The organism is Nocardia sp. AB354 (assembly GCF_049538315.1).
GTDB classification, from domain to species: Bacteria; Actinomycetota; Actinomycetes; order Mycobacteriales; family Mycobacteriaceae; genus Nocardia; species Nocardia nova.
Map to the genome: position 1 here is coordinate 514440 of NZ_JBMVFU010000001.1, position 56937 is coordinate 571376.

At 68.9% G+C, this 56937-nt stretch carries 54 protein-coding genes and 1 riboswitch (2 of these 55 running past the window's edge); of the genes, 26 read left to right on the top strand and 28 right to left on the bottom strand.

Going from position 1 to position 56937, the window contains the following annotated elements; translation table 11 throughout:
- Both ACPCUW_RS02235 and ACPCUW_RS02240 read right to left on the bottom strand, forming a co-directional pair.
- Positions 1 to 38 carry the 5' portion of an MBL fold metallo-hydrolase gene (locus tag ACPCUW_RS02235; protein ID WP_423423514.1) on the bottom strand. Its footprint begins 1114 nt before the window's first position, so 38 of the gene's 1152 nt are visible here — the first part of the coding sequence; the start codon lies at positions 36 to 38; its stop codon lies beyond the left edge, outside the window.
- Positions 38 to 763: an enoyl-CoA hydratase gene (locus ACPCUW_RS02240; RefSeq protein WP_063019353.1), complete on the bottom strand. Its 726-nt coding sequence runs from the start codon at positions 761 to 763 to the stop codon at positions 38 to 40. Before ACPCUW_RS02240 ends, ACPCUW_RS02235 begins: the two co-directional genes overlap by 1 nt.
- Before the next feature lie 79 nt (positions 764 to 842).
- On the opposite strand from ACPCUW_RS02240, the gene ACPCUW_RS02245 reads away from it, so the two are divergent.
- Positions 843 to 2066: an NAD(P)-binding domain-containing protein gene (locus tag ACPCUW_RS02245; protein WP_423423515.1), complete on the top strand. Its 1224-nt coding sequence runs from the start codon at positions 843 to 845 to the stop codon at positions 2064 to 2066.
- Positions 2067 to 2081: 15 nt separating this feature from the next.
- Here the strand turns inward: ACPCUW_RS02245 and ACPCUW_RS02250 are convergent, their stop codons facing one another.
- The 6 genes from ACPCUW_RS02250 to ACPCUW_RS02275 form a co-directional block, all read right to left on the bottom strand.
- Positions 2082 to 2936, bottom strand: coding sequence for an aldo/keto reductase (locus ACPCUW_RS02250; protein WP_030513297.1), 855 nt, complete (start codon positions 2934 to 2936; stop codon positions 2082 to 2084).
- 257 nt (positions 2937 to 3193) lie between these two features.
- Entirely contained in the window at positions 3194 to 4759 is a 1566-nt protein-coding gene (locus tag ACPCUW_RS02255) for a carboxyl transferase domain-containing protein (RefSeq protein WP_423423516.1), read from the bottom strand.
- A 93-nt stretch (positions 4760 to 4852) separates the two neighbouring features.
- The gene (locus ACPCUW_RS02260) at positions 4853 to 5455 is read right to left on the bottom strand and encodes a GTP-binding protein (RefSeq protein ID WP_174553921.1); all 603 of its coding nucleotides are present in this window, start codon (positions 5453 to 5455) and stop codon (positions 4853 to 4855) included.
- The gene (locus ACPCUW_RS02265; protein ID WP_025347064.1) at positions 5436 to 5810 is read right to left on the bottom strand and encodes a DUF742 domain-containing protein; all 375 of its coding nucleotides are present in this window, start codon (positions 5808 to 5810) and stop codon (positions 5436 to 5438) included. Before ACPCUW_RS02265 ends, ACPCUW_RS02260 begins: the two co-directional genes overlap by 20 nt.
- Positions 5811 to 5817: 7 nt before the next feature.
- Positions 5818 to 6231: a roadblock/LC7 domain-containing protein gene (locus ACPCUW_RS02270; RefSeq protein ID WP_011207200.1), complete on the bottom strand. Its 414-nt coding sequence runs from the start codon at positions 6229 to 6231 to the stop codon at positions 5818 to 5820.
- Positions 6228 to 9854 carry an ATP-binding protein gene (locus ACPCUW_RS02275; RefSeq protein WP_305779433.1) on the bottom strand — a complete coding sequence of 1209 codons (3627 nt, stop codon included), beginning with the start codon at positions 9852 to 9854 and terminating at the stop codon, positions 6228 to 6230. The genes ACPCUW_RS02270 and ACPCUW_RS02275 overlap by 4 nt, the downstream gene beginning before the upstream one ends.
- Before the next feature lie 318 nt (positions 9855 to 10172).
- Between ACPCUW_RS02275 and ACPCUW_RS02280 the strand changes: the two genes are divergently transcribed.
- From ACPCUW_RS02280 to ACPCUW_RS02300, 5 genes are all read left to right on the top strand, one after another.
- On the top strand, positions 10173 to 12284 hold the full coding sequence (locus ACPCUW_RS02280) for an AMP-binding protein (protein WP_423423517.1): 2112 nt from the start codon (positions 10173 to 10175) through the stop codon (positions 12282 to 12284).
- Between the two features lie 131 nt (positions 12285 to 12415).
- Positions 12416 to 12796 (top strand): hemophore-related protein, encoded by a 381-nt coding sequence (locus tag ACPCUW_RS02285; protein WP_423423518.1) that lies wholly within the window; start codon positions 12416 to 12418, stop codon positions 12794 to 12796.
- Positions 12797 to 12872: 76 nt separating this feature from the next.
- Positions 12873 to 13577: a response regulator transcription factor gene (locus ACPCUW_RS02290; protein WP_036523064.1), complete on the top strand. Its 705-nt coding sequence runs from the start codon at positions 12873 to 12875 to the stop codon at positions 13575 to 13577.
- 37 nt (positions 13578 to 13614) lie between these two features.
- A complete protein-coding gene (locus ACPCUW_RS02295) occupies positions 13615 to 14997 on the top strand; it encodes a sensor histidine kinase (RefSeq protein ID WP_063018359.1) in 1383 nt (460 codons plus the stop codon).
- A gap of 76 nt (positions 14998 to 15073) precedes the next feature.
- Entirely contained in the window at positions 15074 to 16240 is a 1167-nt protein-coding gene (locus ACPCUW_RS02300; RefSeq protein WP_423423519.1) for a hypothetical protein, read from the top strand.
- Between the two features lie 8 nt (positions 16241 to 16248).
- Here ACPCUW_RS02300 and ACPCUW_RS02305 read toward each other — a convergent pair whose 3' ends face one another.
- Entirely contained in the window at positions 16249 to 16611 is a 363-nt protein-coding gene (locus tag ACPCUW_RS02305) for an FKBP-type peptidyl-prolyl cis-trans isomerase (RefSeq protein WP_030513288.1), read from the bottom strand.
- A gap of 139 nt (positions 16612 to 16750) precedes the next feature.
- Between ACPCUW_RS02305 and ACPCUW_RS02310 the strand changes: the two genes are divergently transcribed.
- Positions 16751 to 17554, top strand: coding sequence for a TrmH family RNA methyltransferase (locus tag ACPCUW_RS02310; RefSeq protein ID WP_064907655.1), 804 nt, complete (start codon positions 16751 to 16753; stop codon positions 17552 to 17554).
- Entirely contained in the window at positions 17551 to 17841 is a 291-nt protein-coding gene (locus tag ACPCUW_RS02315) for a DUF2537 domain-containing protein (protein WP_030513286.1), read from the top strand. The genes ACPCUW_RS02310 and ACPCUW_RS02315 overlap by 4 nt, the downstream gene beginning before the upstream one ends.
- A gap of 35 nt (positions 17842 to 17876) precedes the next feature.
- Here the strand turns inward: ACPCUW_RS02315 and ACPCUW_RS02320 are convergent, their stop codons facing one another.
- The 3 genes from ACPCUW_RS02320 to serC form a co-directional block, all read right to left on the bottom strand.
- A complete protein-coding gene (locus tag ACPCUW_RS02320; RefSeq protein WP_063910927.1) occupies positions 17877 to 18608 on the bottom strand; it encodes a DUF6928 family protein in 732 nt (243 codons plus the stop codon).
- 337 nt (positions 18609 to 18945) lie between these two features.
- Positions 18946 to 20031, bottom strand: a complete 1086-nt coding sequence (sepH, locus tag ACPCUW_RS02325; protein WP_423423520.1) for a septation protein SepH — start codon at positions 20029 to 20031, stop codon at positions 18946 to 18948.
- A 307-nt stretch (positions 20032 to 20338) separates the two neighbouring features.
- Entirely contained in the window at positions 20339 to 21466 is a 1128-nt protein-coding gene (serC, locus tag ACPCUW_RS02330; protein ID WP_063030739.1) for a phosphoserine transaminase, read from the bottom strand.
- A gap of 138 nt (positions 21467 to 21604) precedes the next feature.
- On the opposite strand from serC, the gene ACPCUW_RS02335 reads away from it, so the two are divergent.
- Positions 21605 to 22420 carry a hypothetical protein gene (locus tag ACPCUW_RS02335; protein ID WP_423423521.1) on the top strand — a complete coding sequence of 272 codons (816 nt, stop codon included), beginning with the start codon at positions 21605 to 21607 and terminating at the stop codon, positions 22418 to 22420.
- A 20-nt stretch (positions 22421 to 22440) separates the two neighbouring features.
- Here ACPCUW_RS02335 and ACPCUW_RS02340 read toward each other — a convergent pair whose 3' ends face one another.
- Together ACPCUW_RS02340 and ACPCUW_RS02345 are read right to left on the bottom strand one after the other, a co-directional pair.
- Positions 22441 to 23331, bottom strand: coding sequence for a polysaccharide deacetylase family protein (locus tag ACPCUW_RS02340; protein WP_227463038.1), 891 nt, complete (start codon positions 23329 to 23331; stop codon positions 22441 to 22443).
- Positions 23332 to 23413: 82 nt separating this feature from the next.
- Positions 23414 to 24556 (bottom strand): citrate synthase 2, encoded by a 1143-nt coding sequence (locus ACPCUW_RS02345; protein ID WP_063018347.1) that lies wholly within the window; start codon positions 24554 to 24556, stop codon positions 23414 to 23416.
- A 304-nt stretch (positions 24557 to 24860) separates the two neighbouring features.
- Between ACPCUW_RS02345 and pdxH the strand changes: the two genes are divergently transcribed.
- From pdxH to ACPCUW_RS02370, 5 genes are all read left to right on the top strand, one after another.
- On the top strand, positions 24861 to 25511 hold the full coding sequence (pdxH, locus tag ACPCUW_RS02350) for a pyridoxamine 5'-phosphate oxidase (RefSeq protein WP_423423547.1): 651 nt from the start codon (positions 24861 to 24863) through the stop codon (positions 25509 to 25511).
- 143 nt (positions 25512 to 25654) lie between these two features.
- Positions 25655 to 26950: an MFS transporter gene (locus ACPCUW_RS02355; RefSeq protein WP_063018345.1), complete on the top strand. Its 1296-nt coding sequence runs from the start codon at positions 25655 to 25657 to the stop codon at positions 26948 to 26950.
- A gap of 183 nt (positions 26951 to 27133) precedes the next feature.
- Complete coding sequence (locus tag ACPCUW_RS02360; protein WP_081879230.1) at positions 27134 to 28489, top strand: citrate synthase; 1356 nt, start codon at positions 27134 to 27136, stop codon at positions 28487 to 28489.
- A gap of 426 nt (positions 28490 to 28915) precedes the next feature.
- Positions 28916 to 30118 (top strand): GNAT family N-acetyltransferase, encoded by a 1203-nt coding sequence (locus ACPCUW_RS02365; RefSeq protein WP_423423522.1) that lies wholly within the window; start codon positions 28916 to 28918, stop codon positions 30116 to 30118.
- Positions 30119 to 30193: 75 nt separating this feature from the next.
- Entirely contained in the window at positions 30194 to 30583 is a 390-nt protein-coding gene (locus ACPCUW_RS02370) for a YccF domain-containing protein (RefSeq protein WP_169812471.1), read from the top strand.
- A 12-nt stretch (positions 30584 to 30595) separates the two neighbouring features.
- Here the strand turns inward: ACPCUW_RS02370 and ACPCUW_RS02375 are convergent, their stop codons facing one another.
- Entirely contained in the window at positions 30596 to 31060 is a 465-nt protein-coding gene (locus ACPCUW_RS02375) for a MarR family winged helix-turn-helix transcriptional regulator (protein ID WP_051755246.1), read from the bottom strand.
- 36 nt (positions 31061 to 31096) lie between these two features.
- Here ACPCUW_RS02375 and ACPCUW_RS02380 point away from each other — a divergent pair, with 36 nt between their 5' ends.
- On the top strand, positions 31097 to 31333 hold the full coding sequence (locus tag ACPCUW_RS02380) for a DUF2530 domain-containing protein (protein WP_030513273.1): 237 nt from the start codon (positions 31097 to 31099) through the stop codon (positions 31331 to 31333).
- 87 nt (positions 31334 to 31420) lie between these two features.
- Positions 31421 to 32047: a TetR/AcrR family transcriptional regulator gene (locus tag ACPCUW_RS02385; protein WP_030513272.1), complete on the top strand. Its 627-nt coding sequence runs from the start codon at positions 31421 to 31423 to the stop codon at positions 32045 to 32047.
- A 12-nt stretch (positions 32048 to 32059) separates the two neighbouring features.
- Here ACPCUW_RS02385 and ACPCUW_RS02390 read toward each other — a convergent pair whose 3' ends face one another.
- Together ACPCUW_RS02390 and ACPCUW_RS02395 are read right to left on the bottom strand one after the other, a co-directional pair.
- Positions 32060 to 34927 (bottom strand): sacsin N-terminal ATP-binding-like domain-containing protein, encoded by a 2868-nt coding sequence (locus ACPCUW_RS02390; protein WP_423423523.1) that lies wholly within the window; start codon positions 34925 to 34927, stop codon positions 32060 to 32062.
- 26 nt (positions 34928 to 34953) lie between these two features.
- Entirely contained in the window at positions 34954 to 36528 is a 1575-nt protein-coding gene (locus ACPCUW_RS02395) for a DUF3027 domain-containing protein (RefSeq protein WP_423423524.1), read from the bottom strand.
- A gap of 17 nt (positions 36529 to 36545) precedes the next feature.
- Here ACPCUW_RS02395 and ACPCUW_RS02400 point away from each other — a divergent pair, with 17 nt between their 5' ends.
- From ACPCUW_RS02400 to ACPCUW_RS02410, 3 genes are all read left to right on the top strand, one after another.
- Positions 36546 to 37325 (top strand): glutaminyl-peptide cyclotransferase, encoded by a 780-nt coding sequence (locus tag ACPCUW_RS02400; protein ID WP_305779438.1) that lies wholly within the window; start codon positions 36546 to 36548, stop codon positions 37323 to 37325.
- A 90-nt stretch (positions 37326 to 37415) separates the two neighbouring features.
- A complete protein-coding gene (locus tag ACPCUW_RS02405; RefSeq protein ID WP_423423525.1) occupies positions 37416 to 39167 on the top strand; it encodes an MFS transporter in 1752 nt (583 codons plus the stop codon).
- Positions 39164 to 39703, top strand: a complete 540-nt coding sequence (locus tag ACPCUW_RS02410) for a DUF2771 domain-containing protein (protein ID WP_104394214.1) — start codon at positions 39164 to 39166, stop codon at positions 39701 to 39703. Before ACPCUW_RS02405 ends, ACPCUW_RS02410 begins: the two co-directional genes overlap by 4 nt.
- 34 nt (positions 39704 to 39737) lie before the next feature.
- On the opposite strand, the gene ACPCUW_RS02415 is transcribed toward ACPCUW_RS02410, so the two are convergent.
- Positions 39738 to 40166, bottom strand: a complete 429-nt coding sequence (locus ACPCUW_RS02415; protein ID WP_174553987.1) for a cold-shock protein — start codon at positions 40164 to 40166, stop codon at positions 39738 to 39740.
- Between the two features lie 206 nt (positions 40167 to 40372).
- Between ACPCUW_RS02415 and ACPCUW_RS02420 the strand changes: the two genes are divergently transcribed.
- A complete protein-coding gene (locus ACPCUW_RS02420) occupies positions 40373 to 40606 on the top strand; it encodes a hypothetical protein (protein ID WP_030513265.1) in 234 nt (77 codons plus the stop codon).
- A 263-nt stretch (positions 40607 to 40869) separates the two neighbouring features.
- A riboswitch (cyclic di-AMP (ydaO/yuaA leader) is annotated at positions 40870 to 41079 on the top strand.
- A gap of 9 nt (positions 41080 to 41088) precedes the next feature.
- Positions 41089 to 41730 (top strand): resuscitation-promoting factor Rpf1 domain-containing protein, encoded by a 642-nt coding sequence (locus ACPCUW_RS02425; protein WP_030513264.1) that lies wholly within the window; start codon positions 41089 to 41091, stop codon positions 41728 to 41730.
- A 219-nt stretch (positions 41731 to 41949) separates the two neighbouring features.
- On the opposite strand, the gene ACPCUW_RS02430 is transcribed toward ACPCUW_RS02425, so the two are convergent.
- The gene (locus ACPCUW_RS02430; protein ID WP_063017070.1) at positions 41950 to 42138 is read right to left on the bottom strand and encodes a hypothetical protein; all 189 of its coding nucleotides are present in this window, start codon (positions 42136 to 42138) and stop codon (positions 41950 to 41952) included.
- Between the two features lie 41 nt (positions 42139 to 42179).
- On the opposite strand from ACPCUW_RS02430, the gene ACPCUW_RS02435 reads away from it, so the two are divergent.
- A complete protein-coding gene (locus ACPCUW_RS02435) occupies positions 42180 to 44534 on the top strand; it encodes a helicase-associated domain-containing protein (protein WP_423423526.1) in 2355 nt (784 codons plus the stop codon).
- 19 nt (positions 44535 to 44553) lie between these two features.
- On the opposite strand, the gene ACPCUW_RS02440 is transcribed toward ACPCUW_RS02435, so the two are convergent.
- Positions 44554 to 45072 (bottom strand): LppU/SCO3897 family protein, encoded by a 519-nt coding sequence (locus tag ACPCUW_RS02440; protein ID WP_104363257.1) that lies wholly within the window; start codon positions 45070 to 45072, stop codon positions 44554 to 44556.
- Positions 45073 to 45348: 276 nt separating this feature from the next.
- Here ACPCUW_RS02440 and ACPCUW_RS02445 point away from each other — a divergent pair, with 276 nt between their 5' ends.
- The gene (locus tag ACPCUW_RS02445; protein ID WP_423423527.1) at positions 45349 to 46140 is read left to right on the top strand and encodes a hypothetical protein; all 792 of its coding nucleotides are present in this window, start codon (positions 45349 to 45351) and stop codon (positions 46138 to 46140) included.
- A 45-nt stretch (positions 46141 to 46185) separates the two neighbouring features.
- Here the strand turns inward: ACPCUW_RS02445 and ACPCUW_RS02450 are convergent, their stop codons facing one another.
- The 4 genes from ACPCUW_RS02450 to ACPCUW_RS02465 all read right to left on the bottom strand — a co-directional run bounded on the left by ACPCUW_RS02450 (position 46186) and on the right by ACPCUW_RS02465 (position 50839).
- Entirely contained in the window at positions 46186 to 47616 is a 1431-nt protein-coding gene (locus ACPCUW_RS02450; protein WP_082857299.1) for a M1 family metallopeptidase, read from the bottom strand.
- Between the two features lie 86 nt (positions 47617 to 47702).
- The gene (locus ACPCUW_RS02455) at positions 47703 to 48368 is read right to left on the bottom strand and encodes a DUF3239 domain-containing protein (RefSeq protein ID WP_063017066.1); all 666 of its coding nucleotides are present in this window, start codon (positions 48366 to 48368) and stop codon (positions 47703 to 47705) included.
- A gap of 70 nt (positions 48369 to 48438) precedes the next feature.
- Complete coding sequence (locus ACPCUW_RS02460; RefSeq protein ID WP_063017064.1) at positions 48439 to 50097, bottom strand: DNA repair helicase XPB; 1659 nt, start codon at positions 50095 to 50097, stop codon at positions 48439 to 48441.
- A gap of 151 nt (positions 50098 to 50248) precedes the next feature.
- Positions 50249 to 50839, bottom strand: coding sequence for a GNAT family N-acetyltransferase (locus tag ACPCUW_RS02465; RefSeq protein ID WP_423423528.1), 591 nt, complete (start codon positions 50837 to 50839; stop codon positions 50249 to 50251).
- A 66-nt stretch (positions 50840 to 50905) separates the two neighbouring features.
- On the opposite strand from ACPCUW_RS02465, the gene ACPCUW_RS02470 reads away from it, so the two are divergent.
- Positions 50906 to 51847 (top strand): sigma-70 family RNA polymerase sigma factor, encoded by a 942-nt coding sequence (locus ACPCUW_RS02470; RefSeq protein WP_064907647.1) that lies wholly within the window; start codon positions 50906 to 50908, stop codon positions 51845 to 51847.
- Between the two features lie 36 nt (positions 51848 to 51883).
- Here the strand turns inward: ACPCUW_RS02470 and ACPCUW_RS02475 are convergent, their stop codons facing one another.
- Entirely contained in the window at positions 51884 to 52084 is a 201-nt protein-coding gene (locus ACPCUW_RS02475) for a hypothetical protein (protein WP_030513254.1), read from the bottom strand.
- Between the two features lie 229 nt (positions 52085 to 52313).
- Between ACPCUW_RS02475 and ACPCUW_RS02480 the strand changes: the two genes are divergently transcribed.
- Positions 52314 to 53483, top strand: a complete 1170-nt coding sequence (locus ACPCUW_RS02480) for a pyridoxal phosphate-dependent aminotransferase (RefSeq protein ID WP_423423529.1) — start codon at positions 52314 to 52316, stop codon at positions 53481 to 53483.
- 69 nt (positions 53484 to 53552) lie between these two features.
- On the opposite strand, the gene ACPCUW_RS02485 is transcribed toward ACPCUW_RS02480, so the two are convergent.
- The 3 genes from ACPCUW_RS02485 to ACPCUW_RS02495 form a co-directional block, all read right to left on the bottom strand.
- Positions 53553 to 54641, bottom strand: a complete 1089-nt coding sequence (locus tag ACPCUW_RS02485) for a 3-deoxy-7-phosphoheptulonate synthase (protein ID WP_423423530.1) — start codon at positions 54639 to 54641, stop codon at positions 53553 to 53555.
- Positions 54642 to 54929: 288 nt separating this feature from the next.
- Entirely contained in the window at positions 54930 to 55400 is a 471-nt protein-coding gene (locus tag ACPCUW_RS02490; protein WP_030513251.1) for a carboxymuconolactone decarboxylase family protein, read from the bottom strand.
- 121 nt (positions 55401 to 55521) lie between these two features.
- Positions 55522 to 56403: an oxidoreductase gene (locus ACPCUW_RS02495; protein WP_423423531.1), complete on the bottom strand. Its 882-nt coding sequence runs from the start codon at positions 56401 to 56403 to the stop codon at positions 55522 to 55524.
- 164 nt (positions 56404 to 56567) lie between these two features.
- On the opposite strand from ACPCUW_RS02495, the gene ACPCUW_RS02500 reads away from it, so the two are divergent.
- Positions 56568 to 56937 carry the start of a (2,3-dihydroxybenzoyl)adenylate synthase gene (locus ACPCUW_RS02500; protein ID WP_423423532.1) on the top strand. The gene runs 1283 nt beyond the window's last position, so 370 of the gene's 1653 nt are visible here — the first part of the coding sequence; its start codon is at positions 56568 to 56570; its stop codon lies beyond the right edge, outside the window.

A 56937-nucleotide genomic window follows, 5' to 3' on the forward strand; every position in this document is an offset into this window, starting at 1 on the left:
GCTCTGCGGGCGGCCGCGACGATCTCGGTGCCGGCCATCAGCGCCCCACGAACTTTGCCGCGCGCTTCTGTTCCCGCGCCAGCCGCGCCTCCTCGGCGTCGGCGCTGCGCCAGGCGGCCTCCAAGGCGGCGCGCTGCTCGGGGGTGTCCTCGCCGCGGGTGCCGTCGTCGTTGAACACCAGCTTGAGGTGGCGCAGTGAGAGCGGGGCGAGCTGGGCGATCGACTTGGCCCACTCCTGCGCGTCGGCCAGCGTGCCGAGGCGGTTGGCGAAGCCGAAAGTGTATGCGTCGGAAGCGGATACGCTCTCGGCGCCCATCAGCACGGTCCGCGCCGGGCCGCCACCGATCAGCGAGACCAGGCGGCGCACCGTCCAGCGATCCACCGAGATGCCCAGCTTCGCGGCCGGAATGGCGATATAGGAATCCGGACTCATCACCCGCAGGTCGGAGGCCAGCGCCAGCTGCACCCCGGCTCCGAGCGCGCCGCCGTTGATGGCGGAGATCACCGGCACCGGGACCGTTTCGATGGTGTGCAACAGAGCGAGCAGTCCGTCGAGGAAATCCGACGAGTAGACGCCGGACAAATCGGCTCCGGCGCTGAAAATCGGCCCCTGACCGGTCAGCACGATCACCCGCGCGTCGGCCGCCGCGGTCGTGACGGCCTCGCGCAACGCTGCCACCAACTCGTTGTTGAGGGCGTTGCGCCGCTGCGGGCGCTGTAATTCGATGGTGACCACGTCACCATCCCGGCTCACTGCGAGCATCTGACCTCTCCCCATTCGCGCGGTTTCTCTTCCGGGGGCACACCTCACCGCACCCGCCGGTCGGTATCGACTCCACTGTATGCGGCGGACAGTTACCGCAGCGCACCCGACGCGTACTGTGACGGCGGTGACCGCACCCGATTTCGAGATTGTGGTGATCGGCGCCGGCCAGGCCGGACTGTCGGTCGGCTATCACCTGCGGCGGCTCGGATTGAGACCGGGAACCGACTTCCTCATCGTCGACCACTCCCCCGGTCCCGGCGGGGCATGGCAATTCCGCTGGTCCTCACTGACTTTGAGCACCGTGAATCGGGTGCACGACCTGCCGGGGATGTCGTTCACCGAAACTCTGCCGCCCGGCTCGGATTCCGTACCAGCCGCGACCGCGGTGCCGCACTATTTCGAGCTGTACGAGAAGCGTTTCGACCTGCGTGTTCGCCGGCCGGTGTCGGTACGGGTGGTATGTGATCGGGCAACCACCGCAACATGTCCGGGGACGTTGGTGGACGGGCTGTTGCACGTCGAGACCGTGGTCGGCGAAAACCTCTCGGCCGCAGAGGTTTCCGTCGTCGCACCGCCCGAGTTACCGGGTGCCGGCGACCGGACCCTCCGGGTGCGCGGAGTGATCAATGCGACCGGCACCTGGGAAAAACCGTTCATTCCGTACTATCCGGGCGCCGAAACCTTTGCCGGACGGCAATTGCACGCTCATGACTACCGCAGCGCGGCGGAGTTCGCCGGTCAGCACGTCGTGGTGGTCGGCGCGGGAATTTCCGCGGTCCAACTGCTGGACGAGATTTCCCAGGTCACCGGCACGACGTGGGTGTCGCGGACGGAGCCGCGCTGGCGGGAGGGGCCGTTCGGTCCCGACGAGGGCCGCCGGGCGGTCGCGATGGTCGAGGACCGGGTGCGTCGCGGCTTACCGCCGCGATCGGTGGTGTCGGTAACCGGGCTGCCGGTCGACGACCGGATTCGCGCCGCCCGTGCGCGCGGCGCGCTGACCTGGCATCCGATGTTCGCCCGCATCGAACCGGACGGCGTGCGCTGGCCCGACGGCAGCTTTCAGGCCGCCGACGTGATCCTCTGGGCCACCGGCTTCCGGAGCGCGCTCGACCACCTGGCGCCGCTGCGGCTGCGCGGGCCCGGCGGCGGCATCGCGATGGCGGGCCGGCTCGCTACCCAGGTAGCCGCCGACCCGCGCATCCATTTGATCGGTTACGGGCCGTCGGCCAGCACCATCGGCGCGAATCGGGCAGGGCGCGCCGCAGCGGTCGAGCTCACGAGCTACCTGGGTCTGCGATAGGGGCCCGGCAACGCGTCAGTCGAGCCCCATCGCGAACGTGTCGGGATCGGGGCCGACGCGGCTGCCGGTGTCGAGCGCATTGAGGGTGGTCATCTGCTCGACGTCGAGTTCGAAAGTGAACACATCGAAGTTCTCCCGGATGCGCTCGGGATTCACCGACTTCGGAATGACGATATTGCCCAGCTGCAGGTGCCACCGGATCAGAACCTGGGCGGGCGTGCGGCCGACCTGTTCGGCGACCGCGCCCACGGTGGGATCCTTCAGTTCCGCGCCCTGGCCGAGCGGACTCCACGCCTCGGTGGCGATGCCGTGCTCGGCGTGGAAGGCACGCAGCGTGTTCTGCGCGAGCGCCGGATGCAGCTCCACCTGGTTCACCGCCGGCACCTCACCGGTCTCCCCGATCACTCGTCGCAGGTGTTCCGGCTGGAAATTGGAGACACCGATCGAGCCGATGCGGCCCTGCGTCTTCAGCGACTGGAACGCACGGAACGTGTCCACGTAACGATCCGCGCTCGCGACCGGCCAGTGGATGAGATACAGATCGAGATACTCGAACCCCAGCCGCTCCATACTCGCGTCGAACGCGCGCAGGGTCGAGTCGTACCCCTGGTCGGCATTCCACAGCTTGGTGGTGATGAAGACCTCGTCGCGCGCCAGCCCCGATTCGGCGATCGCCCGCCCCACCTCGGCCTCGTTCCCGTAGGCCGCCGCGGTGTCGATGCTGCGATACCCCGCCTCGAGCGCGGCGGTCACCGTGTCGAAGGTCTGTCCCTCCGGCACCTGGAAAACCCCGAAGCCCAGCCTCGGAATCAGATGGCCGTCGTTGAGAATCACCGACGGTACTGTGCTGCTCTCGCTGCGAAAGGTCACCGTTCCGACCGTAGAAGCGGTTTGCCGAGCCGTCAACGACGCGCACCTGCGTGTTCGGATCCTGTGCGCCTACCAGGCGGAACCTCGGACCTCAGCGCTCGGTTGCCCGTCCGAGGTGGAGGTCGATCTCGAACGCGACGCGCACTCGCAGCCGATCGTGGTGGATGCCGGTGTGCGCGTACTGCGGTCGCGTTCCTCGGAATCGGGGGGACGGGTGGACCCGCACGACGAGGCGGCCGGAGCACGGAACCGCACACTCACCCGGGAAGGCCCAGCCGACGGTAGCGGCGGCGGCGAAGGGCGCGCAGATCGGCTGTCGGTCGGGTCCGGAGGCTCGCCAGTTCCCCGGCGACGGCGGCGACCATGCGGCGGGAGAAGTCGATCGGTTCGTGGGCGGCGTCGGGGCACTCCGGGACGATGCGGTCGACGACGCCGTCGGTGCGCAGATCGGCCGCGCCGACTCGTTGGGCGGCGGCCAGTTCCGGCGCATGGTCCGTATCGCGGAAGACGATGGCGCTGGCGCCTTCCGGCGGGAGTGGCGCCAGCCAGGCGTGCGTCGCGGCGAGGACACGGTCGGCGGGCAGCAGGGCCAATGCCCCTCCGCCGGTGCCCTGGCCCAGCAGTACCGACACGGTCGGCGTGTCCAGGGTGACCAAATCCGCTAGGCAGCGGGCGATTTCGGGTGCGAGGCCACGCTCCTCGGCCTCCTGGGACAGCGCGGCGCCCGCGGTATCGATGACCAGGACCAGCGGGAGGCGGAGTTCGGCGGCCAGGTGCATACTGCGGCGGGCCTCGCGCAATGCCGCCGGGCCCATGGTGTTCTCGCCGGTCTGGCCCGCCCGGTCGTGGCCGAAGATCACGCACGGTTCGCCCCGCAGCCGGGCCAGGGCGTGCACGACGGTGCGGTCGGATTCGCCTTGGCCGGTACCGCTCAACGGCACCCGCTCGGTCGCCTGCCGCAACAGCTCCCGGATGCCGGGACGCCGCGGGTCGCGGGAGATCAGCACCGACTCCCAGGCCGACGAAGTGGTTCGGTCGGCGTCCGGTGAATCAGCGGTATCGGCCGAGCCTCCGGCAATGCCGCCGTCGCCGGGCGGCACCACCGGCAAATCCTGCGCTGACGAAGCGATGGATAGCGAATCAGGCTGTCCCGCAACCGAAGTCGTCACATTCAACACCCGGTGCGCGATCCGGCGGAAGAACCGGACCGGCACGACTCCGTCGATGACCCCGTTGCGATACAGATTCTCGGCGGTCTGCACGCCTTCCGGAAACGGCCGGTCGTAGAGGGCCTCGTACACCCGGGGTCCCAGGAATCCGATCAGCGCCCCGGGTTCGGCGAAGGTCATGTGCCCCAGCGAACCCCAGGACGCGAATACGCCACCCATCGTGGGATTGCGCAGATACACCAGGTAGGGGTGGCCGGCCGCTTTGTGGGCGGCCACCGCGCCCGCGATCTTCACCATCTGCACGAAGGCGACCGTGCCCTCCTGCATCCGGGTTCCGCCGGAGGTGGGCGAGGCGAGCAGGGGCAGCCCCAGCTCGGTGGCGCGTTCGACGGCGGTGGCGATGCGCTCGGCGGCCGCCACGCCGATCGATCCGGCCAGAAAGCCGAATTCACACGCGATCACCGCGACGCGCCGCCCGCGCAACCGTCCCTCACCGGTCAGCACCGATTCGTCGGTGCCGCTGCGTTCGACCGCGGCGGTCAGTTCCGCGCGATACGCCGGCGACGTGGCGACCTCGATCGGTTCTCGATCCCAGCCGCGATACGAACCGGGATCGAGCACACCGTCGAAAAACTCACGCGCCGAGATCTTCACGCTCCGAGCGTAACCGCGCCGGACCGGGCGATCGGCGGTCGTGGTGCCGCCGCGCGCCGACGCGGCCGCGTCGTGCGGCCGGTCGTCGGCGTATCAGTAACCCTGAACCACTTTGCGCAGCGCGTACTCGGTGACCGAGACCAGCGCCTGCTTCACCGGCTCGCGGCGGCGCGCGTCGATCGACATGATCGGCACGTCCGCCGGGACGGCCAGCGCCTGGCGGATGTCCTCCAGGGGGTACCGCGGTGCGTCGTCGAACTCGTTGATGGCCACCAGGAACGGCAGCCCACGAGCCTCGAAGTAGTCGACGGCGGCGAAGGAATCCTCCAGCCGTCTGGTGTCGATCAGCACTACCGCCCCGATGGCGCCGCGAATCAGGTCGTCCCACATGAACCAGAAGCGGTACTGGCCGGGTGTGCCGAACAGATAAAGCACCAAATCGTCGGCGAGGCTGATCCTGCCGAAGTCCATGGCCACCGTGGTGGTGGCCTTCGTCGGCACGGCGGTCAGGCTGTCAACGCCCACACTGGCGTTGGTCACCAAAGCCTCGGTGCGCAGCGGAACGATCTCCGATACAGCACCGACCAAGGTCGTCTTACCCACACCGAAGCCACCGGCCACCACGATCTTCGCGGAGGTCGGCTTGGCGTTGCGGGTATCGACCTGGGCCGTCGAATCAAATACGCCGGAGTCCACTGAGAACCCTTTCGATCAGCTCGCGACGTTCATCGTCGCTCGAATCGTCTTTCAAAGTCGCCGAAACTCGAACATGTCCCGCCTCGATGAGGTCGGCGACGAGCACTCGAGCCACCCCGATCGGAATACCCAGTCGGGCAGCCAGTTCCGCGACAGATGGCGATTCTCTGCACAACTCCACGATTGACGTCTCGATGTTGGTCAGTTCGAACTGCCGCTCCAGGGCGACCGGATGCGATGCGACGAGCGCCTCCAATGCCAACTCCACCGTCGGCCGCGTACGACCGGCGGTCAGCGAGTACGGACGGACGAGGCTGGGCTCGGCGCTCCCCACGTGCTGGTTGTCTATGTCCATCCCACCATCAGGAACCCATCGTGACGCGAGGTGTGGCCTGGACTGTCTGGCCCACCCGCTCGACCAGCAGAGCCATCTCGTAGCCCACCTGGCCGATATCGCAGGACGTGTTCGTCAGCACGGCCAGATAGGACCCGTCACCGACTGCCATGAGCAGTAGGTAACCGTGTTCCATCTCGACCACGGACTGCAGTACCGTGCCGCCTTCGAACAGGTTCGAAACGCCGACAGAGAGGCTGGCCAAACCTGCGGTCACGGCGGACAGCTGTTCGGCTCGGTCGACGGGCAATTGAGCGCTCGCGGCCATCAACAGGCCGTCCGCCGAAACCAGCACGGCATGAGCGACGCCCGGGACCTCGTTGGCGAAGTTCGAAACCAGCCAATCCAGCTGACGGTTCGTACCACCTAGATCGGGGTTCATCGGTCTCCTTTATCTCCGGTTAGGTTCATTGCTCCCATTGCGCGGCCATCCCGGACGCCCTGCTGGTGACGACTCAGACTTGACCTGATCGACTCTGGGTCGCGGCTCGGCGCCCGGTCGGCGCGCCCGATGACACCACCGGGTACCAGCCGATTGCCGGGATCACGCTGCGGCAATCCGGCTGCCGTCCGCTTCTCCGACGAGGTTTCCACCGCTCGTCGGGCAGCCTGCCAACCTTCGTCACCTGGGGATTCGAAGGAGGCGGCGACTTGGGACCGGTCCGGGTTGGGGTCCGCGAGCCACGCCGACATCATCTCGGCGAAGATCGGACTTCCCCCTTCCGACGGGCCGGGGTCGGCTGCGGGTTGCAGCCGGGTCTGGAAGAACGATGCCGTCTTCTGCGGATTCGACCGGTAGCTGTGGCGGCCGCGTTCGCGACCCTCACCGGATTCCGCATTCGCGTCCGCGGCGGAGCTGTCCCGCTGCGGCGCATGACGTCCGGGCAGGCTCAGGCCCGGGGTGGGTTCCGGCCGCGGCGGCAGACCGGCGCCCGGCTGCCGCTGTGGCAGGCCGCCCGCGGCCGGGGCACGCTGCGGCAGACCCTCATTCGACTCTCGTTGCGGCAGGCCGGTACCGGCATCGCGCTGGGGCAGACCGCCGATGCCCTCGCGCTGCGGCAGACCGCCACCGCGCTGCGGCAGGCCACTGCCCGAATCCCGTTGCGGGAGGCCACTACCCGCGTCCCGCTGCGGCAGACCGGCGCCGGCGTCCCGCTGCGGGAGCCCGCTGCCGCCATCGCGCTGCAGACCGGTGGGCGCACCCTCGCGCGACGGCGCGCCGTTGGAACCCGGAGTCCGCTGCGGCAGGCCTCCGGCACCGCGCTGCGGCGGCTCGCCGTTGGACGATTCCCGCTGCGGCAGACCACCGTTCGCGGACTCCCGCTGCGGCAGGCCACCCTCGCGCGACGGGGCACCGTTGGTGCCCGGCGTCCGCTGCGGCAGGCCGTTGGCGCCGAGTTCCCGCGCCGGCAGGCTTGCCGCGGGCCGGTCCTCACCGGCAGGCCCACGCTGCGGCAGGCCGGACCCGCCGCGCTGCGGCAGACCACCCTCCCGCTGCGGCAGGCTCGAGCCCGAATCACGCTGCGGCAGACCACCTTCGCGCGGCGGCAGGCCGTTACCGCCGCCCGGCGGCCGCTGCGGCAGTCCGGTGGGACGGCCCGGTCGCGGCGGCTGACCCGCCGCACCCGGCTGACGCTTGAGCATATTGGCGGCCAGCCCCGAGGTCGGCTGCGCCGGAGCGGCGCCGCCACGCTGGGGCAGATTCGCGTTCGGCTGCGCCTTGGGCGACTGCGGGCCGTTGGCACCCGGCTCACGCTGCGGCAAGCCCGTGCCCGGCTCGGCATCGGCGAGCGGATGACGCGCGGTCGGCCCGTTGGCGCCCGGCTGCCGCTGCGGCAGCCCGCCCGGAGCCGCACCGCCCGGCTGGCGCTGCGGGAGTCCACCCGCGGCCGAACCGTTCGACGCGGCGGCGGCGCCGTTGGTGCGCACGGTGCGATCGTCTCCGGCATCCGCGGCCGGCGTGATCGGGATCGGCCCGCTCACTCCCGGGTCCACGGTGACCATCATGTTGCCGCTCGGAGTGCGGGTGACGCCGCGCATCTGCATCGACGACGCCGCGGACGGCCGCTGGGTCGGCACCGACATCTGCTCACCGGACTGGTCCGGCAGCGAGACCGTTCCACCCGAGGGCGCCACGATGATCGCCTTGGGCACATGCACGGTGACGGTGACGCCCGGGTCGCGGGCGGTGTCGAAGGTCGGGCGCAGGCGAACGTTGAGGCCGTGCCGCTCGGCCAGCCGGCCGACGACGAACAGACCCATGTGGCGTGCGGTGTCCGCACCGACCTCGGCGGTCGTCTCCAGGCGCCGGTTGATCGATGCCATCTCGGCGGGCGGCATACCGATACCGCGGTCGGCGACCTCGATCAGCAGACCCTGATCGTGGGCCTGGGCGAAGGTGAACTTGACGTCGGTCTCCGGCGGCGAGGCGCGTAGCGCGTTGTCGAGCAGCTCGGCGAACAGGTGCGCCAGGTCGGAGGCGGCCGGTTCGGTGATGGCGCCGCGCGGGGTGGCGCCCAGCTTCACGCGCTCGTAGTCCTCGACCTCGGAGATCGCGGCACGCAGCACGTCGGCGATCTCGACCGGCGCGGACTTGCTGCGCCGCTGCCGGGTACCGGCCAGAATCAGCAGGTTGTCGCCGTTTCGGCGCATACGGGCGGCGAGGTGGTCGAGCCGGAAGAGGTTCTCCAGCAGGCGCGGGTCCTTCTCGTCGTACTCCATCGCCTCGATCAGCGAGAGCTGATGGTCGACCAGCGACTTCGACCGCCGCGCCAGGGTCTCGAACATATCGTTGACCTGGGTACGCATGGACGCCTGGTCGGCCGCCAGGCGCAGGGCCTGACCGTGGATGTCGTCGACCGCGCGAGCGAGCTGGCCGACCTCTTCCTCGGTGTGCACCGGCATCGGCTCGAGCGGCACATCCTCGGGGCTGGCGCCGTCACGCAGGCGCGAGACCTCGTAACCGAGATCGTGTTCGGCGACGCGCAGCGCGGCCAGGCGCAGCTTGCGCAGCGGCACGATCATGGCCCGGGCGACCAGCACGGCGAAGATCAGCGCGGCCAGGATCGTCAGGACGACGATGACCGCGTACTGGATCGCACCGGCCCGGGCGTTACCGGCCAGGTCGTTCACTCGGGACGTGATGTCCTGAGTCGAGGAACCGACGATCTTGGTGTAGCCGTTCAGGCTGTCGACCAGCGACTGCTTGATATCCATCAGCGGCAGCTGACCGACGTCGACGTTCGGGCCGCTGGTCATGGCGATCCGGTTCTGCAACAAGCCGTTCAGCTCGGCGATCGTCGGATCGTTCTCGGGCAGACGCTTGGCCAGCAGGTCCAGCATGTACTTCTCGGTGTTGCCCGCGACCTGGAAGTCGTGCAGGCCGCCCTTGGCGTCACCGGTCAAGGTCTTGGCCGAGGCCGCGATCTCCTGGACCATCACCGCGCGGGTGTTCAGCGAGTCGACCAGGCGCAGCTTCGCCGCGTCGACGCCGGGGTCGGAGATGGTCGAGACGATCTCCTCGACCGTGCGGACGCTGTTCTGGCGGATCGCCTCTTCCTGGGCGATCGCGTCGGCGAGGACCGGCGAGGGCTTGGTGCCCTGATCGCGCACCGCCTGGGCGCCCTTGATCATCTGCTCGATCGCATCGCGCGCACCCGGAACACCGTCCAGCTTCGCCGTGGCCTTCTGCGCGGTCTGGATGGCGCCGTCCAGTCGTGTCAGGTCCGCGTCCTGAACCAGCGACTGTGTCGGGCTGATGGCGGCCATCTGGCCACCGGCGACCGTGGCCGCGGCACCACTCAGGCCGGTGACGGCCGGAATCGCCTCGACGTGCTCGACCGCCTGATCCAGGTGGCTCGAGTCACTGAACTCGGACGCGATCCTGGAAGCACCGAGCACCACCGCGACGAGCAGCGGCACGGCCAGCACGGCCGTAACCTTCCAGCGCAGGTCCCAGTTGCCGAGCGCCCAGCGCTTCCCAACGGGCCTAGCGGCGTCACGCATCTCCAACTCACTTTCCAAACTGGCCCCAGCCACGCGCCATCGGCGAGCCTCCACGATCGCACGCGCGGCTCGATAAGCAGAACGGGCCGGGAACTGCGGCTGGCCGAGAAATTGCGTCCATGACGGCCGAAATAGGTGACATGCGATTCTAACGGATCAATAACTTCTTGTGTGACCTCTTGGCAACCACCAGCCGTTGACCTGGCTGTTCCAGCCAAAATCAAAGGTCGCGGCGGCCGCCCGGACGTCGCGTGAAGTCTGCCACAATCAGGCTGATCTATCGAGGCGGGCATCGATGCGAGGCAGGGAGTCATACGGTTGAACGCGAAGCAGGAGTACCGGCCCACCTACCAGACCAGCCTGGTCGACCCGTCGGACTTCTGGCGCAGCGCGGCCGAGGCGATCAGCTGGGACGTTGCGCCCGAACAGATTCTCGACACCACGGCACGACCGACGGCTCGGTGGTTTCCCGATGCTCGCCTCAACACCTCCTACAACGCCCTCGATCGGCATGTGCGCGATCTCACAGCGGAACCCGCCTCGACGGACGACGATACCGATACCGCCACCGAAACGGGCATTTCCGAAAAAACGGGCGGTCGCGCGAACCAGCCCGCATTAATATATGACTCCGCTATGACGGGCGCCACAGCCGTCTATACCTATGCCGAGTTGCTGGCGGAGGTCGCCCGGTTCGCCGGCGCCATGCTCCGGCTCGGGGTGCGCACCGGCGATCGCGTCGTGATCTACATGCCGATGATCCCCGAGGCCGTGATCGCGATGCTGGCCTGCGCGCGGATCGGCGCCGTGCATTCGGTGGTCTTCGGCGGATTCGCCGCCCATGAACTGGCCGCGCGCATCGACGACGCCGAACCCGTTCTGATCGTCACCGCCTCCGGCGGCCTGGAACCGAACAAGCGGATCGAATACCCGCCGATCGTGCTGCAGGCGCTCGACCAGGTGCAGACCACCGCGCCCCGGAATGTGGTCGTGAAGCAGCGCGAGGGCTTTGCGACCATCCGGTTCGCCGCCCCGCAGCCGGCCACCGACACCCTGCCCGATTCCACCGCGACCGTCGCGGCCCGCTGGCTGGACTGGGAGGACATGGTCCGCGACGCGGAACCGGCCGATCCGGTGCCGGTGGCCGCGACCGATCCGCTGTACATCCTCTACACCTCCGGCACCACCGGAAAGCCCAAGGGCGTGGTGCGCGACAACGGTGGCCACGCGGTGGCGCTGGCCTGGTCGATGCGCAACATCTACGACGTCTCCCCCGGTCAGGTGATGTTGACCACCTCCGATATCGGCTGGGTGGTCGGCCATTCCTATATCGTCTACGCCCCGCTGCTGGTCGGCGCGACGACCGTCCTGTTCGAAGGCAAACCGATCGGTACGCCGGACTCCGGCACCTACTGGCGGCTGGTCGAGCAGTACGGGGTGCACGTGATGTTCACCGCCCCCACCGCACTGCGCGCGATCCGCCGCGCCGATCCCGAGGCCGCGCTCGCCCGCCGCCACGATCTGTCCTCGCTGCGCGCGCTGTTCTGCGCGGGCGAACGGCTCGACCCCGCCACCTACGAGTGGACCCGGGAGACGGTGCTGGCCGATCTGCCCCACTGCCCGGTCGTGGACCACTGGTGGCAGACCGAAACCGGCTGGCCGGTGTGCGCGAACCCGCTCGGTTTGCAGGAGCTGCCGATCAAACCCGGCTCGGCCTCGGTTCCGGTGCCCGGCTATCGGCTGCGCGTCCTCGACTACGAAGGCGATGCCGTGGCGACGGGCGCGGAGGGCAACATCGTGATCGGCCTGCCGCTGCCGCCCGGCTCACTGACCGGCCTGTGGCGCGACGACGAGCGCTTCGCCCGCTCCTATCTCTCGGCCTACCCCGGGCACTACCTCACCGGCGACTCCGGCTATTTCGACGAGGACGGTTATCTGTACGTGCTCGGCCGCAGCGACGATGTGATCAATATGGCCGGGCATCGGCTCTCGGCCGGCGGCATCGAGGGCGCGATCTCGGGACATTCGGCGGTCGCGGAAACCGCGGTGATCGGTGTGCCCGACGAACTGAAGGGTCAGCTTCCGATCGCCTACGTGGTGCTCAAGAACGGGGTCGACATCGAGCTGGCGCAGTTGCGCGCCGAGATCATCGCCCGCGTCCGGGAGCAGATCGGCGCGATTGCGACGCTGCACGATGTGACAGTGGTACGGGCCTTGCCCAAGACCCGATCCGGGAAGATCCTGCGCCGCACCATCCGCCAGATCGCCTCCGGCGAGAACTGGGAGATGCCGGCCACCATCGAGGATCCGGCGGTGCTGATCGCGCTGGAGGATCAGCTGCTCGCCGGGACCGATCCGACCGCCGACACGGCGGCCGAGAACACAACCGATCCGGCGGCGACCACGAACGGCTCGAGTATCGGTTCCTGATCGGGCCACCCGGACCGGGGCGCGGTGTGAGCAGCCGGTTCAGAGTCTTCTCAGAATCGGTTCACCTACGCCCCAGACTCCGGCGATACCGTGCCGGACACGTACGTGCCGACGCACAGGGAGAGAGAATCATGCGCATTCGCGGATTTGCCGCAACCACCCTCACCGCTGCGGGCCTGGCCGCCGGGGCCGCCCTGCTGGTCCCCGCCACCGCATCGGCGCGCCCGACCGAACTGGTTGCGCCGCTGCTGAATTCGACCTGCAGCTTCGCCCAGGTCGACGCCGCGTTGCACGACAAGGCGCCGCAGCTGGCCTCGATCCTGGACAACAACCCGGACCAGAAGGCCGAGCTGAAGGCCAAATTCGATCAGCCGGTGGAACAGCGCCGCGCCGAATTCCAGCAGTACCTGGCTCAGCACCCGGACGAGGCACAGCGCGCCCAGCAGGACCCGCGGGCCGCCGGCCTGAGCTCGACGATCCAGGAAGTCGCCGATTCCTGCCACAACTACTGATCCGGCCACCGGATCGGCAACTCGCGCGAGCCTCGGGCCACCCCCGGGGCCGCGCGGTCAAATTACACTGCACACCGTGGCGAGCAGCGAGAATCCGACGGTGCTGGTGGTCGACGACGACGAGGATGTGCTGTCCTCGGTGGAACGCGGCTTGCGACTGTCCGGATTCCGGGTGGTCATCGCCCGCGACGGGGCCGCGGCGTTGCGCAGCGTGGCCGAACAGGCGCCCGACGCGATCGTCCTCGATATGAACATGCCGGTGCTCGACGGCGCCGGCGTGGTGACCGCGCTGCGGGCGATGGGCAACGAAGTGCCGATCTGTGTGCTCTCGGCACGCAGTTCGGTCGGCGATCGGATCGCCGGACTGGAATCCGGGGCGGACGACTATCTCGTGAAACCGTTCGTCCTCGCCGAATTGGTGGCGCGGATCCGGGCGCTGCTGCGCCGGCGCACCGATACCGCACCCGCCGCGGCGCCGGGCTCGATCACCGTGGGTCCCTTGGAAATCGATGTGGCCGGCTATCGCGCCCTGCTGCACGGTAACGAAATCGAGCTCACCAAAAGAGAATTCGAACTGCTGTCCACGCTGGCCCGCAATGCCGGAGTGGTGTTGAGCCGGGAACGACTGCTGGAGCTGGTGTGGGGTTACGACTTCGCCGCCGACACCAATGTGGTGGACGTCTTCGTCGGCTATCTGCGCCGCAAACTGGAGGCCGACGGCACGCCCCGGCTGCTGCACACCATTCGCGGCGTCGGCTTCGTACTGCGGATGCCGAAATGACCGGCGCCCACGCCGAATCGATCCGTGCCGGTGCGGGATGACCGGACCGCAACGGCGACGCTTCGGGCTGCGTCACTCCTATTCGCTGCGCACCAGGGTCGCCGGGGCGGCGGCATTGGGCGCGATCATCATCACCGCGGTCTTGAGCTGGGTGTCGGTGGTGGCACTGGGCCGCAACAATCTCGCCCAGGCCGACCAGGAACTGGCCATCGCCTCGCGCATCGTGCTGATGCAGCCGCTCATCGCGGTCGGGGTGCTGTCGCTGGTGACCCCGAACAAGGATATTGCGGTGACGGTCCGCGACCACGGTGAGATCATCGCCTCCACCAGCGTGCGCCTGCCGGCCGAGGACCCGGGTTCGCATACGGTCACGATGGAGGGCACCCCTTTCCGGGTGCTGACCACGACCGAGAATCAGCCCGAGGGGCGGACCGTGTCGATCGCGATCCCGCTGACCGACGCCTATCACACCATGTCCGAGCAGCGGCGCTGGGTGCTGTTCGCGGCCGGCCTGGCGGTGGCCGCGGCGGCCGGGCTGGGCTGGGTGTTCGGTGGCGGCGCGGTGCGCCCGATCCGGGATCTCACCCGGCAGGTCAGTGCGCGCAGTGGCACCAGCACGGCCGAGGTCCGGGTAGACGGATCCGGGGTCTTCGAGGCCGAAAAGCTTTCCGAGGCAGTGAATTCGCTGTTGGAGCGGGTGCAGTTCGCCCAGGCCGAAACCGCGGCGGCACTCGAGACGGCCCGCGATTTCGCCGCCGTCTCCGCGCACGAACTGCGCACCCCGCTCACCGCGATGCGCACCGACCTCGAGGTGCTGCGCACCCTGGACCTCGACGAGCAGCAGCGCGCGGAGATCCTCGACGACCTCCAGCGCAGTCAGGGCCGGGTGGAGGCCACGCTGGCCGCGCTGGAACGGCTGGCCGCGGGCGAGCTGACCGACGAGCGCGACCATGTCGAAACCGATGTCGGCGATCTGGTCGACCACGCCGCCCACGACGCGATGCGCCACTTCCCGGAACTCACCGTCCGCATCGAGACCGATCCCGAACTCGTCACCCGTGGCCTGCCGACCGGACTGCGCCTGGCCGTCGACAACGCGCTCACCAATTCCGCCCGTCACGGCGGCGCGACGCAGGCGCTGGTATCCGCGCATCGCCGCCCCGACGGCTGGATCGTGATCTCGGTCGACGACAACGGCGCGGGCATTCCGGCCGAGGAACGGCGCAGTGTCTTCGACCGCTTCATTCGCGGCGCCAACGCCACCAAGGGCGGCTCCGGCCTGGGCCTGGCACTGGTCGCGCAGCAGGCCCAATTGCACGGCGGCCGAGCCTATTTCGACGACGGCACCCTGGGCGGCGTACGCCTGGTGCTGGAATTGCCGGCCCGTCCGATGCGGGCGGCGCCACCGCCGCAGAACTGAATCGTCCGCGATCCCTCACAGAACCCTCAGATATCCGCCAGTACTTGCGCATTCACCGCCGCTACCGTCGAACGGCGTGGCAGGTAGACGTTTTCGCTGGACAGTGCTCGGTGTGGTGACCCTGGTGGTCGCCGGTGCGGTGACGGGTGGGGTGATCGCCGCCACCCACGGTGGCGCCGCGCCGACCGATATCGCGATCGTCAACGCGGATACCGGTCCCGCCGGGGCCCGCATCGTCAAGGCACTCCAAGCCGAGAGCGACACCTGGACCGTGGCCGAACCCGGCGCGCGCACCGCCGGCCACGCCGCGGTGATCACCCTGCCCGCCGACCTCAGTGCGTCGCTGGGCACCCTCGCCACGGCGCAGCCGCATCGGGCGCAGCTGACCGTGGCCGCCGACGAGCACGCGGACACCACCGCGGTCGACGATGCGGTCGCGGCGGTGACGCGGCGAATCGCGGCCGCGGGCGTGGATCAAACCCTGGCCGCGGTCGCGAACGCGCGCGGTTCGATGCAGCAGGCCGCCTTCACCTCTCAGCTGCTCGACGCGGGCGTGCGGACGGCCTCCGACGCCGCCGGACAGTTCACCGGCGGCGCCCAGCAGATGCTGGGCTTCCTGGATTCCGCGAAATCCGGTGCGGCCACGCTGACTTCGCAGCTCGGCCAGGTACACGACACCCTGGGTCAGGCGACGAATCAGGCCGAGAACATGGCCGGCGCCTTCGATGCCACCGGGCTGACCATCGGGCAGATCAGCTCCGGTGCGAAGGCGATGAGCAGCGGACTCGACCAGGTGCTGCCGCTGCTGCGCGCGCTGCCGTTCGCGGCGGATCCCCAGGTCACCGAAATCGTCGGAAAGCTGGAGGCGCTGCGCTCGATCGCCGGCCAGACCGATACCCAGCTGGCGGGCGTGGCCCGGCTGACCGGTAGCAGTACCGATCCGAACACCGGTCTCGGCACCATCCTGCGCGATGCCGCGAACCGGCTGACCTCCGCCGCGGCCCAGCTGGACCAAGGCGCCGCCCTGGCCGGACAGATTCCGCAGCTCGCCGATCAGGCGACCGCGCAACTGCAGGGTGCGCTGCAGGCGGTGACCGGCGGGGTCACCCAGATGCAGCAGATATCGACGAATCTGACCGATCAAACCGGCAAGGCCCTTACCGCGTTACCGGCGCACAGCACATCCCAGCAGTCCGTCCTGGCGACGAATCTGTCCGATCCGGTCGAGATCGTCCGGCAGTGACCGGCGTACTACTCGACGACGTTCAGCAGATCGATGACGAAGATCAGCGTCTTGCCCGACAGCGGGTGGCCCGAGCCCTCGGGACCGTAGGCCAGCTCCGGCGGGATGGTCAGCTGGCGGCGGCCGCCGACCTTCATCCCCGGAATACCTTCCTGCCAGCCCTGGATCAGGCCGCGCAGCGGGAAGGTGATGGATTCGCCACGGTTCCAGGACGAATCGAATTCCTCGCCGGTGTCGTAGGTGACGCCCACGTAGTGCACCTCGACGGTGCCGCCGGGTACGGCCTCGGCGCCCTCGCCCTCGACCAGATCGTGCACTTCCAGCGTGGTGGGCGCGGGGCCTTCCTGGAACTCGACTTCCGGCTTGGTCATGCGTCCTCTTCCGTTGCGATGGATAAATCGTTCTGCGGCTAAACCAATAAAGAGTTCACCATAGCGTTGCTTGCCAAACCGTGTTCCACACGACAGTTGGATCGGCCGAATTCGGAGCCAGGGTGCAGGATAGGTTGCCGTGGCCCACGTGATCGATATCGTCGACCCCGGCGACCCTCGGGTCGCCGACTTCCGCGACCTCAACTCGGCCGACCGGCGTCCCGACCTCCCGGGCGGAAAAGGCCTGGTCGTGGCCGAGGGCGTGGTGGTCGTGCAGCGCATGCTGGCCTCGCGTTTCCAGCCGTTCGCCCTGCTCGGGGTGGGCCGCCGCTTCGATCAGCTCGCCCCCGACCTCGCCGGTGTGGACATCCCTTACTACCGCGTCGGCGCCGAGGTGATGGCCGAAATCGTCGGATTTCATCTCAATCGCGGCGTACTTGCCGCCGCCTACCGCCCGCCGGAATTGCTGCCCGAGGAGATCTTGCGGACCGCGCGCACGGTCGCGGTGCTCGAGGGCGTCAACGATCACGAGAACATCGGCTCGATCTTCCGCAATGCGGCCGGACTCGGCGCCGACGCGGTGTTGTTCGGCGACCGCTGCGCCGATCCGCTGTATCGGCGCGCGGTGCGGGTATCGATGGGTCACGCGCTGCGGGTGCCCTTCGCCTCGCTGCCGACCTGGCCCGACGGCCTGCACACCCTGCGCGAGCTGGGTTTTCGGATCATCGCGCTGACGCCGAATCCCGAGGCGGTGAATCTGGCGACCGCGATGACCGGCGACCGGGTGGCACTGCTGCTCGGCGCCGAAGGCCCCGGCCTGACCGAGGCGGCGATGCGCGCCACCGATATCCGCGCCCGGATTCCGATGACCCCCGGCACGGATTCGCTCAATGTCGCGACCGCGGCCGCGATGGCCTTCTACGAAAGGGTGCGGACATCGTGAATCGACCGCTCGGCCGCCCGGACAGCGAACCCACGCCGTGGGCGGCGGGTATCGCGGTGTCGGTCTTCGTCGCCGCGCTGACCGCCGCCGGGGTGTATTCGTTCGGTGTCGCACTGGCACATGTTCATTGGACGCTCGCGGTGGCGGTGAACGTGATCGCCGTCGCCGGGACCGCACCGACCGCGTGGCGCTGGCGCTACACCCCGGTCACCCGCTGGGTGCTCGCCGGACTCGGCGCCGGGGTACTGATCGGCTGGGTCGTTCTACTGATCGATGCCGCGTCCTGACGCCTCGCGTCCTGAAGCCTCGACGGATTTCGCGATCACAACACGCGGTCGCGGCCACGCAACCAGCCGAACCAGCGCTTACTCGCCGGAATCGTCACCGACGTCGCCCGCGTCGCCGGTGCGGGCGCCTGCCCCGCGGGGTAGAGGCTGAAGCCACACACCTCGATCCGATCCGGATGCAGGGCCTCGTCGGAAGACCCCGCCCGATAACGGAATCCGAGCCACTCCTCGTTCGCGGCGTCGGCGAATTCCGGCGGGTCGAACGGAAGGATCTGGGGATCGGGAAAATCACCGGGCCGCAGCCGGACCGGATGGTCGCCGGCCCAGTACGACCGCTCCCACACCAGCGGCAGCCCTTCGTCCTCGACGATGTTCACCCGCGTGGCGCTGAAGGCGCGACGGAATTCCCCGCGCTCCCAATGCGCGAACGCACCCCAGCCCAGTGGGACGTCGTAGGACACCAGGTAGGTGTGCTCGGAGGCCAGCGGCCGGATCAGCAGTTCCGGCAGCCGGGTCGGATGGCTGCGCGCCGCCTGCACGGTGCAGACCACGGTGACCCCCGGATAGCAGCCGATGTACATCGAGCCGGGATCCGGCCCGGCCCAGACCTTCAGGGTGCCGGAGGCGGCGGGCACCACATCGTGGCCGGGATTGAGCTGTTTGGCCAGGGCGAGGGCGGCCTCCGGATCGGGATCGGGGTGTGAGCGCAGGACCGCCGCCGGGTCGGGGTCGTCGACGTACCAGATCGACGAGGCTGTGGATGGCACCTGCGACACCTCCCGAGCTCGGACGGGTAAGCGTGGTTACTCCCGAGCAAACACCGGAGCCGAAGCACATCCGCCGCCGCGGCCTGCTCGCTGCGCGCTCGACGAAATCGGGCGCATACGAAAAATCTACTCCCCCAACAGCGGAAACATCGGCGCTTCTGACTTCTGCCGCGCGTGTCAACCCCCGTTTCACACATTCCGGCGGCGACACGCCCGAACGAGGGTAAGCAGCGAACCGCCACCCGAACTTCGCGGCGGAGACCGGTGGCCTCCGCCGCGAATTCGACGTGGTTGCCCGGGATTCGATGCCCGGCCGCGGATTCGGCGCCCGGAGGGCTCAGTGCCCGGAGCTACGGACGCCGAGCAGCACATCCTCCCAGGACGGCATCGGCGCCTTACCCCGCTTGGCCCGGGCCTGCTTCTGCGCGGCGGGCTTGGCGGCTTCCGGCTTGGCGCTCGCTGCCGCAGGGGACTTCGCCGCCGGCGCCGGCTCCGGCTCCGGCTCCGCGGGGGCGGCAGGCTCCGGATCCGCGGTGGGAGCGGCGGGTTCGGACGGCTCGGCCGGGGCGGTCGGTGCGGCGGCGGCCGGTGCCGCCGGCAGCGCCGGGGTGGTGGCCGCGGGCGTCGTGCTCGACGGATTCGCCGCCACGGTGCTCTTGGCACTGACCGGAACCGCGGTGCCGCCCACGGCGGCCCGCTGTTCGAAGTACTCGTCGAGACCGGCCTGGCCGGTCTCGGCCACCGCGGTGGTCTGGACGGGCCCGGCCGGCACCGGTTCCACCACCGGCGCGGGCTCGGGGGTCGGCTCCGGCAGGATGGTGGCCAGGCCGCGCAGGGCGCGACCGAAATCGGGATCGATCAGGTCCGAGGCCGGATCGTCGAGTGGCACCACCGAGCCGCCGTGCGCGTCCGGCTGGTAACGCCAGTGCGCGGCGATCACCGAACGGCCCGCCTGCCACTGCAATTGGGCGACCCAGTAGTTCTTCTCGTCCTTCCAGGCGTCCCATTCGGCGATATCGATGTTGTGCCCACGCTCGGCGAAGGCGGCCGAGACGATCTCGATCAGCGTCTCCACCGCCGGACCGTCCTTGCGCACCGGATGCGCCTTCTGCGCCAGCTCTGCCGCGCGCGCACGCTCGAGCAGCACGGGGTAGGCGAAACGCTCCACCCGGCTGGCCGGCATGCCGGACTCCTCGGTGACCTGCTCCACCGACGCACCGGCACGGATCCGAGCCTGGATATCGCGAGGACGCATGGTCGCCTCCGTTTCGATCTCGATCTGGCCGAATCGGGCAAGGTCTCCACGCGCGGCGGCACGCAGCTTCTCGTCGGCGGCGAGCCGGTACTTCTGCCCGGTCTCGGCATCGACGCACACGATGTGCGCGGAATCGGGCGTCAATCCGATCACTCGAAGTTCACGCACCGTTACCTCCTTATCGCTGCGTCGATCACAGCTGCGCCGAGCACCAACTAGCTCGCGACACCGCCCACGTTCTGGAACAGTAGTGCACTTCTGAGATTCGTGTGGCAAGACACGCGGCCTGAAATCTACCGCCGCGGTACCGGGGACGACTAATCTGCTCTGTTTCCACGCTCACCGGCCCACGCCCTGGCAAACTTCCGGCACGATTTCGGTTGGCGCGCACCACAACAGCGTAAACGCGAAAGCCGCGGATTTCGGTGACGAAATTCCGCGACTTTCGCGAGCTTTTATCCGAGCGCTGTCGTGATCAGGCGCTGATCTGCTGCACCACCCAGTCGATGCAGCGGGTCAGCTGCGACACGTCCTCGGGGTCGATCGCCGGGAACATGCCGACGCGCAGCTGGTTGCGGCCCAGCTTGCGGTAGGGCTCGGTGTCGACGATGCCGTTGGCGCGCAACACCTTTGCGACCTGCGCCGCATCCACCGACGGGTCGAAGTCGATGGTGCCGACCACCTGCGAGCGGTGCGCCGGCTCCGCGACGAACGGCGTGGCGAATTCGCTGGACTCGGCCCAGGAATACAGCCGCGACGAGGAATCGAGGGTCCGCTTGACGGTCCAGTCCAGACCGCCGTTGTTGTTCATCCACTCGATCTGATCGGCGAACAACAGCAGCGTGGCCAGCGCCGGGGTGTTGTAGGTCTGATCCTTGGTGCTGTTGTCGATCGCGATCGGCAGCGAGAGGAATTCGGGAGTGTAACGACCCGAATCCTTGATTTCGGAGACTCGCTCCAGAGCCTTCGGGCTCATCAGCGCGACCCACAGGCCACCGTCGGAGGCGAAGCATTTCTGCGGCGCGAAGTAGTACACATCGGCGTCGGCGATATTCACCGGCAGACCGCCCGCGCCGGAGGTGGCGTCGATGGCGATGAGCGCGTTGTCCGAGCCGGCGGGCCGCTGCACCGGAACCGCCACACCGGTGGAGGTCTCGTTGTGCGCCCACGCGATCACATCGGCGACCGGGTCGGAGACCGGCTCGGGCGCGGTGCCCGGGTCCGAGGACACCACGATCGGATCGCCGATGAACGGGTTGCGCTTGGCCACCGCGGCGAATTTCGAGGAGAACTCACCGTAGGTCAGGTGCAGCGAACGGTCCCGGATCAGGCCGAAGGCCGCGGCGTCCCAGAACGCGGTGGTGCCGCCGTTGCCGAGCACGACCTCGTAGCCCTCGGGCAGCGAGAACAGCTCGCGCAGGCCCGTGCGGACGCGCGCGACGACGTCCTTGACCGGCTTCTGACGGTGGCTGGTGCCCATCACGGCGGCGCCGACCTCGACGAGGGAGCGCAGCTGTTCGGGACGGACCTTGGACGGGCCGCAGCCGAACCGTCCGTCGGCGGGCTTCAGATCGTCGGGGATGCTCGGAAAGGCAGCGGTCATGGGCTCAAGCCTAGAGCGTGATGTGGGTCTCGCGCGTGGGTGGGTCGGGGTTGCGCGGACGGATGCGACAGGCTCGCCGAAACCGCGCATATGTCCGTATCACCATGTCGGCGCCCGGCGGACCGTTACCGTTGGGCAATGAGTATGGCAGGGCGGGAGATACCGGACTCGACGGGCATCTCCGCCGCATCCGCGGCACCCGGATCGACCGCGGTCCCCTCGGCCGGCGCAGCCGGATCGGCCCGGTCCGCCAGTGGCCGCTACGGTCTGCGCGCACGCCTGGCCACACGGCTCGAGCGGGCCGGGAACATGCTGCGTACCGGCATGCTCTCCGAGGGAGCACGGCACGAGTTGCTGCTGCGCGGCCTGCCGGGAACGGCGACGATTCTCGGGGTCCGCCCCTGCCGCACTTCCGCCTCCGCGGCCTCCCGCCTCGACGGCCTGCGGAAGCGGGCGGATGCCGCGGACCGGGTCGAACCCGGCTGTCGCTTCTGGGTCCGCATCCAACTCGACGGCGTACCGCCGTACGAGACCCGGATGCGGCAACGAGTGAGCGACGCCGAGCGGGAGTCGATGCAACCGGGCGACGTGATCGGCTGCCGCGTCGATCCGGGTGATCGCGAGCGACTGGTGCTGTACGTGCCCGGCGTCGCGGAGGCGACGCGGGTGAGCATCGCGAAGATTCTGTCCGCGGGCCGCCGCGCCGACGCGACGGTGCTGGCGGCCACGCCGATCGCCGCCGACTACTCGGGTCGCGACGATCCGGTGCTACGGCTGGATCTGGAACTGCGCGCCTGGGACGAACCGCGGCCGTGGCGCGTACGGATCGTGCAGCCGGTGCCGTTGCCGGCTATCGAACTGGTCGATCTGGGCCGGCATCTCGAGGTCGCGTTCTTCGCCGTGGATCGCGGCGAGTCGGTGGCGGTGGACTGGGAGGCCTCGGCCGAACTCTGAATCCGGTTCGAAAGGCCCGCTCAGGGCAGTTTGACGAATTCGAAACCGCGCGAACGCAATACCGGCAACACCACCGACATCCCCTCGGCGGTACCCGACTTCGGGCGGTGCATATGGGCGATCGAGATCGACCCGGGCTGTGCCGCCGACATCGCGGTGCGCACCTGCGCGGCCGTGAAGGTCGCCCCGGCATCGGCGTTGATGCTGAAACCGACCGGCGTCTCCCCCAGATCCCGCACGATCGCGACCGACACGTCGTCGTAGTGTGCGGTGCCCGCGCGGAAGAACCGCGGCGGATGTCCGAGCAGCCGGGTGAGCCGCTCGTGATTGCCCCACACCTCGTCGATCGCCTGCTGCGGGGACGAGGTGCCGGCGATGCCGTAGGCGGCGTGGCCGGTGACCGAGAGCGGACAGTGCCGAGTGCCGTGGTTGGCGAGTTCGAACAGCGGATTGGCGGCCAGCTGCTCGGCCCTGCCCGGGTCGGCATCGATCCAGCGCTTGTTGAGAAACAGCGTCGCCGGAATGTTGTGGGCGACGAGGTAATTCATCAACTCGGTGTTGATCTCGTCGTTGTCCGGCCCGCCACAGGCATCGAAGGTCAGCGCCATCTGCTTACCCTGCGCGGGGATCGAGGTGATGATGCCGGGCAGGTCCATTCCCCATCCGGCGGGCTGCCGACCGGCATAGCGCGCGGCCACGGCCGCCGGATCCGGCTGTGCCGGTAGCGACGCCGATGCCGGACTCGCCACCGACGGAACCGATGTGCGGGCCGGTGCGGGCGGCGCCGTGGAGATGATCGTCTTGACCGGCGAATTCCCTTCGGCCGTAGCGCATCCCGAGGCGGCGAAACCCGCGGCTACCGCCGCGCCCACTGCCAGAAGCCGACGTCGCGACAGTTCTGCTCCAACCACGCGAGCAGATGCTACGGCAGAGAAGCGACGAGCGCCTCCGCAGCGAAAACTGCGAAGGCGCTCGAACGGCGACGGGCCCGGACTACCGGACGACGGTCTCCCATCCCGGTACGGATTCCGCGCTGCGCGGCGCCGGTCCGGTGTAGATCGCGGCCGGGCGCACCAGCTTGCCCAGCTGCTTCTGTTCGAGGATGTGCGCGCACCAGCCCGCGGTGCGGCCACAGGTGAACATCGCCGGCATCATGTGCGCGGGCACCTCGGCGAAGTCCAGGATCACCGCGGCCCAGAACTCGACGTTGGTCTCGATGGCGCGATCGGGGCGACGCTCGCGCAGTTCGGCCAGCGCGGCCTGCTCGAGCGCCGCGGCGACCTCGTAGCGCGGCGCGTCCAGCCGCTTCGCGGTGGCACGCAGCACCCGGGCGCGCGGGTCCTCGGCCCGGTAGACCCGGTGGCCGAAGCCCATGAGCTTCTCCTTGCGATCGAGGATGCCCTTCACCAGAGCGCGTGCGTCGCCGGTCTTTTCGACCTCTTCGATCATCGGCAGCACCCGCGCGGGGGCGCCGCCGTGCAGCGGGCCGGACATGGCGCCGATCGCGCCGGACAGGCTGGCGGCCACGTCGGCGCCGGTCGAGGCGATGACGCGCGCGGTGAACGTGGAGGCGTTCATACCGTGCTCGGCGGCCGACACCCAGTAGGCGTCGATGGCCTCGACGTGGCGCGGATCCGGGTCACCCTTCCACCGCTTCATGAAGCGTTCGGTGATCGTGCTCGCCTCGTCGATCTCCTTCTGCGGCACGGCCGGCTGGTAGATGCCGCGCGCGGACTGCGCGACATAGGACAGGGCCATCACCGACGCGCGCGCGAGGTTCTCGCGGGCGGTGGCGTCGTCGATGTCCAGCAGCGGCTGGTAGCCCCAGATCGGGGCGAGCATCGCCAGACCGGCCTGCACGTCGACGCGCACATCGCCGGTGTGCACCGGCAGCGGGAACGGCTCGGCGGGCGGCAGTCCCTGTCCGAAGCGGCCGTCGACCAGCAGCGCCCAGACGTCACCGAAGGTGACGTGGTTACCGACCAGGTCCTCGATGTCGACACCCCGGTAGCGCAGCGCGCCGCCGTCCTTGTCGGGCTCGGCGATATCGGTGGTGAACGCCACCACGCCTTCCAGGCCACTGACGAAATCGGGGGGGACGGCCGGACCAGTAGGAGCCGCAGCGCTGGTAGTCATGTTGTGACTCTCCTTGCAAATCGGGCCGCACGATCTGTGGGCGGCCACGCGATGGTGCTTTCCCGGCTCGGCCGGGTGGTGCTTTCCCGGCTCGGCCGGGCCGGTGCTGTGCGGCCGTATGCCACTCCGGCCGATCACCTGCAACCTTATCCCCCCAGTACTGGGGAGTAACGTTTGGACCATGCGCGAGGAGCAGAATTCACCGGGCTCAGCGGGGGGCGAAACGGGTCTTGCGACCGCGAATTCATCGACTTTGCCGGATCGCTTCGGCGCCGTCCCGCGCGTCGATGTCGACATCGCCGCGATGCGGGCCGAATACGGCGGCGATCCGGACCTGACCGAGAGCTGGCCGGCCGACGGCTGGGAACCGTTGCTGCGCAACTGGATCGAGCTCGCCACCAACGCCGGCATCACCGAACCCAATGCCATGGTGCTGGCGACGGTCGAGCTCACCGACGCCGGCCCGCGTCCCGCGTCGCGCACGGTCCTGTGCAAGGGAGTGTCCGCCGAGGGTGTGACTTTCTACACGAATTACGACTCCGCGAAGGGTGATCAACTCCACGCGGTGCCGTATGCGTCGGCCACCTTCGCCTGGCCGAAGGTGGGCCGGCAGGTGACGCTGCGCGGCCGGGTGGACCAGGTCTCCTCGGAGGTGACCACGGCGTACTGGCGCTCGCGTCCGCGCAATTCGCAACTGGGGGCATGGGCCTCGCACCAATCCCGCCCGGTGGCCTCGCGGGAGGATCTGGATCGGGCATTGGCCGACGTCACGGCCCGTTTCGACGGCGTGGAACAGATTCCGGTCCCGGCCAATTGGGGCGGCTACATCCTGCGTCCGGAACAGATCGAATTCTGGCAGGGCCGGCGCAGCCGGTTGCACAACCGCATTCGGGTGACGCTGCCGGACGGACCGGCCGCGATGGGCTCGGCCCGCATCGAACGCCTGCAACCCTGACCCGGAATCCCCGCCACGACGGGTGATATGCCCGAGTCGCGGATCGGCCGCTACCGGCTATATTCATGGGATGATTTCTCGAAGACGACCGCCGGCCGCGTCGTCCACGCGGACCGGCGCCGTGCCATGGTGAAAGCTCGGCCATGGTGAAAGTGCTCGCCGATGTCGCACCGCTGCGCGACATCGATTTCCGGCGGCTGTGGGTCACCAATATCGTCACCGTCATCGGAGCCCAGCTCTCGGTGGTCGCGGTTCCGCAGCAGATCTACCAAATCACCGGCAGCTCCGGATATGTCGGGCTGGCCGGCGTCTTCGGCCTGGTGCCGCTGATCGTCTTCGGCCTGTGGGGCGGGGCGGTCGCCGACGTCATGGACCGGCGCACCCTCCTGCTGATCACCAGCGTCGGCACCGGGCTGACCTCCGTGGCGTTCTGGTTGCAGGCCGCCGCCGGGGTGAACAACGTCTGGCTGGTGCTCGGGCTCTTCTCGGTGCAGCAGGCCTTCTTCGCGATGAATCAGCCGACCCGCGCGGCCATCATTCCGCGACTGCTGCCGGGTGACCTGTTGCCGGCGGCCAACTCGCTGAACATGACCGTGATGCAGTTCGGCGCCATCGCCGGGCCGGTGCTCGCGGGTGCGCTGATTCCGGTGACCGGACTGTCGATGCTGTATCTGATCGACTCGGTCGCCCTGCTGGCCACGCTGTGGGCGGTGTGGCGACTGCCCGCCGTCCCGCCGACCGGAGTCGCCCGGAAGGCCGGATTGGGCACCGTCGTCGAGGGTTTCAGCTACCTGTCCACCCAGCCGATCCTGCTGGCCTCCTTCGCCGTCGACATCATCGCGATGGTCTTCGGCATGCCGCGCGCTCTGTTCCCGCAGATGGCGCACGACACCTTCGGCGATCCGGTGACCGGCGGTGTGGCCCTGGGCCTGCTCTTCGCCGCGATGTCGGCCGGTGCGGTCGCCGGCGGCGTGTTCTCCGGGTGGCTCGGCCACGTACGGCGCCAGGGCATGGCCGTGGTGGTGTGCATCGCGCTGTGGGGTGCGGCGATGATCGGCTTCGGACTCGCCGTCGGCGCGACCGGCCACCGGTTGAGCATCGGGGTCGGCCTGTGGATCGCCTTGGCGTGCTTGGCCTTCGGCGGTGCGGTCGACATGTTCTCCGCGGCGCTGCGGACCAGCATGTTGCAGGAGGTGGCCACCGACGACATGCGCGGGCGGCTGCAGGGCGTGTTCACCGTGGTCGTCGCAGGTGGGCCCCGGATCGGTGATGTTGCCCACGGTTTCACGGCCGCGGCCATGGGTACTGCCGTGGCGGCGGCCGGTGGTGGGGTCCTGGTGGTGATCGGCGTGCTGATCGCCGCGGCCGTCTTCCCCGCCTTCGTCCGCTACCGCGTTCCCCGCGTCCACGCCGAGATTCCGGCCGAACAGCACTCGTGAGCACCCGCGCGAGCCCCTAGCACGATCGGGCCCGCGAGCTCACATCGCTCACATGTGACCGTGAGGTAGCAGATGACGACCCTCACGGATCGACGCTACCGGTGAGCGGCTAGCGTTGAGGTAAGTGCGCCGGACGCCGACCGCGCCCGTCGCCTACGGTTCTAGCCTGAGAGGGATCCTTCCGTGCCCGCTGAGAACATCAAAGTCGCGCAAACGCCTTCGGACGCCAACGGCGCAGGCGACGCCAAGCCGGTACTTTCCTACCCTGGCGGCGAATACGCCATGACTGTCGCCCAGGCCGTCGAGGGCAACGACGGAATCGATCTGGGCAAGCTGCTGGCCAGCACCGGGTACGTCACCTACGACCCGGGCTTCACCAACACCGCGCCCACCAAGTCGGCGATCACCTACATCGACGGTGAGGCCGGCATCCTGCGCTACCGCGGCTACCCGATCGAGCAGCTCGCCGCGAGCTCGAACTTCATCGAGGTCAGCTACCTGCTCATCTACGGCGAGCTGCCGACCCAGGCACAGCTGGAAGACTTCACCGACCGGATCCGCCGCCACACGCTGCTGCACGAGGACCTCAAGCGCTTCTTCGACGGCTTCCCGCGCAACGCGCACCCGATGCCGGTGCTGTCCTCGGCGGTCAACGCGCTTTCGGCCTACTACCAGGACTCGCTGGACCCGCGCGATCCCGAGCAGGTCGAGCTGTCGACCATCCGCCTGCTGGCCAAGCTGCCCACCATCGCGGCCTACTCCTACAAGAAGTCGGTCGGCCAGCCGTTCCTCTACCCGGACAACTCGCTGAGCCTGGTGGAGAACTTCCTGCGCATGACCTTCGGCTTCCCGGCCGAGCCCTACGAGGTCGACCCCGAGGTCGCCGCCGCGCTGGACATGCTGCTGATCCTGCACGCCGACCACGAGCAGAACTGCTCCACCTCGACCGTGCGCCTGGTCGGTTCCTCCGACGCCAACCTGTTCACCTCGGTATCCGGCGGCATCAACGCGCTGTGGGGTCCCCTGCACGGCGGCGCCAACCAGGCCGTGCTGGAGATGCTGGACGACATCAAGGCGAATATCAACGGCGGCACCGTCGATGCCGCGGTCAAGGACTTCATCCGCAAGGTCAAGAACAAGGAAGACGGGGTGAAGCTCATGGGCTTCGGACACCGCGTCTACCGCAACTACGACCCGCGCGCGACGATCGTCAAGAAGACCGCCGACCAGATCCTCGGCAAGCTGGGCGTGCAGGACCCGCTGCTCGATATCGCCAAGGCGCTGGAAGAGGCCGCGCTGACCGACAGCTACTTCGTCGATCGCCGCCTGTACCCGAACGTCGACTTCTACACCGGCGTCATCTACCGGGCGATGGGCTTCCCGACCCGCATGTTCACCGTGCTGTTCGCGATGGGCCGGCTGCCCGGCTGGATCGCGCACTGGCGCGAAATGCACAGCGAGCCTTTGAAGATCGGCCGCCCGCGCCAGATCTACACCGGCTACGGTGCGCGCGATTACGGCGATATCGCCGGTCGCTGAAGTAGCTGATCCGAAGCCCGCCCCCTGCCGAGGGAGGCGGGCTTCGTGCATATCGGGGGCCTGTGCGCCGCAGAGGGTTTCACGTGCTCCGCACTGGAGAGACTGTGCGGCACCGCAATTCGCAGCCCCTTACAAGCGCACGTTGAGCGACTCGCTAGCGCCGCCCGGCACCATCATCGTCGTGGCGCGGAGGCGACACCGGGCCGCCGGAATCCGGGCCTGCCTCGGAGGGGACGGCAGGCCCGGATTCGCAATTTCTGCCTTCGCTTCGCTTCGGCGAGGTTTCGGCCCCCTGGGTGCACCCTCGCGGAGGAGGTTCAGCATTCGGTACGACTCGAGCGGTAGCGGTACTTGCGGTTACAGCCTGGTATGCCCGTCGGGAAAATCCGGGTGCGCAGGGTCCTGCCGGCGTGCGATGGTCGAGGTATGGCGATCGCAGCAGAGGTCACGCTCAGGCCCGCGACCGAGGACGACCTCCCCGGTATCGGGCTGCTGTTGTCGAACGCTTTCGGCGCGTCGCCCCGGGAGGATCCGGTCGTCACCGCACAGCGGCTGAAGCTGTTCCCGCTCGAGCGTGCGCTCGTCGCCGTGGAGGGCGACCGCGTCGTCGGCCACACCCGGGACACCACGATGACGCTCACGGTGCCCGGTCCGCATCCCGTCGAGGTCTGCGGCGTGGCAGGTGTCGCGGTGGCGCCGACCCATCGCCGTCGCGGCATTCTGCGCGCGATGTACACCGAACTGCACGAGCGTACCGAGGCCGCGGGGCTGCCGCTGACCATCTTCACCGCCAGCCGCGCCACCATCTACGGACGATTCGGGTACGGGCCGTGTGTCGTGGAGAACCGCGTCACCATCGACCGCCGCTTCGCCGAATTCCGGCCCACCGCGCCCGATCCCGGTGGCGTGACACTGAGCTCGCTCGACGATGCGATCACCGTGGTGCCCGGCATCTACGACCGCTGGCGGCGGCTGGTGCCCGGCGCCCAGGCGCGCCCGCATTCGGCGTGGTTGATCCAGCTGGTCGGCAGCGGGGGCCAGGACGCCCTGTTCGCGCTCACCCATCCCGACGGCTACGCGCTCTACCGCTACGACAACTCCGAGCCGCGCAGACTCACCGCCGAGCTGGTGGAACTGCGCGCGGTCACCGCCGAGGCGCATGCGGCGCTGTGGCGTGCCCTGCTCGGTCTGGACCTGGTGGACACGGTCACCGCCACCATCGGCGACGACGACCCGCTGCCCCACCTGCTCACCGACCTCCGCCTGGTCCGCACCGTCAGCCGTCACGACGGCCTGTGGGCACGGCCGATGGACGTCCCCGCCGCCCTGTCCGCCCGCGACTACGAAACGGATCTGGATGTCGTTGTCGCCGTGGACGACCCGTTCCGCCACGCCGGAGGCACCTTCGCCCTGCGCGTGCGCGACGGGCGGGCCGAATGCGAACCCACCACCCGCACCCCCGACCTCGAACTCGGCATCGACGTCTTGGGCAGCCTCTACCTCGGCGCCTACTCCGCCCGCACCTTCGCCGTCGCGAACCGAGTGCGTGCGAAGAGCTCCCGGATCGTCGCGGATGTGGACCGCGCTTTCCGGGCCGAGCGTGAACCCGTGCTCGGCTGGTTCTTCTGAGCGGCTCGTCCACACGCGCTCAGTTCACATCTGGTGGGTACGGCACCGCCCTGGCATGCTGGATACGTGACCCTCATCCGGTTCGTACTGAATGTGCTCTGGTTGATTTTCGCCGGGTTCTGGCTGGCGGTGGGTTATTTTCTGGCCGGAATCCTCTGCTGCATCCTGATCATCACCATCCCGTTCGGGATCGCGTCGTTCCGGATCGGGGCCTACGTGCTGTGGCCGTTCGGCCGGGAGGTGGTGGCCAAGCCGGGCGCGGGGGCTCCCTCGCTGATCGGCAACATCATCTGGGTGATCTTCGCGGGGTTCTGGCTGGCGATCGGGCACCTGGTCACCAGCATTCCGCTGTTCGTCTCCATCATCGGGATTCCGTTCGGCTGGGCGAACCTGAAGCTCATCCCGGTCTCGCTGATGCCGCTGGGGCGCGAAATCGTCTCCAGCGAGCACGCTTTCGTGGCCTGAGCGCCGGACGTTCTACTCCGAGTCGGCGACCAACTGCTTCATGATCGCGACCGCGTCGTCGAGCACCCGCAGCTGATCGGGGGTCAGGCCGGACAGCTGATCGAACATCCAGGCCTCGCGGGCGTTGTTCTCGTCCTGGATCAGCGCCTTGCCGGCGTCCGAGAGCGAGACGATGACCTGGCGGCCGTCGGTGGGATGCGGATCGCGCTTGACCAGCTGCAACTCCGAGAGCGAGGCGATCACTCGGGTCATCGACGGTGGCTGCACCCGTTCCTTGGCGGCGAGTACGCCGGGAGTCATCGCCCCGTCTCTGGCCAGGGTCGCCAGAGCCGACAGTTGGGTGAGCGAAATCTGCGCTTCGGCACGACGGCCGCGCAGATGGCGCGTCAGCCGCACGACCGCCAGGGACAGTTCACCGGCGAGCGCACGGATATCGGATGGCGTTGTCACAGAGCAAAACGATACGTGACACCACATATGTGGTCCGCCGTTCCCGCCGCTATCGTTGACTTCGTGACCCCCGAGGTGCCCGAGATCCCGCCGCGGCTGACCGATCCGCGTCCCGTTCTGGCCGTCGGCTCGCTGGTGTGGCTGGTGGCGACCGTCGTGGTCTGGTGCAACGACAGCTGGGCCGACGCGCGGCCGATCTGTTTGATGGGACTGGGAGTCGGACTGCTCGGCTACAGCATTTTCGTGATTCAGCGCCGCGGCGCCCGCAGGGGTGACAAAGGCGCGCAGAAAGGGCTGTGACACCCGGCCGGCCCGCGCCACGCCGAGCGCGCCGACTTTACAGTGTGCGAATTGACTCATCGCGTCCTGGCGGCTTAACTCGCTTCCGTGTCCTCCCGATTGAGCGTCGAAGAACGACGAGCCCACCTCATCGAGGCCGCCATCGGCCTCGCGGAGAAAAAGGGCGTCGCCGGGGTAACTACACGCGATGTCGCGCAGGCGGCCGGGGTATCGCTCGGTGTGGTGCATTACTGTTTCGAGAACAAAGATGCGCTGATGACCGAACTGGTCAAAGCATTGGCGATGGAATTGCGCGATTCCGTCGAGACCAATGAAACGGTCTGGCAGGAAGTCGGAAGCGGAAAAGAATCCCTTCAAAATTTGGTACGCGCCAGCCTGGAACTGCTCTGGCTGAACATCGAATCCACACCGCAACGGCAACTGCTCACCTACGAAACCACCACCTACGCTCTGCGTGAAAGTGAGCAGACCCCAGCGAAACTCGCGATCGCGCGCGAACAGTATCTGTTCAACGACGCCACCGTGGCCGATGTGCTCGAGCACGGGCGCGTGGCCACCGGAACCGAATGGCGAATTCCGGTTCAGACCTTGAGCCGATTCACCCTGAACGTCATCGACGGAATCGTTTTGCGCTGGCTCGTCGACGACGACAGCGCGGCGGTCCGCACCCAGCTCGACGTGCTCGCGGAAATGATCACCACCTACGCGAAATAGCCGCGCCGCGTATCACGAACTCGGCTGCCGCTGCACGTGGGTGGTGTCGCCCGCGCGCCACCACGGAACGCCCACGGTCGCCTCGTAGGCGCCGGTGAGCCGGACCTCCAGCCGATCGTGCAGGACCAGCTCACCCGCCAGCGGCGGCAGGCCGAACTGCAGCCGCAACAGCACCCCCAGCGGTTCGTCCGCCCAGGTTGTGCGTTTTCCAGTGCCGAGCACCTCGGCATGTACCGCCTCGGAGGCAGCGGCCACGTCGAGCAGCGTGGCCAGTTCGCCCGCATGCTCGATATCGCCGGCGACCAGGCGATCCGCCGGTAGCGCCAGACCGAGCCAGGGCCGGTCCAGAACCAGCGCGCGATCCGGATCGATCACCGCTCCGGAGAGCGCACGCACCCGCTCCGGCACGCCGATCTCGTCGAGATCCAGATGCTGCACGGCCGCCGCGAGCCGGCGATGGGTTTGCGAAACCGCTTCCGGGGTGGGCTTTTTCGCAGGATCGGCCAATGCCTCGAGCAGGGCCACGGCCAAGTCGGCGGTGATGTTCGCGGGGTCGGCGAGCACGGCGTCGAGGGCTGCCGAATCGGCCGCCGTGAAGCCCGGGAGTTCGGGCAGCAGGTCGGCGAACACCGGATCCGATCCGGCCTGATACACGCCGAGTGGGCGATCGCCGACCCGCGCGTGGCGGCGCAACCACCAGGCGGTGTAGCCGTCACGGTCGGCGAGTAGACGGCGGGTGGCCGGTTCGGCCAGCAGCAGTCGCAGTGCCCGCGGCCAGGCGTCGTCGGCGACCAGATCCAGATCCCGGACCGCGGCGAACTCCGGCGGATCCTCCGGCAACCCCTGCCACCAGCGGTCCTCGTCGTCGAGGTCGTGGTCGGGACCGGTCGGATCGGTTTCGGTGACGACGGTGAAACCCCAGCCGACGCCGATCGCGCGCAGGGCCGCCGCCGGATGCCGCTGCGCGATCGCGGTGTCGAGCGTGCCGAACGGAGAATCCGCGATCAGCACCTCGGCCAGCGGGGCATCCGGGAGCAGAAGTTCGTCGGCCGGGCGCAATTCGCCGGTCTCGTCGGGCAATTCGAGGGCGCCGAGCCAGGTCGGAAGGGTGGTGTCCGGCGGCAGGTGGCCGGCCAGGCCGAGCACCGCCTCGCGCAGTTCCTCGTCGTCGGAGCGATAGTCCAGTTCGGCGCGCAGTGCGGTATCGGTCAGCAGATCCTCGACCCCGGCCTGCTGCGCGCCGAGCCGGCCGAGCAGTTCGTGCGCGGCCTCCGGGTGGACCAGCCGCGCCCACGGCACCGCGACCGCTTCCTCGAGCTGATCGTCGAGCACCACCGTGCGCGGGCCGGTGACCAGGCGGCCGTCGGAGAGCGGCACGGCCAGCGCGCCCAGTTCCTCGGCCGCGAGCGGATCGGTCACGAACGGTTCCAGCGCGTCGTAGAGCGAATACCACCACTGCGGCGGTCGCTGCACACTTCCGGTCAGCTCGGCCACGCGAGCCAGGCCGATGCGATGTACGTCCAGCACGCCCAGCAGTTCGGCGCAGGCGCGTCCGGACAGCTCCGGGATCACCAGCGGGCCGAGCAGACCTGCCAGCAGATCCGCCAGTTCGGTTGTGACGCCGAGGAATACACTGGCCCGATTGGGCGCCGCGTCGGCGCGGCGCGGCCCGCCAGTGGTCGACAGCCCGGCCACGTCGGCAGGCGGCGGCGCCACACCGGTACGCATCACATCATCGAAATCCGGCGGCGTGATCGCCGCGTCGACATCGGCGGGCGCACTGTGGAGATCGGTGAGCACCGGCAGCCAGGGATGTTCGCGCAACTCGTTCACCAGGGCCTCGCGCAGCAGACCGTCGGCCTCGCTGCGGGCGAAACCGGGCGCCGGAACCAGCACCAGGCGGTCCTGCGGTGGCAGGGCGCGGGCGAAATCCGCATAGCCCTCGGCCAGTTCGGCCACCCGGGCGCCGGGCATCAGGCGGCGCCGATCCGGTTGCAGGGCGATATCGGCGATCACCAGGGCGGGCAGGGAGAGTTCCTCGTCGGTGCGGGTCGGTGCCCGCAGCACATCGGCGGTCGCGGCAACGGCCCGGCCGTCACGCAGCGGGAGCAGCCAGCGCGCCCGCGCGGTGGTGTACTGCCACCACCGGAAGTCCTCGCCGGACGGGGCGGTGATGCTCACCTGCTGCAGGCCGTTGCCCGCATCCTCCACCGCACGCCAGGATTCGTCGTCCTCGACCCGGATGGAATGCAGGCCCGGCAGTTCCAGCAGCAGATCCACCGCCTCGGCCCGCATGGCCGCGAGCAGTTCCGCGGCGTCGACGTCCTCGCGCAACCAGACCACGATCTCGGTGTCGAAACCGGTTTCCGGGGCGACCGCCACCGACCAGGCCAAGCGCAATACCGGGACGGCGGGTCCGTCGGCACCGGCGGGGATGTCGATACCGTTGTCGCGCAGTTCGATCAGAGTCTGCGCACGAGAGAATCGCACAGACCCGGTGGTCGAGCGAAATTCCACCTCGTCACCGGCGGAGAGCACCGCCGTGAACCCGACACCGAACCGGCCGACCGAAGTACCCGTCTTGCCCGACGCCCGCAGGGCCGTCAGCGCGTGCACACCGGAAAGATCCAGCGGGGCACCCGTATTGGCGATATGCAGGGCGCGTCCGCGCAGCCGTACCGACACCCGGCCGGAGACCCCGGCCTTGACCGCGGCGTCGGCGGCGTTCTGCGCCAGCTCGGTGAGCAGCCGATCGCGATATCCGGCCCGGACCAGATCCGCCTCGGTGGCGGCGTCCTCGCGCAGCCGAGTCGGCGAATTCCGCCATGCGGTGAGTACTCCCGCACGCAAGTCCGCGGTGCCGAACGGATCCTGTGTCACCCCTACGGCTCCCCCGCTCGCGCTGGTCAGTTCTCCTCCGCCGCCCCGGTCTCACCCGGCTGCACCCGCACCGCGGACACCGCCCAGGCATCGCTGTAACGCGTGACACCGGAAGTCGCGTCACCGGAATCACCGTGCGGCGCGGCCTCTCCCGCGTTGTCCGCGCTCCCGGCGTCGGCCTCCGCGCCTGCGTGCCCGGTGCCATCGTCCCCGGCCGCCGCGTTTCCGCCGGTCTCGGTGCCGGCGCTCGCGACAGCTTCGGCGGCGGGGCGGTCGGCGGCAGCGCCCACCTCGCCCGTCGTGGCCGCGGCCTCCGAATCGCCGGTCGCGGAGGGACTCTCGGCCTCACCATCGACCGCGCCGGCGCGGTCCGCAGGCGCACCCTCAGCGGTATCGGCAGCGGGAACGGCACCGGATTCGGCGGGCTCGGCGACAGCTGCGTTCGAAGGTTCCTCGGCCGCAGAGGTTTCCGGAGCGGCATCGGCCGCGGGCGTCTTGTGGGCGGCCGCATCGGCAGTCGACACCTCGGGGGCGGCCCCGCTGGCGCCGGTCGCGGAGACGTCGTTCACGGCGTCCGACTGCGATTCGACGGTGCTCGAAACATCCTCGGCGGCAACAGCTTCCGGTACGGCAGTGGAGACGTGTTCGGAGTCGCCCGCACTGTCCGCTACATCCGAAGGTTGGTTGTTTCCGGCTGCCGACGCCTCGTCGCCCTCGACGGCTTCCGGCGCGCTCTCGGCGGCGGTGTCTTCAGCGGCGGCCGTATCGGGCTCCGTCGCGGCGAGGTCCGTCGACGCCTCCGGAGCGATGGTCGACGGCGCCGCGGCCTCGGCGGCCCCGTCCCGCGCGTTCAGTTCCTCCGCCGGGACGACCTCGATCGCCGCATCGTCGTAGGCCTCGTAGAGCGGGGAGCCGGCACCGGTGGGCAATTCGGTGTCGGAGTGGGCGCCGCAGCCGTATTCGACGTGGACCACCCGGCCGTCGGCGCCCATCGCGTTGGCGCAGACGCCGAAGGCGGCACGCAGCGCACCGGCGAGGGGCACGAAGAATCCGCACACTCCGCACGTTCCGGGGGCCGAACGCGCCATCTCGGTGTCGGGGCCGAATTCGGAGTACCAGCGCTCGGCGGCCTCCACGCGACCCTCACGGCTGAGGACCTGGCGGCGGCCGAGGCCGACCTCCTCACACACCTCGTCGACCACCGGGTCGCCGGTCTCCAGATATCCGGGCACCAGGCGCGGATCGTCGACGCGCGGGGCGAGCAGATCGCCGGGCGCGAGATCGCCGGGGCGGATGCGCTGGTCCCACGGCACGAATTCCGGCGCCACCAGTGCGTCCGGCCCGGGTAGCAGCGCGGATTCGCTTACCGTCGCGTATTCGGCATCGGGCGCGGCCGCGACCACGACCTCCCACCGCCAGCCGCGGTACCCCGGAAGGGTCGCCGCGAAGTGATGGGTCGCCGCACACTCGTTCTCGCCGGTGACGCCCAGATGTTCGCCCACACCCGTGGGCTGCAACTCCAGGAGCGCACGGCGAGCCAGGTCGACCGCCCCCGCCAGGATCGGTCGCACACCGGACTCCGAAACAGACACTGCGCTCACGTCCTACATTTTGCCGTATGAAATGCCAACGCCGTGCGGCGGCCGCAGCAGTGCTGATCGCGGCGTCCACAATGCTGTCCGCCGCGGCCTGTGAGCGCGACGACAACACACCGCGCCTGCGGGTCGAGGTGGTCGCCACCCGCCCGCACGACCGCACCGCGTTCACCGAGGGGCTCGAGGTCGACGGCCCGGTTCTCTACGAGAGCACCGGGATGGAAGGCGACTCCGGAGTGCGGGCGACCGACCTCACCACCGGCGCGCCGATCGCCACCGCGAAACTCTCCGATGCCTACTTCGGCGAGGGCATCACCCGCGCCGGGGACACCGTCTGGCAACTCACCTGGAAGAACGGGACCGCCTTCGCCCGCGATCCGCGAACGCTCACCGAACGCCGCCGCGTCCACTACGACGGCGAAGGCTGGGGCCTGTGCACCCGCGGCGACCGCCTGGTGATGAGCGACGGCAGCGACACCCTCACCTTCCGCGATCCGACCACCTTCGCGACCACCGGCACGATCCGGCTCACGAGCCATCACGACGCCCGGCTCAACGAACTCGATTGCGCCGCAGACGGTTCGATCTACGCCAACGTCTGGCCGACCGATCAGATCCTGCACATCGACCCGGTCGGCGGCGCGGTACTCGCCGAGATCGAGGCCGGCGGCCTGTTGCGCCCCACCGAGCGCACCGGAGCAGACGTCCTCAACGGCATCGCCCAGCTCCCCGGCACCGACCACTTCCTGATCACCGGAAAGTACTGGCCGACCATGTTCGAGGTCCGATTCGTCCCGATGTGAGCGCGGCGGTCACCACGACGGCGGCCGACACGCATCGGATCACAGCCCGGCCGATGTCCACGCGCCGACCGAGTGCGAGAGAATCGACATGTGACTGCCTCCCGCGAACCCTCCGGCACCGAACCCGGTCCGTGGGACGGCGAGGAGTATCCCGCTACCCGGCGGCATCCCGGCTACGACCGTTACCCGCCGCCGAACACCCCGTCGTCGCACGCCCCGTCGTCCGCGCCCCTGCCTCCGCTGCCGCGCCGCGGCGGTGAACCGGACGTGCCCGAATTCGTGACCCGGCGCATGGCGACGGGTGAGCCACCGCGGGCCCTTCCGTCGCGCGGATCGCACAGCGACGACCGCTCCGGCGAGGCCCCCGAGGCACCGAGCGCAGCCGAGCGCCCCCGACCCAAGGACGCGAAAATCGCCGAACGCCAACGTGTCCCTCGCAAGATGACGGTGACGCGCGTGATGGCGATGCGCACCAGGGACCTCACCGAGAAGGGTTTCCACACCTTCCAGCGCGCGGCGCGAGCCGACGGCGCGGGCGAATCCGGGCTCACCGCACTCGTTTACGCGACCATGGCCAACTTCGCCCTCGACGCCGCGATCGCGGTGGCGCTGGCCAATACGCTGTTCTTCGCCAGCGCGACCGCGGAATCCAAGACCAAAGTGGCGCTGTATCTGCTGATCACGATCGCGCCGTTCGCGGTGATCGCGCCGCTGATCGGCCCGCTGCTGGACCGGCTGCAACGCGGGCGCAGACTCGCGCTGTCGACCTCGTTCGCGATCCGGGTGGTCTTCGCGATCCTGCTGATCTTCAATTTCGACAGCTGGGCGCTGTATCCGCTGGCGCTGTGCATGATGATCTCGAGTAAATCGTTCGCGGTCCTCAAGAGCGCGGTGACACCACGGGTGCTGCCGCCCGGTATCGATCTGGTCCGCACCAATTCCCGGCTCACCGTATTCGGCCTGGTCGGCGGGACGCTCGGTGCGGGCGCGGTGGCCGGAGCGGTCGCCGCGGTGGCCGGATCCGTCGGCGCGCTGATGTTCGCGGCGCTGATCGCGGCGGCCGGGGCCTATCTGAGTCTGCGGATTCCGTCCTGGGTCGAGGTCACCGAGGGCGAGGTGCCGGCGACCCTCGGCTACCACAGCCGCAACGGCACCGAGGTGCTGGACCGCGGTGAGAAGTCCGCGGTGAAACCCGGTCGGCGCCGGCAGCCGCTGGGCCGGTCGGTGGTCACCGGACTGTGGGGCAACAGCGCGATCCGGGTGCTGACCGGCTTCCTCACCTTCTATGTGGCCTTCGTCGCGAAATCGACCGAACACCGCCCGGTGCAGCAGGCCGCGATGCTCGGACTGGTCGGCGCGGCCGCGGCGATCGGCAACTTCGTCGGCAATGCGACCGGCGCCCGGCTGAAACTGGGCCGGCCCTCGCTGATCGTGGTGGAGTGCACCGCGGCGTGTACCGCCGTCGCCGTCGTCGCGATGCTGCTCGACAACCTGGTCGGCGCCGCGGTCGCGGCGCTGGTGGCGGCCTGTGCCAGCGCGCTGGCCAAGGTCTCGCTGGACGCCTCGATCCAGGACGATCTGCCGCCGGAATCGATCGCCTCCGGATTCGGGCGCTCGGAAACGGTGCTCCAGCTGTCCTGGGTGGTCGGCGGCGCCGGCGGCGTGCTGCTGCCGACCGTGTACTGGGAGGGCTTCGCGGTGGTCACCGCGGTCCTGGCGCTCGGATTGGCGCAAACCTTCGTGAGCTACCGTGGGCATTCGCTGCTCCCCGGATTGGGCGGTAACCGTCCGCAGCACGTCAAACAGGAAGTCCCCCTAGCGACAGGAAAACAGCCACAGTGACCAAGCCCAGCACCCGCACGATCCTCGCGCTGGCCCTGGCGGCAGTTCTGGTCGTCGCCGCGGCCGTCGCCGGCATCGTGGCGGTGGCGGTGCACAACGCGCACGAGGCCGATCCCACGGTCACCGCCTATGCGCACGGCAAGACCGTCACGGTTCCGCCCTATCTGTACTGCACGATCGGCGAACCGGATCCGCACGGCCGCGTCTCCCCGGACTGTAAGCGCACCGAGATCACCGCGGAACTGAATCCGCCGCTGGGCTATCCGGTGCAGCTGTCGCTCCCCCGGCACATCGCCGACGCGCCCTGGGTGATGGTGCTGGAGTACCAGCAGATCGACAATCCGGGCAAGACCGTGCAGCACCTGGCGTCCTACCGCGACTACCCGCAGGGCACCCTGGCCGTGACGGTGGACAGTCATCCCGAACCGAACCTGCGCCTGATCGGCGTCGAGGTGCAACTGCTGCTGCTCGTGCGTGACGAGGCCGGCAACGAAGCGTTCTCGCCGTATCAGGCGTGGTCGATCAGGGCGGCGTGACCGCGGTTTCCTCGCGAATCAGGCGCTCGCGAACTCAGTGATCGAGTTCGCGGGCCACCCCGCGCACCACCTCGGCGATGCGCTGCGCGGTCTTGCGATCGGGGTACTTACCCTTGCGCAGCTCCGGCTGCACCGTCGCCTCCAGCAGGGTGATCATGTCCTCGATCATCCCGTGCAGGTCGTCGGGCGCCTTACGCGGATGGGCCGGAGCTTCCTTGCGCACCCGGTCGTTGCGACCCTGCGCGTTGCGCACCGAGGGCAGCGGATCGAGCAGCTTCAGGCTCAGAGCCTGCGGGCCGCGGCGACCGGCGGCCATTCCGAACTCCACGCGCTGGCCGGGCTTGAGCGCCTCGACACCCTTGGGCAAGGCGGACGACCGAACGTAGACGTCCTCACCCTCATCCTGGGAAAGGAAGCCGAAGCCCTTGTCGACGTCGTACCACTTCACCTTGCCGGTCGGCACTGCGCTCACCCGTTCGTCATCGTTGTCCGGTCCGTCCGAATCCAGCGGGGTCACGAACGACCCCGGACACGGACGTAGGTTCCGGCGAAACGCCGGAACCTATCTCTGTGCGAAAAGAACGCGCCCCACACAGCTATGCAGGACGCGATTGGTTCGAGTCTACCCCGGTGGGGATAGGGCGAGCACATCCGTTTTACGGTGCACCCATGCCGGACTCCTCCTCGCCCCGCGCGCCCCGGGGCTCCAGCGACGTGCTGTTGCGTGTGGCCGTGGGCCTGTTCGCGGTCGGCGTGCTCGCGATCGTCGCCATTTTTCTCACGCCGATCCTGACCGACGCCGACCCGCCGCTGTGGCTGTATCTGGTGGCGATGGCGGCGACCCCGCTCGGCCTGCTGCTCGCGATCGCGTTCGCGCTGTGGTCGGGGCGACGCGCCCGCTGACTGTTTCCCCAACACGCCGGGCAATTACACGTGTGACCTTCGTCACATAACGACGCGATAACGCCGCGGTCACGACCCGCACTCGGCGGAGACACGCCGCACTCACCTGCACAGACGCCGATTCGGAAGGTCTTGCGGCACAGCGCGACCGGCCATACACGCCGGTTACCAAATAGTGATTTTTCAGCCGGATCGTCGTACCGTCTATCGCAGCCGGGACATCCCGGCACCACCGGCCCGCCGCACCGAGCCTCGCCCCGCGGGTACGGACCCCGACGGAACCAGGGGCGAGGGCGGGGAACCCACGTTCCCACAGAGGTTTTCGGAGCTCGACCGAGTTTCGAAGCCTCCGCAGGAAGCGGGAACGGCCGGCAACGACCGATCCCTTGGGGTGAAGTCCCGGCGAGCCGGGACCGGACGGCCTCTCAGTCCGAACCCGACAGCTCACCTCGCAGGCGCGTACGAGAGGAAGACGACCCGATATGAGTGGACGCCATCGCAAGCAGACCAACACCGGTCGCACCGTCGCCAAGGTCGCTGTCTCCACCGCGATCATGGGTGGCGCGGGTGTGGCTCTCGCTGGACACGCCGCCGCGGCTCCCGATTCGGAGTGGGACCGCCTCGCACAGTGTGAATCCGGTGGTAACTGGGGCATCAACACCGGCAACGGCTACCAGGGCGGTTTGCAGTTCTCGCAGTCGACGTGGGCCGCTCACGGCGGCACGCAGTACGCCCCCTCCGCCAACCAGGCCAGCCGCGACCAGCAGATCGCGGTCGCCGAGAAGGTGCTCGCGACCCAGGGTTGGGGCGCGTGGCCTTCCTGCTCCTCCAGCCTCGGCCTGCACGGCAGCGCCACTCAGCGCGAGGTGCCCGCTTCTCCCGCTCAGTCCCCGCGCTGGCAGCCGGGTGCCGCCGAGAGCGAAGCCTCGACCCAGGCCCCTGCCGATGGCAACCAGCAGGTGTTCTCCGCCGTCGACAAGGCCGTCACCGCCGCACAGGCGCAGGGCGTGCAGCTGCCGCAACCGGCGCTCGACGCGTACAACGCCTTCAAAGCCAGTGGCGCCAAACTCGATCCGTCGATCGTGAACTTCTACGAGGCGAACAAGGGCCTGCTGCCCAACTAGACCGCTCACATAGTTTCCCCCTGCAGGGAAGGCCCGCATCTCGCGATGCGGGCCTTCCCTGCGTTTCCGGGGAGCATGAAGCGTGTATGCCCGCCGACGGCCTGCCTGCGACGCGAGCGCGGCGATGTCCGCCCGGATAGGACGCCTGGATACGGGACCCCGGATACGAAAAAGACCCGCCTTCCTATTACAGGAACGCGGGTCTTCTTCGTGTTCGCGTCAGCGGTTGACCACCGTGTGCGGATGCACGTAGGGCAGGGTGTCAGCCGGCACCGGAAACTCGGTGTCCTCACCGTAGGGCGAGAGGCCACCGGAACGGGTCGACGACAATTCGGTAACCGCATGGTCACCGTGGTCCACCTCGGGCCAGCCGTTGTCGACGTAGGGTTTCTTCGATTTGTTCACCACGGCCTCATTCTGGCATGTTCGCTCGCCGTAGTCTGGATTGGATGACCACGACCGATGCCCGAGCCCCCGACGACGGCGCCGGGACGCATTCCGGGGCCGACGCCGGGCCCGCCGAGCTCGGCACACTCACCGACTGGCTGAGCTCCCGCAGCGACGACGATCTGGTCCGGCTGCTGGGTTTGCGCCCCGACCTCGCCGTGCCGTTGCCCGGTTCGATGACCGTACTGGCCGCCCGCGCGGAACAGCGGGCATCGGTGCTGCGTGCCGCCGACGATCTGAACACACTCGAGTTCGCCGTGATCGAAACTCTCGCCGCGCACAACGCATTCGGCGGCGGCCGCCAGGAGCGCCCGCTGCCGCGCCGGCGCCTGCACGAACTGCTCGCCGATCGGGTATCCGCCGCCGCTGTCGACGCCGCGCTCGCGCGCCTGATCGAGCGCGCGGTGGTGTGGGGCACCGACGAACTGTTCGTCGTGCCCGCCGCGCCGGAGGCCCTGCCGTGGCCGATGGGGGCCACCACGGAACTCCCCGACGCACTGACAGAGCCCGAGATCGAGACGGCGCTGCGCGAGATCGGCGGCGCCGAACGCGCTCTGCTGGACAAGCTCGCGACCACCGGCCCCCGCGGCCGCACCCGCGACGCCGCGCCCGGCACCGATGCGGAGCGGCCCATCCAGCGGCTACTGGCCCGCCGGCTGCTGATCTGGATCGACGACGAGACCGTCGAACTCCCTCCGGCCGTCGGCCAGGTGCTGCGGCGCGAACCGGTCACCGATCCCCACGTGCTCACGCCCCCGCAGCCACAGACCCGCGAGCACTCCGCCGCCGACGTGAACGCCGCGGCGGCCGGTGAGGTCGGCGAGTTGCTGCGCCACGCCGGCGACATCCTCGAGGTTGTCTCCCAGGTACCGGCGCCGGTGCTGCGGGCGGGCGGCCTGGGGGTGCGAGAACTGCGGCGCATCGCCAAACAGACCGGGCTCGACGAGACGCGGGTAGGGCTGCTCGTGGAGGTGCTGGCCGCGGCCCGGCTGCTGGACAAGGGAATTCCCGAGCCGCCGCCGGACAACGACGCCGGTGAGGATTTCTGGGCCCCCACGATCGCCTCGGACGGCTGGCTGGAGGGCCCGGCGGCGCGCCGGTGGGCGGTGCTCGCGCACGCCTGGCTCGAGTTGGACCGCTTCCCGTGGATGATCGGCCTGCGCGATGTGAACGACAAGCCGCTGGCCGCCCTCTCGGCGGAGCTGCGCACCGCGCACGCGGTCCCCGATCGGCGTGCGATCCTGGCGGTGACCGCGGAGTTCCCGCCGGGTACGGCGATCACGGCCGCCGATGTGGCGCGGGTACTGAGCTGGCGAATGCCGCGGCGGCGCAGGCATTTCCGCATCGAGGCGGTCGAGCGCACGCTGTCGGAGGCGGCGGCGCTGGGCGTGGTCGGCCGCGGCGCGCTCACCTCCGCGGGCCGGGCGCTGCTGCACGGCACCGTCGCCGACGCCGAGGCCGAAATGGACGCGGCCCTGCCCGAACCGGTCGATCACGTGCTGGTGCAAGCCGATCTGACCGTGGTCGCCCCGGGGCCGCTCGTGCCGGAACTGCGGGAGCGCATCGCCCTGGTCGCCGATATCGAATCCGCGGGCGCGGCAACCGTCTACCGCATCGGCGAAGGGTCGGTGCGGCGCGCGCTCGACGCCGGCATGACCGCCGCCGAACTGCATCAGCTGTTCACCGCCCATTCGCGCACCCCCGTCCCGCAATCGCTGACGTACCTGATCGACGACGTGGCACGCAGGCACGGGCGCTTGCGCGTCGGGATGGCGCAATCGTTCGTGCGCAGTGAGGATCCGGCGTTGCTGGCCGAGGTGCTGGCGGCACCCGTGGCGGGACAGCTGGCGTTGCGAGCCGTCGCGCCGACGGTGGCGATCTCGCAGGCGCCGCTGGGCGAGGTGCTCGAGCAGCTGCGCGCGGCGGGGTTCAGTCCGGCCGGTGAGGATTCGTCGGGGGCGATCGTGGATCTGCGCCCGCGCGGGGCGCGGCTGTCCACCCGGCCGAACGAACGCCACGCCTGGCGGCCCACCCCGCCCAGTGCCGAACAGCTGCGGCTGCTGGTGGGCGAACTGCGCGCCGGGGAGAAGGCCGCCCGCAGCCGGTCCGGGCAGCGGGTGCGTAGCGACGGCACCCGCACGAGTACCGCGGCCACACTGGCGCTGCTGCAACTGGCGGTGCGGGTGCGCCGCCCGGTGCATATCGGTTACGTCGACGCCCAGGGCGTGGCCACCCAGCGCATCGTGGAACCGGTGCGGGTGGCCGGTGGCCAGCTGGATGCCACCGATCCGGACACCGGCGCGATCCGGCACTTCACCTTGCACCGGATCGCGTCGGTGGCCCTGGTCGAGCCGTGAACCGCGGCTCGTAGCGGCCTCAGCTCTTGGGGTTGGCCAGACAGAACGTGGTCTTGGGCTCCGAGAGCGTCAGGAAGGTCGAATTCGCATCGCAGAGGAATTCGTCGTTCTGACCGTCGACCCGCTTGACGACCTTGACCGTCGCGTCCGCCGAGTCGCAGTCGGCGTAGGAGTATCCGGTCGTCTTGTCCTCGTGATAGCAGCTGCCCTGTTTGAGGTTGGGCGCCAGGCACAGGAATGCGGTGGTACCGCCGTTGAAGGTCTCCTCGTACGAGGAGTATTCGGCCCCGCAGTCCTGCTTCTTGTCGGAGGTCGATTTCACCGTGTAGACGGCCTTGGCCGAGGAGCAATCCACCGGCTCGGTCTTGGAATCTGCGGGCGATCCCTCCAGCACGTTGATGCAGTCACCGACCTTCGCGCGGGCGGTGTCGGATTTTGCCGCATCGGAAAACATCGAACAGCCGGTCACAGTCAGGGCGGCGACCGCCATGAGCGCCAGCACGAGACCCTTGAGCGGTCTCGGTCCTGCGAACTTCACCTACGAAAACCTTTCTCGCCGAGCCGTTCACCAATGGCGAACGTGGTGGGGAGGATACCCGCCCGCCCTGCCGGGCGGGTCCCGCCTCACATATGCAGCGAGTGCAGGCCGTACATACCCATCAGCGAATAGTTGACGATGCTGGGCAGCAGGTGGTTGAGAAGCAGGAGCCCGAAATAATTCACGATCCGATACACCTTTCGAATATCCGCGAGCGCAGCCGCACACGCGCGATCTGTAGTCGATATCCTCGCCCGAATCGTTACGCTCTGCAGCATGAAGCTCGAGCAGACGACCGCAGAGCTCTATGCCCTCGACCCCGCCGAATTCGTGGCCGCTCGCGACGAAGCGGCCCGCACCGCGCGCGCGAACGGCGATAAACAGCTGGCCACGGCGATATCGCGGCTGCGGCGCCCGACCGTCGCGGCGTGGGCGGTGAATCTGCTGGCGCACAAGGCAACCCAGGAATTGGGGGCACTGCTGGATCTCGGCGAGGCGTTGCGCGAGGCGCAGCGCACCCTGTCCGCCGACCGGATGCGCACCCTCGCCGACCAACGCCGCAAAGCGGTGAACGCGTTGACGGACAAGGCCGCTCGCCTCGCCTCGGACGCGGGGAAGAAGCTCACCGAGCCGGTGTTGCGTGAGGTCGCGCAGACCCTCAATGCGGCACTGGCGGATCCGGAGGTCACCGACCAGGTCCGTGCCGGCGTGCTGACCGCCGCGGTCGACTACGCCGGTTTCGGCCCGGCCGGGCCCGCCTTGGCCGCCGTTCCCGACGAGCGGCCCGAGGAACCGGCCGACACCGGCGCCGAGGAGCGGGCTGCCGCCCGGGAAGCGCTGGAATCTGCTCGGGTGGAAAGGGATTCGACGGCGGACGACCTCGAACGGCAGCGCTCCGACGTGGCCGCGCTGGACGAGCGGATCACCGCGTTGCGCGACGAACTCGCGCAGGCCGAGGAATCCCGCCGATTCGCCGCCGCCGGGGTGACATCCGCCGAAGCGGCGTTGCGACGAGCCGATACCGAACTGGAGCAGGCGCAGCAGCGCGTGGACGAACTGGACCGATAACCGCGAAACAGGCTGCCGCCGATCATCTTCGGCGACAACAGCGGATCAGCCGCGCAGCGAACCCGGGTACAGGTACTCGTCCGGCGGCGGGGTGGTGGTGTCGAGCCAGGCGGTGAAGAATCCGCTGAGATCCGTCGTGGTCTTCGTTTGGATGAAGCTGCGGAATTCCGGCATGGAAGCATTACCGTAGGCATGGGACCGCACGAATTGCGCTACGGCGGGAAAGAACACGTCGTCACCGAGTTCGTGGCGCAGGGCGTGCAGGAACAACGGTCCGCGCGAATACACCGTGGTGAATTCGTTTCCGGCGCCGGGATTCTGCAGCGGAATCTCCCAGTAGGCGGGCTTGTCGAGGGTTTTGGCGATCGTGCGGCGGTAGAGGGCGTCGACATCCTTACCCTCTTTCCGTTCCGGCCACAGATAATCGGCGGTATAGCTGGCGAAGCATTCGTTGAGGCACACATCCGACCAGTTCCGCACCGACATCGAATCACCCCACCACTGGTGGGTGTTCTCGTGGACGACGGTGTTGAAATCGGTCCACGGCGCGTAGATGGGCCGGGTCTGGGTCTCCAGCGAGAAGTGCAGGTCGGTGTCGACGTAGATACCGCCGCCGCTTTCGAACGGATACGGGCCGTAGAGGGATTCGAGGAAATCGAGCACCTCCGGCAGCCGCTGCTCGAGTGCCTTGCCCTTGTCCGCACCCGGCGCGAAGGCGCTGATCAGCGGAGTGCCGTTCGCGCGGCGCTGTTCGAGGAAATCGAAGTGGTCGATCGCGACGGTGGTGAGATAGCCGATCGAGGGATGTTTCGAACTCCACGTCACGGTCCGCTTGTCGCCGGCGACGGTATCGCTGATTCGCAGTCCGTTCGAAACCGCTTGCCACTCTTGCGGAATCGTCACCCGCAAGTCGAAAGTCGCCTTGTCCAAGGGTGTGTCGTTGAGCGGGTACCAGGTGGTCGCCGAATGCGGCTCACCGGCGGCGAAGGCACCGCCGCTCGGTGAGATGGTCCAGCCGGAATCGGGGTCGTCGGATTCGTTACCCGCATAGTCGACCGTCACCGTAAACGGCAGCCCGGGCAGCACCGGCAGCGCCGGTGTGACAGTCAGTTCGTGTTCACCGCCGGTGGTGAAGCCCGCAGGCAGGTTGTTCACCGACACCTTGGACACCGCGGGCCCGGCGTAGTCGAGGTTGAACGCGCGCAGCGGCTGCGTCGACACTGCGTCGATCCGCGCCGTACCAGCGAGATGCCTGCTCGGCGGGTCGTAATCGATGGCGACGTCGTAGTGCTGCACGTCGTAGCCACCGTTGCCGTCGTCGGGATAGTAGGGGTCGCCGAGGCCGGGCGATCCGGTGAACGGATCGGCGGCGGGCTGGGCCAGCACCGGGATCGGTTGCACCTGGCCGGGGAGCACCAGCGCCACCCCGCACAACGCTCCCGCCGTGAGACACCGTGCCCAGGCATGCGACTTCATCGACCCTCCACCCCTTTCGCGGCACGGTGTGCCGACCATCAGCCGATGCTAGTCGGCCCCGCTGCGCGCCGGAACCGCCACACGCGTCACCCGCGCAGTTCCTCGGGCAGTTGCTGCGGATCCAGCAGCAGCCGTTGGGAATCGACGCGGCCCACTTTCTCGGCGAGGCCGAGATTGTCGGCCAGCAATTTCCATTCCACATCGCTGATCGCGGTCCGGGCGCGCTCGATCACGCCCAGGTCGCGGGTGCCCCAGGCGATCGGCATGGCGCTCACCGCTTGGCGCAGATCGCCGACCGACCGCGGCGCGCGATCGGCCCGCACGGTCACCGCCGGAACCTGCTCCCCCGCGTCGGTGTCGTGCCCCGGCAGGGCACGTACGACGCGGGTGATCAGCGCGTAGCGCGGCACGGCGCCGGGTTTGGCGAGGTTCACCAGCGCGAGCAGCGTGATCCCCTTCGGGTGCCGTCCCGACACCACGGCCGGGACCAGCTCGCCCTCGGCGTACAACTTCTCGATGCGCGAGCGGTACGGCGTCCACAGCGCCACGAACAGCGCGGTGATGGTCGCCAATGCGAAGGCCACCGCCAGGAGGAACGAATACGGGTGATTGAGCCAGATCAGCCCCGCGGTACCGAGGCCGAGCACGATGGCCGCGGTGAAGGCCAGGATCCGCAGCCGCCGGATATCGCGGACGACTTCGTTCACCGCCCGGGCATGTTCGCGGTCGACCGCGAATTCGAAGCGTCGCACGTGTCAAATCCTCACATCTGTCCGGCAGCGGTAACCCAGCGGCGCGCCCACCGCGGCCCGATCGGCTGCCCTACCCGATCGCCGGGCCCAGCAGATCGTCCGCATCGGTGATGCGATAGGCATACCCCTGTTCGGCAAGGAAACGCTGGCGGTGGGCCGCGTATTCGGCATCCAGCGTGTCACGTGCCACCACCGAGTAGAAATGCGCCTGACCACCGTCGGACTTCGGGCGCAGCAGCCGGCCCAGACGCTGGGCCTCCTCCTGACGGGAACCGAAGGTGCCCGAAACCTGGACGGCCACGGACGCTTCCGGCAGATCGATGGAGAAGTTCGCGACCTTGCTGACCACGAGGACCGGGATTTCACCGTTGCGGAACGCGTCGAACAGCGCCTCACGCTCCTTGGTGCGGGTCGAACCCTGAATGACCGGAGCGTTGAGGTGTTCGCCGAGTTCGTCGAGCTGATCGAGATAGGCCCCGATCACCAGGCTGGGCGCGTCGCGGTGCCGGGCCAGGATGGATTCGACGACGGGGAGTTTGGTGCGCGCGGTGGAGCAGAGCTTGTAGCGTTCCTCCGGTTCCGCGGTGGCGTAGGCCATGCGTTCGGCTTCGGTGAGGGTGACCCGTACCTCGATGCAGTCGGCCGGCGCGATCCAGCCCTGGGCCTCGATGTCCTTCCACGGCGCGTCGTAGCGTTTCGGGCCGATCAGCGAGAACACGTCGCCCTCGCGGCCGTCCTCGCGCACCAGCGTCGCGGTGAGCCCGAGCCGGCGCCGCGACTGCAGGTCGGCGGTCATCCGGAACACCGGGGCGGGCAGCAGGTGGACCTCGTCGTAGATGACCAGGCCCCAGTCGCGGCTGTCGAACAGTTCCAGGTGCTTGTATTCGCCCTTGGTCTTGCGGGTGATCACCTGATAGGTCGCGATGGTGACCGGGCGGATCTCCTTGCGCTCGCCGGAGTACTCCCCGATCTCTTCCTCGGTCAGCGAGGTGCGGGCGAGCAGTTCTCGCTTCCACTGCCTACCTGCCACGGTGTTGGTGACCAGGATCAACGTCGTCGCCTGGGCCTTGGCCATCGCGGCGGCGCCCACCATGGTCTTGCCCGCCCCGCAGGGCAGCACCACCACACCGGAACCACCGGCCCAGAACGAGTCGGCGGCCAGCTCCTGATAGTCGCGCAGATGCCATTCGTGCGTGGCGAAATCCAGATCGATGCGATGTGCCTCGCCGTCGACGTAGCCGGCGAGGTCCTCGGCGGGCCAGCCGATCTTCAACAGCATCTGTTTGATCCGCCCACGCTCGGACGGGTGCACGACGACCGTGTCGTCGTCGATGCGGGCGCCGAGCATGGGCTGAATCTTCTTGTGCCGCAACACTTCTTCCAGCACGGCGCGATCCAGGCTCACCAGCACCAGGCCGTGGGCGGGATGCTTGACCAGCTGCAACCGCCCGTAGCGGGCCATGGTCTCGACCACGTCGACCAGCAGCGGCTGCGGCACCGCATAACGCGAATAGCTGACCAGCGCGTCGACGACCTGTTCGGCGTCGTGCCCCGCCGCCCGCGCGTTCCACAGCGCCAGCGGCGTGACCCGGTAGGTGTGCACGTGCTCGGGTGCGCGTTCGAGTTCGGCGAACGGCGCGATCGCCTGCCGGGCCGCATCGGCCTGCTCGTGGTCGACCTCGAGCAGCAGGGTCTTGTCGCTCTGCACGATGAGCGGTCCGTCCGTCACGGCACCTCCTCCAGATTCTCGGGCCGGCCCCCTGCGCCCCCTGCGCACGAGGAATACGTCCCACATTGTTGCCGGGACCCCCGACAAACCTTCATCAACCCTACGCGAGCTGGGCAGATGTTCGCTGTGAGTGCACTCGCAGCCGGACGCGTCAGAGCGCCGATCCGGACCCGCGCAGGGGCGGCCAGTCGGTGGCCGGCTCCGGCGGGTCGCCGGCCAGCCGCCCGGCGACCCAGGAATCCCTGCGCACGCCGCGCTGCACAGCCGCCCCGCGCAGCAGCCCTTCGTAGTGGAAGCCGGTCCGCCGCACCACCGCGGCGGAGGCGAGGTTGCCGACGAACGCCCGCCACTCGATGCGGGCCAGGCCGAGCCCCTCGGCGGCGAAAGCGAAATCACAGACCAGCCGGACGCTGCGGGTCATCAACCCGCGCCCGCGCACCGCGTCGCTGAGCCAGAAGCCGATCTCGGCGGCCCCGGGCTGCGGCCCGGCCTCGAGGCCGACCATGCCGGCCACCGGCCCCTGCGCTCCCGTGCGCACGGCCCAGACCGGACTGCGGGCCGCCCACCCGGGCGCGACGATATCGGTCAGGAATCCCACCGCGTCGGCCCGCCGATACGGCACCGGCACCGTCGTCCACTCCGGGATCGACGGCTGCCGGCAGCACGCGACGATCGCGTCGATATCGGCCTCGGCCGGGCGCGACAACCACACCGTCCCGTCGGTCAGTTCACAGTCCTCCACGGCTTCATGCTGGCACGCAACCCAGCGGTGGCCCAGCGGATTTCCGGCGACCGTAGAATCGGACCAATGGTTGCCGCGTTGCTCGCCGATTTGTTCGAATCTCATCGGGCGCATCTGCTCTCGGTGGGCTATCGGCTGACCGGCAGCGTGGCCGACGCCGAGGACGCGGTGCAGGAGAGCTGGCTGCGGCTGGCCACCACCCATCAGTCCGAGATCGAGGACCTGCGCGCCTGGCTGACGACCGTGGTCAGCCGTATCTGCCTGGATCGGCTGCGCAGCGCCGCCGTCCGGCGGGAAAGCTATGTGGGACAATGGCTTCCGGAGCCGATCGTGACCCGCGTGACGCCCTCCAGCCTGCCGGATCCGCTGGAATCGGTAGTGCGCAAACAGGATTGCCGTTTCGCCGCGCTGGTGGTCCTCGACACCCTGACGCCGCCGCAGCGGGTGGCCTTCGTATTGCACGACGGGTTCTCGGTGCCGTTCGACGAGATCGCCGAACTGCTCGAGGTGACGCCCGAGGCGGCCCGCCAGCTCGCGGTCCGGGCCCGGAAATCCCTGGCCGCGGCCCCGGAACCGGTATCGGACACCGAACATCTGGCCGCCGTCCAGCGACTGCTCGAGGCGCTGTATTCCGGCGATGTGGCGGCGGTCGTCGCGGCCCTGCATCCGGATTCGGTGTTCATCGGCGATACCGGCGGCACCGCGAAGACGGCGGCGCGGGCGATCGTCGGCGCGGACAAGATCGCGCGGTTCGTCCTCGGGCTCATCCGGATGTATCAGGTGGAACAGGCCGAACTCTCGCCCACCGGTTCCGATCGATTCGAATTCGTCGGCGTCAACGGCCAACTCGGGTTGCTGCTGCACGAGCGCGCCCCGCGCAACGGTGCGCCGGGATCACCTCCGCGCGTGGTCGGCTTCACCGTTCGCGACGGATTGGTCTGGGGCACTTACGATGTCGCCAATCCCGCGAAGCTCGGCGGCATTCGCCTGCCCCGGGATCCGGCGTAGCCGCCGGAACGCATCGAGCGTCCCGGCGGCTCGTGACTACGGAGTGGACGAACCGGTCCACATGTCCGGGGTGCTCGAACCGAGTCCCCAGTTGCCCGTGGACGATCCGGTACCCCAGTTCGGCGTCGAGGATCCCCAGCCCCAATCGTTGCTGAAGATGTTGTGCAGGGTGTCGTTGATGTATCCGAGGACCGTTCCCGCCGCCGGATGCAGCAGAAGGTCGAGATAGGAGGCCATACATCGCCCCTTTCGAGCCACCACCGAAGTGGTTGTGAGATAGAACACGGGGAGGCTAGCTGTCACCAGGAAACCGCACAACCATGCAGGTCAGAAGCCCGAATGAAATGTGAAACATAGCCTTTCGCTATCGCACCGCAACCGTAGCGAACGGGCGGCAAGCATCGCCCCGATCCCCGGCCCGGGGTGTGCGCCGCGGGCACGACGGCGGTATCGCTACGTTGGGACCATGCCAGCCATCCCCACCGTCGCCCGCCTGCGCCCGTTCCGCGCCACGATCTTCGCGGAGATGACCGAGCTGGCCGTGCGCCACGACGCGATCAACCTAGGCCAGGGATTCCCCGATTCGGACGGCCCGGCCGCGATGCTGGAGGTGGCCCGCACCGCCATCGCCGACGGGCTGAACCAGTACCCACCCGGGCGCGGGATGCCCGTGCTGCGCCGGGCGATCGCGGCGGACCGGAAGCGCCGCTACGGGGTGGACTACGACGTCGAATCGCAGGTCGTGGTCACCGTCGGGGCCACCGAGGCGATCGCGGCGGCGGTGCTCGGCCTGGTGGAGGCCGACGAGGAGGTGGTGCTGATCGAGCCGTACTACGACTCCTACGCCGCGGTGGTCGCCCTGGCCGGCGCCACCCGCCGCACCGCGCGGCTGGTGCCGGACGGCAACGGATTCGTCCTCGACCTGGACAGCCTACGCGCGGCGATCACGCCGAAAACCCGCATGCTGCTGCTGAATTCGCCACACAACCCGACCGGCGCGATCCTGTCCCGGGCCGACCTCGAGGCGATCGCGGAGCTGGCTCGCGAGCACGACCTGATCGTGGTCTCCGACGAGGTGTACGAACATCTCGTCTACGACGGCAACACCCACATCAGCATCTCGACGCTGCCCGGCATGGTCGAGCGCACGATCGTGATCTCCAGTGCGGCCAAGACTTTCAGCGTCACCGGCTGGAAGATCGGCTGGGCGTGCGGCCCGGCACCACTGATCGACGGGTTGCTGGCCGCCAAGCAGTTCATGAGCTTCGTCGGCGGCGGGCCGTTCCAGCCGGCGGTCGCCTACGCCCTCGAACACGAGCAGCAGTGGATCGCCGATCTCCGTGACAGCCTGTCCGACAAGCGAATTCGGCTCTCGGAGGCACTGGCCGATGCCGGATTCCGGGTCAAGCGCAGCGATGCGACCTATTTCGTCTGCGCCGATATCAGTCCGTTGAGTTCGGCCGACGCATTGGTCTTCTGCCGGGAGCTGCCGCAGCGGCTCGGCGTCGTCGCGGTCCCGATCGAGGTGTTCGCCGACGACCGCGAATCGTGGAACCGCCTGGTGCGCTTCGCATTCTGCAAGCGAGACGACACACTCGACGAGGCGGTCCGCCGTCTGCACGCGGCCCACGTGTGATCGGCGCGGCGCACGATCGAGCGGTCACCTTCGCCCCGAGCCGCGAACGAAGGTGACCGCGATCCTGTCTCAGCCGCGGCGCCGGGCCACCGCGTCGGCGAGGCGGTCCAGCTGCGCCGCCGTGGTCTCCCAGTCCAGGCAGGCGTCGGTGATCGACTGGCCGTAGGTCAGATCGTCGGCGTGGCCGAGGGTGAGGTCCTGACGGCCGGCGACCAGGAAGCTCTCCATCATCACACCCACCACCGCGCGGTCACCCGCGGCGATGCGCTCGGCGATATCGGTGACCACGTCGACCTGCTTGTTGTGGTCCTTGTTGCTGTTGCCGTGGCTGGCGTCGACGACCACTCGCTGCGGCAGCCCGGCCTTCTCCAGGCGCAGGCAGGCCTCGGCGACGGAGGCGGCGTCGTAGTTCGTGCCGACGCTCCCGCCGCGCAGGATCACGTGGCAGTCCGGGTTGCCGCTGGTGCGGATCAGCGCCGAGCGACCGTCGAGGTCGGTGCCGGGGAAGACGTGGCTGGCCCCGGCCGCGCGCACCCCGTCCACGGCCACCTGCACATCACCGTCGGTGCCGTTCTTGATCCCGACCGGCATCGACAGCGCGCTGGAGAGCTGCCGGTGCACCTGGCTGGCCGCGGTGCGCGCGCCGATCGCACCGTAGGAGACCAAGTCCGCGATGTACTGCGGCGTGATCGGATCGAGGAATTCGCAGGCCACCGGCAGTCCGAGACCGGTGATGTCGACCAGCAGCCGCCGCCCCAGTCCGAGACCGGTGTTGACGTCGAACGAACCGTCCAGATGCGGATCGTTGATCAGGCCCTTCCACCCGAGCGTGGTCCGCGGCTTCTCGAAGTAGACCCGCATCACGATGTGCAGGCGATCGGAGAGTTCGGCGCTCTTGGCGGCCAGGCGGCGCGCGTAGTCGAGAGCGGCCTCGGGGTCGTGCACCGAACACGGACCGACGACGACCATCAGGCGGTCGTCGGCGCCGTCGAGGACTTTCACGGTGGCGGTGCGGCCGGCCCGCACGGTGTCGGCGAGCGCATCGTCGATCGGATGCTCGCGGCGAACCTCGGCGGGCGAGAGCAGGGGGCTGATACTCAGCGTGCGCTGATCGTCGAGGTCACTGTGTGAGGCATCGACATCGGCTGCGGTGGTCATGATGGGTTCCTTTTCTCAGGCCGACCCACCGAACGAGATCCCGTGGAGCCGGTCTGCAATCCGGCTCGGGGTGGGAGAAGGTCAGCGCGGGTCACCGACCGACCCACCCGGGGCCGGCTTGGTAAACCAGAAATACGCGCGCTGCACGAAGGTGACTGTACCAGGGGCGCGGCGGGAGTGGATTCGACCGGGTGGGCGGACGTGACGGTCCCCACAGGCGCGGCGGACGCGACGGGGCCCGGCCGGGATCGGACGATCCTGTGCCGGGCCCGAATTCGCGTGCGGCGGTCAGAACATGCCGGGCTCATAGGTGCCCGCCGGGGTGCCCGCGATGACGTTGAGCCGGTTGTAGGCGTTGATCAGCGCGATCAGCGAGATCAGGGCGCCGATCTGCTCGTCGTCGTAGTGCTTGCGCACCTGCTGCCAGGTCTCCTCGCTGATGCCGCGGTGGACATCGGCGAGGCGGGTGCCTTCCTCGGTCAGCGCGAGCGCGGCCCGCTCGGCATCGGTGAACACGATCGCCTCTCGCCACGCGGCGACCAGGTTGAGCCGCACCGAGGTCTCGCCCGCGGCGGCCGCATCCTTGGAATGCATATCGGTGCAGAAGCCGCAGCCGTTGATCTGGCTGGCGCGCAGCTTGACCAGTTCCTGCGTCGCCTTGGGCAGCGGCGAGTTGTCCACGACCTGGCCGGCGTTACCGATCCGCTTGACGAACTTGGCGGCGATCTCGTTGCTGAACAGAGCGAAACGGGGTTCCATGACCATCCTCCTGTACACAGTGAGCCGCGCTTCGCGGCGTCGCTACACAGAGATGACGGCGCAGCACCCACCCGGTGTGACATCCGCGGAAGTGATGCCGATCACACCGATTCGAAGCGGCTCAGCGGCGGGCGAACGAGTAGGTCACGTCGGTGAGTTGTTCGGACAGGTCCCAGAGGCGGCGGGCGGTGACCTCGTCGCGGGAGGCGGCCGAGGAGCCGCAGCGCTCGGGATAACCACGCAGGCCGCCCAGGTGGGTCGGGCCGTAGAAGGCGCCGGGTTCGACCTTCGCAGTGGCGGCGTAAAGGCTTGGTAGCGCGCCCATTTCGGCCGACTGGGCGAGAATCCGGTTGCCCAGGGCCATGATCGCGTCCAGGAACGACTCCGTATGCGATTGCAGTTCGGTGCTGGCGTAGCCGGGATGGGCCGCGACCGAGACCTTCGGCGAACCGGCCGCGGACAGGCGGCGCTGGAGTTCGTAGGCGAACATCAGATTCGCCAGTTTCGACTGACCGTAGGCACGCCAGCGTTCGTAGCGCCGATGCTGGTAGTTCGGATCGGCGAGGTCGATGCGGCCGATCATATGGGCGCCGCTGGATACCGTGACGACGCGATCGGAGATCTTGTCGAGCAGCAGTCCGGTCAGCGCGAAATGGCCGAGATGGTTGGTGCCGAACTGCATTTCGAAGCCGTCGGCGGTGCGGCGCAGCGGCAGGGCCATCACGCCGGCGTTGTTGATCAGCACATCGGCGCCCTCGATCGTGCGCGCGAAATCGCGAATCGAGGACAGGTCGGCCAGGTCGAGCCTGCGCACCTGCACCCGTTCGCCGATGGTGTCGGCGACCGCCCGGGCCTTCACCTCGTCGCGGCAGGCCATGATCACCTGCGCACCGGCCTGCGCCAGGGCCCTGGTGGTGGCCGCGCCCAGTCCGCTGTTCGCGCCGGTCACGATGATCGTGCGACCGCTCTGGTCCGGAATATCGGAGATGTTCCAACCGCTCACCCGCACGAGTCTAGGCGGGCACCGGCCGCTCCGCGCTGTTGTCGCGAGCCGGGCCGTGGCGTTTCGGGCCGCCCGTGACGCGACACGACCTCACCTGATATAGGGTTGCCTAACCTATCTAAGGCAGCTCGACACTGCGCAGCTCGACCGGTGAGGCGTTACCCGTGACTTCGATATCCCCCGCTCAGCAGGACCTGCTCGACGGTTACGCACCGTATCCGGCCGAACTCGCCGAAAGTTATCGGGCCGCGGGCTACTGGCGCGGCGAACCGCTGGGCGAGCTGCTGCGCGACGCCGCCCGCCGCGGGCCTCGGCGTCCCGCCTTGCACACCGAGAGCGGGCCGATCGACTATGCCGAACTCGATCGCCGCGCCGATCGCGCGGCCCACGGGCTACTCGCCTCCGGACTCGAGCCCGGCGACCGCGTAGTGGTTCAACTGCCCAATGTGACCGAATTCGTGGAGGTGCTGTTCGGGCTGCTGCGCGCCGGGATCGTGCCCGTACTGGCCCTGCCGGCGCATCGGCAGGCCGAGA

Excerpts from the sequence above, each read along its gene's own strand:
- ACPCUW_RS02270 (WP_011207200.1), bottom strand. The coding sequence starts at position 6,231 with ATGAACCCCGATCTAGGTGGTACGAACCGTCAGCTGGATTGGCTGGTT.
- ACPCUW_RS02435 (WP_423423526.1), top strand. The coding sequence starts at position 42,180 with ATGACCACGACCGATGCCCGAGCCCCCGACGACGGCGCCGGGACGCAT.
- ACPCUW_RS02445 (WP_423423527.1), top strand. The coding sequence starts at position 45,349 with ATGAAGCTCGAGCAGACGACCGCAGAGCTCTATGCCCTCGACCCCGCC.
- ACPCUW_RS02480 (WP_423423529.1), top strand. The coding sequence starts at position 52,314 with ATGCCAGCCATCCCCACCGTCGCCCGCCTGCGCCCGTTCCGCGCCACG.
- ACPCUW_RS02240 (WP_063019353.1), bottom strand. The coding sequence starts at position 763 with ATGCTCGCAGTGAGCCGGGATGGTGACGTGGTCACCATCGAATTACAG.
- ACPCUW_RS02400 (WP_305779438.1), top strand. The coding sequence starts at position 36,546 with ATGAAATGCCAACGCCGTGCGGCGGCCGCAGCAGTGCTGATCGCGGCG.
- ACPCUW_RS02420 (WP_030513265.1), top strand. The coding sequence starts at position 40,373 with ATGCCGGACTCCTCCTCGCCCCGCGCGCCCCGGGGCTCCAGCGACGTG.
- ACPCUW_RS02305 (WP_030513288.1), bottom strand. The coding sequence starts at position 16,611 with ATGACCAAGCCGGAAGTCGAGTTCCAGGAAGGCCCCGCGCCCACCACG.
- ACPCUW_RS02355 (WP_063018345.1), top strand. The coding sequence starts at position 25,655 with ATGGTGAAAGTGCTCGCCGATGTCGCACCGCTGCGCGACATCGATTTC.
- pdxH (WP_423423547.1), top strand. The coding sequence starts at position 24,861 with ATGCGGGCCGAATACGGCGGCGATCCGGACCTGACCGAGAGCTGGCCG.
- serC (WP_063030739.1), bottom strand. The coding sequence starts at position 21,466 with ATGACCGCTGCCTTTCCGAGCATCCCCGACGATCTGAAGCCCGCCGAC.
- ACPCUW_RS02490 (WP_030513251.1), bottom strand. The coding sequence starts at position 55,400 with ATGGAACCCCGTTTCGCTCTGTTCAGCAACGAGATCGCCGCCAAGTTC.
- ACPCUW_RS02470 (WP_064907647.1), top strand. The coding sequence starts at position 50,906 with ATGGTTGCCGCGTTGCTCGCCGATTTGTTCGAATCTCATCGGGCGCAT.
- ACPCUW_RS02265 (WP_025347064.1), bottom strand. The coding sequence starts at position 5,810 with ATGGACATAGACAACCAGCACGTGGGGAGCGCCGAGCCCAGCCTCGTC.
- ACPCUW_RS02450 (WP_082857299.1), bottom strand. The coding sequence starts at position 47,616 with ATGAAGTCGCATGCCTGGGCACGGTGTCTCACGGCGGGAGCGTTGTGC.
- ACPCUW_RS02295 (WP_063018359.1), top strand. The coding sequence starts at position 13,615 with ATGACCGGACCGCAACGGCGACGCTTCGGGCTGCGTCACTCCTATTCG.
- ACPCUW_RS02285 (WP_423423518.1), top strand. The coding sequence starts at position 12,416 with ATGCGCATTCGCGGATTTGCCGCAACCACCCTCACCGCTGCGGGCCTG.
- ACPCUW_RS02345 (WP_063018347.1), bottom strand. The coding sequence starts at position 24,556 with ATGACTACCAGCGCTGCGGCTCCTACTGGTCCGGCCGTCCCCCCCGAT.
- ACPCUW_RS02365 (WP_423423522.1), top strand. The coding sequence starts at position 28,916 with ATGGCGATCGCAGCAGAGGTCACGCTCAGGCCCGCGACCGAGGACGAC.
- ACPCUW_RS02485 (WP_423423530.1), bottom strand. The coding sequence starts at position 54,641 with ATGACCACCGCAGCCGATGTCGATGCCTCACACAGTGACCTCGACGAT.
- ACPCUW_RS02375 (WP_051755246.1), bottom strand. The coding sequence starts at position 31,060 with ATGTGGTGTCACGTATCGTTTTGCTCTGTGACAACGCCATCCGATATC.
- ACPCUW_RS02425 (WP_030513264.1), top strand. The coding sequence starts at position 41,089 with ATGAGTGGACGCCATCGCAAGCAGACCAACACCGGTCGCACCGTCGCC.
- ACPCUW_RS02275 (WP_305779433.1), bottom strand. The coding sequence starts at position 9,854 with ATGCGTGACGCCGCTAGGCCCGTTGGGAAGCGCTGGGCGCTCGGCAAC.
- ACPCUW_RS02475 (WP_030513254.1), bottom strand. The coding sequence starts at position 52,084 with ATGGCCTCCTATCTCGACCTTCTGCTGCATCCGGCGGCGGGAACGGTC.
- ACPCUW_RS02335 (WP_423423521.1), top strand. The coding sequence starts at position 21,605 with ATGAGTATGGCAGGGCGGGAGATACCGGACTCGACGGGCATCTCCGCC.
- ACPCUW_RS02245 (WP_423423515.1), top strand. The coding sequence starts at position 843 with ATGCGGCGGACAGTTACCGCAGCGCACCCGACGCGTACTGTGACGGCG.